Below are 57671 nucleotides of genomic sequence, written 5' to 3'. Positions count from 1 at the left end.
TGGGCCGCGACGAACTGCTCGACCAGCGCGGAGAGCCTTTCGATCAGATCGACGTGCGGCGCATCGAACTTGTGCGGCATCGGGTCGGCGGCGCAAAGTGCGCCTACGATGTGTCCGTCCGGGCAGCGAACCGGACATCCCAGGTAGGACCTGATGCGCGGCCCCTCGTGGACGAGCCGGTTTCCGGCGAAGCGGCCATCGCTCCGCGCGTCGCTCAAAACGAAAGTTGCGCCCGACGCGATAGGATAGTTGCACAAGGCAATCTCGCGCGGGGTTTCCGTCATGTCGACACCGCGCGATGCGAGAAACCATTGCCGGCTTTCGTCCATCAACGAGATAACGGCGAACGAGGAGCCGAGCGCCATAGCCGCGATGTGCACGATCTCGTCGAACGAGACGTGCCCCTCGCTGTCGAGAAGTTCGAGTTTTCTGAGCGCGGCGACACGCTCCGCGTCAGCCTGGGGCGCAGGGGGCATTCCTGGGTCGTTGTCCTTGAAAGCGCGATCCGAATTTGGGCTCGTGTTCGTTCGTTATGTCATTGAACTGATAGGCCCTTATCCGCCTGCCTTGCAGGCAATGCCTCTTCGGGCAACCCCGAAGGCGCGGACGTATCATGGTGGGGCACCCCGGGACGGCTATCGCGTTGGAAGGCGCTGCCGCGCGGAGTGTGCGCGGCTTCGCTGGAGCGAATTATGTTTCGGTAAATGGAAAGAGTTCTGGTCAGGGCGTCGCAGAAGGTTACCTTCGTGGCAAAATATCCATTCGGCGTGAACGCCGACACCATAACGGGAGAGTTCATTGGCTTTAGCTTCAAGCCCGGCGTCCGATGCGCCGAATCATCCGCTGGCGGTTCGCATGGGCGTCGTCGCCGGTGTTTCGCACAATCTGGTGATAGGTCTCATCATGGGCTCGTTCGGCCTGATGCTGGCCTCGGTCGAGGATCGGCTGGGGGTCAGCGGCGAGGCGGCGGCGGTGGGTATTCCGCTCACGCTGGTTGGGTCGTCGGTGCTCGCGCCGTTCGTCGGAGTGCTTATCGCGAAAGTCTCGCTGCGCCTGCTGCTGCTGGCTGGAGCGCTGCTCGCGGCGACGGGTTATTTCACCCTGGCCTTCACGCAGAGCTACGCGCTTTATCTCGTCGCCTACGGACTCCTGTTCGGTCCGGCGCTGAGCCTTGCCGGTTCGATCGGTCCGGCAACGCTCGTCACACGGTGGTTCAACCGCAATCGCGGCCTGGCCCTGGGCATTGTCCACCTGCCCATCGTCATCGCCATCGTTCCCTGGTCGCTCGATCGCGCGCTTACGGTCTATGCTTCGACGACGCTCTACCTCTTCATGGGCGTGCTCATCGCGGTCCTGCTGGTGCCACTCACGCTGCTGGCCGTCGATCATCCGCCAACAGCTGAAACGCTGGCGCCGGAGCCGGCGGAAAAGCGCACGGCGGACGGTTCGTTCAGCGTCGCGCAACTGCTGGCTCGTCCGCGCTTCTGGGCCATTTGCCTCGCCGCCATCGCCAGCATGACGAGTTCGGTCATGCTCGGATCGCTGCTCGTGCCCATCGGCGTTTCCTGGGGTTTTGCCCGTAGCGAGGCGGCGATCCTGCAATCGATCATGGCAGCCGTGGGCATTCTTGGCTCAATTCTGTTCGGATGGGTCGCGGACAAGCTGGGCGGCGCTCGCTCGCTGGCCTTGATTGCCTTTAACTGTGCGCTGCTCTGGACCGTGCTGCTGATGCACCCGCCTTTCGCGGCAACGGCGGTGGTCGTGGGCCTGATCGGCATGCACGGCGCGGGAGCCATCCCGACGCTCGGACGCGGGCTTTCCGACAGCTTCGGCCAGGCAAGCTATAGCCGCGGCTTCGGCCTGAGCACGATGATTGGCCTGCCGTTTATCGGCACTGCGATCATCGGCTCGGAAAGGGTCTTTTCGGTGACGGGCAGCTATGATCTGGCGATCACGAGCATCGCATGCTTTTTCGTCATCGCCATCTTCCTGGGGCTTTACGGCGCGACGGGTGCCAAGCTGCAAGGTCCGCTCGCGGCACCGGCGGAGGCGATCTAACCGCGATTGGCGGTGGCCACCGGCTGTCCGAGCACGGGATAGCCGTAGCCATCGGGAATCATGAGCCATTCTTCGCCCTCGCGCATGACCTTGTCAGGGTGAACGCGGCGCACCGGGTGGCGGGCGATATGGCCCAGCGCTTCGGCGAAAGTGCCGAACAGGGCCAGCCGCTCGAGATTGCGGCGGGTCGGGAAGATCACGCTGATCTCGCCGGCATCGGCCATTTCCAGCGCGCGTGCGGCGCTGGCCCAGAAGAGGCGTGTGTTCTCGGTGGCATCGACCGTCACGTCGACCGCGCCTGTCCCCAGGTCATGCACGAAGAAACGGGTGTCGAAGGCGCGATCCCATAGCGGGCACCAATGGGCATAGAGCGTGAGGCTGCCGGTATCGAGCCGCCAGCCGAAGTGCTCCAGCACGGGCGCGAGTTCGCGGCCCTCCAGCAGCATTCGCCGGGCCGTCATCGCTTCATCGGCACTGATCGTCTCGCGGGTGGCGATCATCAGCCCGGTCTCCTCCAGTGTCTCGCGAATGCCGGCGATCTTCGCGGCCGCGATCTCGATCGGCTCGCCGGGCATGAGCGCGGCGGCAAACTCGCGATCGGCGGGATCGACGCGGCCGCCGGGGAATACGGCGGCACCGCCGGCGAAGCGCATCTCCTTCGCACGCTGCACCATGAGCAGTTCCGGCGCCGCGCCCGACCGGGGCGAGCGGAAAATCACGACTGTCGCGGCCGGAACCACCTGGGGGCCATCGGCAGGCATCGGGGCATCTGACGGGGGATATTCGAACATCGACCGGATGTGGCTTGCCCGGCAGTGTCAGGCAAGCCGAAATGCTGCGACATGTCGGAGTGCTTTACAGGTTGGGGCGTTCGCGATCCCGTTGCGGTAATCAGAAGCGCTCAAAACCGGCAAACACGCAAACTGGCACGTAACGTGCTTATGATGCTGTACCCCCATAAGTAGTCTCGACAGAGGCGGGGCCGATCAGTCTCCCGGCCCTGCCTCCCCGAGCCCTTCCTTCGAAAATTCGGCAAATCATTGCAGGGCGGCAATTTCCGCATGCGGCCTGATAGCGCGAAGGTCAGGCAAAGCGAGCGCCCGGAAGCAATCCGGGCGCGTTGGAGGCCGACGATGAGGGGGGGCGGCTCAGCCTTGCGTGGCTAGCCCGGAGTCGACGAAAAGCTGGTGCAGTTCGCCGGCCTCGTACATCTCCATCATGATGTCGCTGCCGCCGACGAATTCGCCCTTCACATAGAGCTGCGGGATCGTCGGCCAGTCGGAAAAGGCCTTGATGCCCTGACGGACTTCCATGTCCTGCAGCACGTCGACGCTCTCGTAGGGCGCGCCGAGGTGTTCGAGGATCGCCACCGCGCGGCTGGAAAAACCGCACTGCGGGAACAGCGGCGTTCCCTTCATGAACAGGACGATGTTGTTCTTGTTTACAATCTCGCTGATGCGCGCGTTGACGTCGGACATGGGGGGCTTGACCTTTTTGCCTTTACGCAGGCTCAGTTGGGAACGGCGGTCGTCAGTTGCAAGGCATGGAGCGTGCCGCCCATGCGCCCGCCGAGCGCCTCGTAGACCATCTTGTGCTGGGCAACACGCGGTTTGCCGGCAAATGCGCCGGAAACCACATGTGCTGCATAATGGTCGCCATCGCCGGCGAGGTCCGTGATCGTCACTTGCGCATCAGGCAGTGCCGCCTGGATGAGGGTTTCGATTTCTTGTGCGGACATCGCCATGACTTCGGGCCTCTCAGACTTCGCCGAGGAAGGCGCGGCGGGCTTCGACCTGCTTGGCGTCGAGCGCGGCGCGCACTTCGGCTTCGGACGATTCCACACCGGCGGCGGTCAGGTCGCCCAGGATCTTGCGGATCACGTCCTCGTCGCCGGCTTCCTCGAAGTCGGCCTGGACGACAGACTTGGCATAGGCATCGGTTTCGGCCTGCGAAAGGTTCATGCGTTCGGCCGCCCACTCGCCGACAAGGCGATTGCGGCGGGCCTGGATGCGGAACTGGGTGTCGGCATCGCGTGCGTACTTGGCTTCTTCGGCGCGTTCGCGGTCTTCAAAACTCGTCATCGGACAACCTCGAAATAAATGCCCCTCGTCGTCGGGCCCCTGTCACTTGTAAGATGCCGATAAGGCCGGGATCGAATCCGTTCAATCCGGATTCGCCCATCGGCTGCTTTCAATCGTCGCAGCGAGTGCCCCTTCAGTCCACCGACGCGAAGGTACGGGCCAGAAACGGCAGTTCTTTCCTTGCGTGCGCTTCATGGGTGCTGATCGCGTCGCCCTGGGCCATGGTTAGACCCACTTCGTCGAGCCCTTCCAGCAGGCAATGCTTGCGGAATGCGTCGATCTCGAACGTGAAGCGGTCCTGAAACGGTGTGGTCACCGACTGCGTCTCGAGGTCGATGTCGATTGGATCCGTCTTCGCGACTTCCATCAGCCGGTCGACCGCCTCCTGCGGCAGCGCGACCGTGAGAATGCCGTTCTTGAAGGCATTGCCCGAGAATATGTCCGAAAAGCTCGGTGCGATGACGCAGGTAATGCCCATGTCGAGCAGCGCCCAGGCGGCATGTTCGCGGCTCGATCCGCAGCCGAAGTTGTCGCCCGCGATCAGGATAGGCGCGCCGGCGCATTCCGGATCGGTGAAGACGTTGCCCGGCTCTTTTCTGACCGCCTCGAAAGCGCCCTTGCCCAGACCCTCGCGGGTGATGGTCTTGAGCCAGTGCGCCGGAATGATGACATCGGTATCGACGTTCTTGCGGCCGAACGGGATCGCGCGGCCGGCCACGTGGGAGATCGGTTCCATCAATCGGTCTCGGGCGCGTCTTCGGGGTGGGGCGGCGGCGCGGCATTCGGGCGCGGCTTGCTGCGGCGCTTCACGAAGAGCAGGGCAGCGGCAACGGCTGCCGAGCCGATGGCGGCGCCGGCGGCGAATGCGGCCTTGTTGCCGAGGTTGTTTTCAGATTCGTCGACCATTTTCCTATCCTACAAGTTCGCGAACGTCCGTCAGCCTGCCGGTAACGGCGGCGGCGGCGGCCATGGCGGGGCTCATCAGGTGGGTGCGGCTGCCCGGCCCCTGCCGCCCGGTGAAGTTGCGGTTGCTGGTCGAGGCGCAACGCTCGCCCGGTGGCACCTTGTCCGGGTTCATAGCGAGACAGGCCGAACAGCCCGGCTCGCGCCATTCGAGACCGGCCTCGATGACGATCTTGTCGAGCCCCTCGGCCTCGGCCTGCGCCTTCACGAGGCCGGAGCCGGGGACGACGATCGCCCACTTGACGTTATCCGCCTTGTGCCGGCCCCTCAGAACCTCGCACGCGGCGCGAATGTCCTCGATGCGGCTGTTGGTGCAGGAGCCGATGAAGACGTTCTCCACTTCGACGTCGGTCAGCCGGGTGCCGGGTGTCAGCCCCATGTAGTCGAGGCTGACCTTGACTGCCTCGCGCTTGGAAGCGTCGGCGAAGTCCTCCGGCGCGGGCACCGCGCCTCCGATCGGCGCGGTGTCCTCAGGGCTGGTGCCCCAGGTGACGGTCGGCTGGATATCCTCGGCGCGGATGGAGATGGACTTGTCGAACTTCGCGCCCGCGTCTGTGGCCAGGCTCTTCCACCAGGCCACGGCCTTGTCCCAGTCCTCGCCCACCGGCGTATAGGGGCGTCCCTTGAGGTACTCGAAAGTCGTCTCGTCGGGCGCGACCAGGCCCGCGCGGGCGCCGCCCTCGATCGACATGTTGCATACCGTCAGCCGGCCTTCGACCGACATTTCCTCAAAGACGTTGCCGCGATACTCGATCACGTAACCGGTGCCGCCGGCCGTGCCGATCACGCCGATGATGTGCAGGATCACGTCCTTGGGCGTGACCCACGGGCCGAGTTTGCCCTCGACGCGCACTTCCATCGACTTCGACTGCTTGAGCAGCAGCGTCTGGGTCGCGAGTACGTGCTCGACCTCGCTGGTGCCGATGCCGAAGGCCAGGGCGCCCAGGCCGCCATGACAGGCAGTATGGCTGTCACCGCAGACGATCGTCGCGCCGGGCAGTGAAAAACCCTGTTCGGGGCCGATGACGTGGACGATGCCCTGCTCGACATCGACCGAGTCGATATAGCGGATGCCGAACTCGGGCGCGTTCCTGCGCAGCGCGGCGAGCTGGGTAGCGCTTTCGGAATCGGCTATCGGCAGGATGTTGCCTTCCGCATCCTTGCGCGCCGTGGTCGGCAGGTTGTGGTCGGGAACCGCGAGGGTAAGGTCGGGACGTCGCACCGGCCGTCCGGCGGCGCGAAGGCTCTCGAAGGCCTGCGGGCTGGTCACTTCGTGGACGAGGTGCCGGTCGATATAGATGAGGCAGGTGCCGTCGGCGCGGGTGTCGACGACGTGTGCATCCCAGATCTTCTGGTAAAGCGTTCGCGGTTTCGTGGTCATGGTAAGGTGCGATTAGGCACGCCCGCCCCGCAATTCAAGGGAAACGAGCGCGCCTTTTCGCGTATTCGCCAAGACGCTAGGCTCAGCCGCGGCGGCCGTCGCGATCGCGCCGCTCCATGCGAAGGGCGACATGGACCCGGTCCACCTTGCGCTGCAGGGTCCGCATTTCCCGAGGGCTCAGTCCGTTACGGGCATAGCTGGCGTAGAGACGCTGGATGTTGGCGGCCTCGCGGCGCAGGCCATGGGCCTCGCGCTGGCTGATTGCGCGGCGCGCGGCGGCGCGGTCGATGTCGCGGCGCAGGTCGTTGATGTCGCCGCGGATCGAGGCGTTGCGCACGGCGGTATGGCGCGCACTGTCATGGCGCTGGCTCTGGTACCGGTGCGTGTCGTGGGCCGAAGCCGGGGCGGCAACGGCGAGGCCGAGTGCTGCGACAAGGGTCGGGGCGATGATCTTGGTCAGGTTACGCATGGTGTTCATCCTCGGTTGGATCTGGCGGGGCGCCCGGTTTGTGAAGGGCGTTCCGTGCATTCAGGAATATGCCTTGTAAAATGAACGTCAGCGATATGGCCCGTCGCAAATCGGTGAGCGATTGTAAGAGAGTGTCGCAGGCGCGGGGCAGGGTGCTATACAGGCGTCATGCCTGCCTTTGCCGCCCTTGCCATCGTCCTTGCCACTGTCGCCGCGATGGAGTTCGTCGCCTGGGCGAGCCACAGGTACATCATGCACGGCTTCGGCTGGGCCTGGCACCGCGACCATCATGAGCCGCATCGCAAGTTGCTGGAGAGAAACGACCTCTACGCGCTTGTAGGAGCAGCCATCAGCATCGCCATGTTCGCCCTGGGATCGCCGCTTGTTATGGGCGAGGGGGCGTGGCGGCCCGGCACGTGGATCGGCCTGGGCGTGCTGATCTACGGCGTGATCTACACGCTGATCCACGACGGCCTCGTTCACCAGCGCTATTTCCGGTGGGTGCCAAGGCGCGGCTATGCCCGGCGGCTGGTGCAGGCGCACAGGCTCCACCACGCCACCATCGGCAAGGAGGGCGGCGTCAGCTTCGGGTTCGTGATTGCGCGCGACCCTGCGGCGCTGAAGCGGGAACTGCGCGAGCAGCGCAAGGCGGGGATTGCGGTGTTGCGTGAGGCCATCGAGGACTGACGGTCGACGGCGTAAGGCCCTTGGTCCTGTGCCCGCGGCCACAGTTCGTTTCGAATCTTCTGACATTTTCTGATCAGAGACAGGGGCAGTGGATTTTCTTTGAGAACAGTGTTCCCAAGGCGCTCGTTTGGTGGTATTGACGCGATACACCATGGCTCATAAGGGTGTTTGAAGCTGTTTCCGCCGTGCCCCCTGGCCAACGACAAGCAAAGTTGGGATCGAGTGCTATGAACACATCACTGCTGGAATCTGTGCTGCAGAACTATCACTGGCAGCTCTCGTTTTATGCCGGGCTCGGGATCGTGGCCGTCGCCTTTTTGGGCAAGGGGATCGCATGGCTGGTCCCGACGTTCAGGCAGGCCGGCAGGCTGAACCTCGACACCTATCGCAAGAAGATGGAAAAACCGAACTACGCGGCCAACCAGAAGTGGAACCGCAAGTGGGGACCGCTTTCCATGGTGGTGATCTTCGGCCTGATCCTGCCCTTCTGCCTCACGGCGCAGGCGCAGCCCTGGTGGAACATGCTGCTCGATGTCTTTGTCATCCTGATGTTCTACGATTTCTTCTATTATCTGACCCACCGGTTCCTGTTTCATGACAACGGCTTCCTGGGCGGTCCGCTGGTCCGGGTCCACGCCGTGCATCACCGCCAGCATAACCCCTGCCGCATGGATTCGAGCTACATCCACCCGATTGAAGTAGCGATCGGCCTCGGCCTCTACGCCGCGAGCATCCTCGTGCTCTCGTTGGTGATGGGACCGTTCCATGTCGTGACCATCGTCGTCTCCTGGGTGGCGTTCACCCAGATCAACCTGCACAACCACGACCTGTGGGAAGTCGATCGCTTCCCGTTCAAGTACCTGAACACCATGTCAGCGATGCACCACAACCACCACGCCAGGTTCACCGGCGGCAACTATGCGACGATCACGCTGCTTTACGACTGGATGTTCGGCACGCTCGACCATGGCGACGGCTGGAAGGAGCGGGCCGAGAAAGCCCGGGCAAGGGCAACCGCCCAGTAAGTTGGCAGGGAGGGGCGTCAGGCTACTCCGGCCGCGTGCAGATCCACGGTCCGACCACGACCAGCACCACCACGGGAATCATCATCCACGGCCAGCCGGCCACCAGCCAGGTAAACGGGATCGATGCGCTCATCGCCAGGATCGCCGAGACCTTGCCCCTGCGGCTGACCGCGCGGCGATCACGCCAGGCGCGCAGGTGGTGGCCGTGGGTGGGATGGTTGTGGAGCCGTTCCGCCCATGCCGGGTGGCTCTTGGAAAAGCACCAGGCCGCCAGCAGGTAGAAGACGACCGTGGGCATGATCGGCAGGAAGATGCCGACCGTGCCCAGCGCGACGAAAAAGATCCCCGCGCCGAGCCAGACATGACGCCTAATTCGCCGCATACCCGTCGCAGGGAGCGTTATGCGGCTGCATAACGCGCGGCGGTTTCGCGAATCAGCGCGATCATGTTGGGCACGCCCTGGGTGCGATTGGACGAAAGCTGGTTCCTGAGATCGAACGGTTCGAGCGCGGCCGTGATGTCGGTCTCCGCAACTTGCGCGGGGGGCCGGTCCTGCACGGCGGAGATCACCAGCGCGACAATGCCCTTGGTGATCGCCGCGTTGCTGTCCGCCAGGAAGTGCAGGCTGCCGTCGTCGCGTATCGTGGGATAGACCCAGACGCTGGCCGAGCAGCCGCGCACCTTGGTCGCATCCGTCTTGAGCGCGTCGGGCATGGAATCGAGTTCGCGGCCGAGTTCGATCAGCAGGCGATAGCGTTCGTCACCATCGAGGAACTCGTACTCTTCACGGATATCGTCGAGACTGCGCATGGACCTTGCATGTAGTCATGGCGCGCGTTCGGGCAAGTGGCTTCGACGGGAACAGGGCGCCGGCCCCGGATTTATCCCATCACCACAGGTTGGCGGAAAAGGAACGACATGGCCGAAGCACTCGAACCTGCGCTGCCTGACCGCATCATTCGCAAGGCCGAGACGGTGCTGGACCTCGCGCATTCCAGGAAGCTGATGCTGGTCACCGCCGAAAGCTGCACCGGAGGGCTGCTTGCCTCGCTGCTCACCGATGTCTCCGGGCGTGGCCATGTGTTCGAACGCGGCATCGTCGCCTATTCCGACGATGCCAAGTGCGACCTGCTCGCGATCGAGCGCGATGTGGTCGATGGCTGCGGCGCGGTAAGCCGAGAGGTGGCCGAGGCCATGGCGCGGGGGGCGCTGGCCCGTTCGCGCGGGGACATTGCTCTTGCGATTACCGGATTCGCCGGTCCGGGCACGCCGGAAGACGAGGAAGGGCTTGTGCATTTTGCCTGCGCGCGGCACGGCTTTGCTGTACTGCATCGGGAGGCGCATTTCGGCGCGATCGGCCGCGCTGGTGTGCGCCGGGCGTCGCTGGAAGCGGCGCTGGAACTGATCGAAGAGGCCCTGAACCTTTGACCGAGAACACCGCGCACCCTTTTTATGCGATGCACGAGCACGGCTTCGTGCGCGTCGCCACCTCCACCCCGCAAGTCCGCACCGCCGATGTAGCTTTCAACCGCGATGCCGTGCTGGCGGAGGCGCGGCGGGCGCATGAGTCGCATGTCGACCTGCTGGTCTATCCGGAGCTGTGCCTGTCCTCCTATGCGATCGACGACCTGCACTTGCAGGGCGCGATGATCGAGGCGGTCGAGGCGGCTGTCGGTGAGATCGTCAAGGCGAGCGCGGCCCTGATGCCGGTCCTGCTGATCGGCGCGGCGCTGCGGCACAAGGGCCGGCTCTACAACTGCGCGCTCGCCATCGCGCACGGCAGGCTGCTGGGTGTCGTGCCCAAGTCCTACCTGCCGAACTACCGCGAGTACTATGAAAAGCGCTGGTTCGCCTCGGGCAAGACGATCCGGGGGCAGTCGATCCGGGTGAATGGGCATGACGTGCCCTTCGGGACCGATCTGGTCTTCGCCTCGGAAGTGCTGCCGGGGTTCAAATTCTTCGTGGAGATCTGCGAGGACTTCTGGGCGGTCACGCCGCCAAGCTCGCTGGGCGCGCTCGCCGGGGCGACGATCCTGTGCAACCTCTCTGCCTCGAACATCGTCATCGGCAAGTCGGACGAGCGGCACATGCTCTGCCGCTCACAATCCGCGCGGGCGACGGCGGCCTACGTCTATTCGGCGGCGGGGCATGGCGAGAGCACGACGGACCTTGCCTGGGACGGGCAGGGGGTGATCTACGAACTGGGCGACCTGCTGGCCGAATCCGAACGTTTCTCGCTGCACCCGGAGCTGTGCATCGCCGACATCGACTGCGACCGCATCCTGAACGACCGCCTGCGTCTGCCAACGTTCAACGATGCGGCGGACGTGGCGGGACGGCCCGAGGAATGCTTTCGCACCATTCCTTTCCGTCATGCGCCGGCCGGTAGGGACATCGGCCTGATCCGTCCGGTCAGCCGCTTCCCCTTCGTTCCGGACCGGGCCGCGAAGCTCGACGCGGACTGCTACGAGGCGTTCAACATTCAGGTCGACGGCCTCATGCGGCGCATCGAATCGACAGGCACGAAATCGCTGGTGATCGGCGTCTCGGGCGGTCTCGATTCGACCCATGCCCTGATAGTTGCCGCGCGTGCATGCGATCGGCTGGGGCTGCCGCGCAGCTTCATTCGCGGATATACCATGCCCGGCTTCGGCACCAGCGAGGGCACGAAGGCCAATGCCTGGAAGTTGATGAAGGCGCTCGGGATCACCGCCGACGAGATCGACATCAGGCCTTCCGCGACGCGCATGCTGGAGGACATCGGCCATGCCTTCGCCGGCGGCGAGCCGGTCTACGACGTGACGTTCGAGAATGTGCAGGCGGGGCTGCGCACTGACTACCTGTTCCGCCTCGCCAGCCAGAACAACGGCTTCGTGATCGGGACCGGCGACTTGTCCGAACTGGCGCTGGGCTGGTGCACCTATGGCGTGGGCGACCAGATGAGCCACTATGCGGTCAATGCGGGTGTGCCCAAGACGCTGATCCAGTACCTCATCCGCTGGTGCGCGCGCGGCGACGAGTTCGACAAGGCGACATCGAAAGTCCTGCTTTCGATCCTCGATACCGAAATTTCGCCTGAACTGGTCCCGGTCGGCGAGGACGGCGAGATCCAGAGTACCGAGGCCAAGATCGGGCCGTATGAGCTCAACGACTTTTTCCTGCATCACGTGATGCGCTTCGGGCAGAAGCCGTCGAAGGTCGCCTTTCTCGCCTGGCACGCGTGGCGGGACGCGGCCTGCGGCACCTGGCCGGCGGGTTTTCCGGACGAGCGCAAGAACGAATACGACCTCAGCGCGATCCGCTCATGGCTTGAGAGTTTCCTGCGCCGCTTCTTCGCGTTCAGCCAGTTCAAGCGCTCGGCCATTCCCAACGGACCCAAGGTGTCCTCCGGCGGAGCCCTCAGCCCTCGCGGCGACTGGCGCGCGCCGTCCGATGCCAGCGCGGCGGTGTGGCTGGCGGAACTCGAAGCGCGGGTGCCTGGTTCACCCGATGAGGGGGAGGATTGCGCTCGGTAAAGCGCTCGCCGGCGAACGAAGGGCGACGCCTGCAACGACGGGCTTTTTGGCGCTAGCTACCCGGCTTCAAGCTCTTGAGCGCTGCGAACGGGCCCTGTTCCTCGGGAGTTCCGATCCCGGCCTCCTTGCGTGCCCTGTCCGCGCCTGGTCCCGTCAGGAACGGATCGATGGTCAGGGCAAGGCTCTGGGCTACCGCCTCGCCAAGATCGAAGTGCGCACCCGAATACTCGATTTCGTCGCAGTCGTCGGCGTCGATTTCGATCTCCTCGTCGGGCGTATGGTGCGTGCGCTCGGGCACGAAGCGGAAGAGCAGCGGTTCCTCCACGGACACGGGGATATCCTCTGCCGAGACCGCGCAGGACTGCACGAACCGTGCCTTGAGCGAACCCTGCGCCTCGACCTCGCGGTCGCCCTTGCGGTTCAGCAGCAGGTCCGCCTCCAGGCTGCCGATGCTCACCAGTCCGAAGCGTTCGGCCAGCGCGGCGCGTTCGGCTTCATCGGCCACGATGCGGACCTGCTTGCCCTCGGCCTGGCGGACGTCGAATTCCCGGGACAGCTCGCTCGTGCTCATCGTTCGATCCTGGCAGCCAGCAGTTCCTCGTTCGACAGGCCGTCGAGTCCGTCGGCAAGGCGCCGCACGCGCGCCGCGAGCAGGGGCTTGTCGGCGCCTTCGATCAGCGTGACGTTGCGTTCGAGCACAGGGATTAGCGCGGCGCAGACCTCTTCCTCGCTGCCGGCGGCCAGCGCCTCGCGCAGCGCGCCGATGCGGCCGCCCAGCACGCTCATCAGCTTGCCCATGCGCTTGCCGACGACCAGATCGCCGACGCCTGACTGGCGCAGCTGGCCGTCCATGTCGTCGACGAAAAGTTCGGTCAGGCGCGCCGCCGGTTCGATCATCGTCTTGTCGCGCTCCATGCGCAGCATGACCAGCGCCATGACGAGAGTGACCGCATCGAACCGCCCCGGAACCGTATCCGCCACGCCGCATTCGGCATACCATTGCTTCTCGCGCGCGATCTCCACGATGCGGTGCCAGAGAGGGCGCACGGCCGCGCGGTCGTCAGTGCCCGGACCGAACGTGCGGGAGCGGAAAATGCGGGAGAGAAGGGACACGTGGGAACTGGCCTTTCGTTCATCGGCAATTCAATCGCCCTGCTCCAACGCCCATTGCGCGAGGCGATGGAGGGCCTTAAGGCTCGATGCCGGTATCCCGGCCGATATATGGCTGCCATGCGTGCTGGCAATGCCCGGTATGGATGAACCGGACGATTGGAGTGTGAAAATGCGCAGTTTTGGTCCCAAGATCGCAGCGGCAGGCCTGATGATGGCTTTGGCTGCGCTGGCCGGAGGCTGCACATCGATCAAGGACCATCGCGGTTATATCGTCGACCAGACGCTGCTCGATTCGATCCAACCGGGCATCGATAACCGCCTTTCGGTGGAAAAGACCCTCGGCCGCCCGACGTTCGTCAGCCAGTTCGGCGAAAAGGACTGGTACTACGTTTCCCAGTTCGTGAGCACGCCGCCTTTCGGCCGGCCGCGCACCACTGACCAGACCGTGCTTCGTGTGACCTTCGATCCCGCCGGCAATGTCGTTGCCGTCGATCGAAAGGGGATGGAACAGGTGGCGCGCATCAGCCCCGAAGGCGACAAGACGCCGACGCTCGGCCGCGAGCGCGGGCTGCTTGAGGATCTGTTCGGGAACATCGGCGCCGTGGGCGCGGGCGGCATGGGCGGCGGCAGCGGCGCGCCGGGCGGGCCCGGACCGAACGGCAGCTGATCGGCCCGTCGCGCCGTGAATCGCACGGCGCGCGTAGGTCTTGACGACGATCATTCGAACGTTCTCGCGGCGCGTCTGCAAACGCGCCGGTCGCGGCGTTGCGGCCTTCGCGCCGGACCCATGCCCGATCGCGCCTAATAGTCCTAGGTGATCAGGCGGGCTTGTGCTATTTGAGCCGGGCTGACGTCGAATTTGCGACGGGTTTCGGCAATACTGGGTTATGCGCCGGGAATGTTCCGGCCGTCCTCCATTTGCGACGATGTCCTTTCACTTGACGATTTGACGCACGGCCGGCGGCGTAATCGTGCGCGCCGGAAACTATCGTTTCTTGAAAGGAAACAGACATGCCGATCGGCACCGTGAAATTTTTCAACACCGACAAGGGCTACGGCTTCATTTCGCCCGAAGATGGCGGCGCGGACAGCTTCGTGCACATCTCCGCCGTTCAGAACGCGGGCATGCATTCGCTCGAGAGGGACCAGCGCGTGTCCTATGACGTCGAGGTCGGCCGTAACGGCAAGGCATCGGCCGTCAATCTCCAGCCGGCCTGATCGCGGAACTTTCGCGGGAGCGGGCCATGCGGCTCGCTCCCCGTTTACTGCGGACTGGTCCTGGAGATAGCGCGTGAGTTTAAGTCGTGAAATGTGTGATGCCCGGGCGCGGGAAGCCGCCGACGCTGCGGCTCAGGCAACGCTTGCCAATGTGCGAGACCGTGAGCTGAGATCGGAAGCCGCTTGGCGCGCGATGTCGGATCGCATCCGGGATACAGAGAAGGCTCGCGAAAAAAGGGACGCGGAGCGCGCGGCCAGCCGCGCCGTCGAAACCGCCACCCACTGACGCGGGTCGCGCGGGTCCATCGGGAAACCGTCAGTCGATCATCGCGGCGACTATGCGCTGCAACGCTTGTCGGGAAAGAGTGCTTTGGGCTGCGTCCGCTGCGAATAGGGGCTGGCTTGCGCTATTGGGGCGGAATGTCCCGGGTGTGTGGCGCCTGAAAGCGCCCAAAATCTTCGTATTCATGAGTTCCTGTGTTCGCGGCGTCTGGCCGCGCTGTCTTATCGTTTGAAATTGCCGCGCCGGCGACCTGGGCCGCTCGACTGTCCGGGAGTGCGCTCGCGATAGACGATGCGACCCTTGCTCAGGTCGTAAGGCGTCATTTCGACGTGCACGCGATCACCAACGACCGCGCGAATGCGAAACTTGCGCATCTTCCCTGCCGTGTAGGCAATGATCCGGTGCTCGTTGTCCAGCAGGACCGCGAAGCGACCATCGGGGAGAATGTCCTCGATGCAGCCCTCCATCGTCAGCAGTTCTTCCTTGGCCAAAACGTCCGCTCCATGAAATGCGTTGCTTCATGTCCCCCATGCCGAAGCGATGGGCGATCGTGAGAGCCAGGAAGCGGAAAAAAGGGAGGCGGGCGAAAACCTTCAGCCCATGACATCCCGTCTTAGGCGACGCAGCGCGGCCAAGATGGGGACGCAGCGCGGCGATTACAAGCTGGCGCTGTTCCTGACCGTCGCCGGCCAGGTGGCGACGGATGTGCATGAAGGCTCTATTGCCTACCCGTTTTGCATTGCGAAGAAGCCTTGAGGGCTCGCCTCTCGGTTGTTCGCGCCGATAGGTCGAGGTTCAGTCGGAAGCGATGGCGTCGATCAACCACGCTGACCAGCCATCGAGTGCCGTCGGTTCGTAGCCGGCCTGCATCGGGCTTACCGAAATCGCCGATTTATAGACGACCGACTCATCGCTTGCCTGAACCTGCGAGGGCGTCTTGTCGTTCATTTCGACCGACAGTCCGGGCAGATGGAGCAACTCCATGCCGTGCTGCCTTGCCGTGGCCTTCATGGTCGGCGATGCGGATGCCGCCATGTCTTCGACGAAACGCATCTGGTAGGTATTGAAGGAGCCGATGCGTGCCGCCTTCCAGGTGGCTCCGTCGAGCGTGTCGGGGAAATTGACGTTGAGAGCGATGCCCCGGGGCAATATCGGTGACGTCCCCGAAAGTTTGGCCAGACGCCTGACCAGTTCCGCCGAGAGTTTGGCGACTTTGGCGGAATCAGGATTTGCCAGAGCCGAATCGTCGACGGTGCTTCCTCCAGCACTCAGCGCGATGGCGCTCAGCCCACGGACCGACGCTGCCTGCGCCGCGCTGACCGTACCCGAACTCAGGACGATGGCGCCGACGTTCTGCCCCTCGTTCGGGCCTGAAAGCACCAGGTCGGGCGCGCTGCCCCAACGCTTTGCCCCAACGACATCCACGCCGTACAGCATCGCCATGATGGGGGTGCCGTCCACGTAGTGGAAGTCTTGCCCGGGGACGTCGTTGCGGGTGATCGGGCCGGCACCCGGCGCTCCTGCCTGCGCGGCTCCATTACGGCAAGACTCGCGCAACGGGCCGAGCGGACGGCCGATCTTCAGAGCCGTGCCCATGCCGCTCTGGTTGACGCATGGTACCGACACGATGACGTCGTGACCGTCCTCCTTCAGCGCCCGATACAGCGCCAGGACGTTGTTCGACAGCCCGTCGTCGTTGGTGATGACGATGTTGCGAGCCTCTGCCGCCTGCGGCGCAATGGACAGCGCCAGCGCAATGCTCCCGACGATGAATGGACGCATCTCTTCATTCTCTCCCATCGCTGATCGGACGGAAGCCTCCGCAGAACACCCCGCTCGAGTTGCGTAGCGTTGGCAGCATGATTCGACACCCGCGGCAACCGCTAATCATCGCGGCGCCGCAATGCCCGCCGCCGCGATGCGGTCAGGCCCGTCGTGGAAATGTCGCGCAACGTTGTCATGCTTCCGCCGCCATTGCCGAGATGCTCGGCGAACTGGGGGAAGATCCTCGTGTCTTAGACCAGGCAAGGGATGTCTGCATGAGCGGTGCCGGCCAGGGCGCTCGCATCATGGTGTTGTGCGTCCCTTTGCGCAGGAATCAGTCGTGAAAGGCTTCCACGGTCTCGCGGTGGCCGCGCAGAAAGGCATCGGCGACGAGACGGAACGGGGCCATGTCGACATCGCTGCGTCCGCCGCGAATGAGGTTGGCGAAACGCGAATAGAGACCGGGGTATTCGAGGTCCTCGTTGTGCTCGGTTCCCGTGGGCGTTGTCAGCACGGATCCACCTCGCGAAAGCCTGAGCGTGCCGGCATCGGTTTCGACAACGATATCCCAGCTTTGCGGGCCGGTCTGGCGCCAGTCGAGGTCCATGTGAATCTCGGCTCCACTGGTATCGCACATGCTCAGGTCGGCCGCGATTGGCGCTGCTCGGTTTTCCGGGATGCTCAGCGTTGCCGTCCTGAGGAAAACGGGGCGTGGCAGGATGTGCGTGAGGATAGAAAGGGCGTTGATGCCCGGATCGAATACGCCGAGGCCGCCGGGCTCCCAAATCCAGGCCTGTCCGGGATGCCAGACGCGCACGTCCTCGCGCCAGACGATGGAGACTTTCTCGATCCTGCGTTCGGCCAGCCACGCGCGGGCGGGGGCGACACCGGCCGCGAAGCGCGAATGCCACGAGGCGAAAAGCGTGACGCCCGCCTTGTCCGCGCGGTCACGCAGGGCGGCGACCTCGGACAGGGTGGCGGCGGGGGGCTTTTCGAGGAAAACGTGGATACCGCGCTCCAGCGCCTGTACAGCGAGCCCGTAACGTACCTGCGGCGGCGTGCAGAGCGCGACGGCGTCTATCGCAGGGCCCTTTTTCAGCAGTTCGTCAAGGCTGGAAAGATGCGGAATACCTTCGGTGCCCGGATCGTGCGGACTCACGGTCGCCGCCAGGCTGAACGCGGGTGTGCCGGCAATCGCGGGCAAGTGCTGGTCGCGGGCGATCTTGCCCAGGCCGACGACGGCGATGCGGATCGGGTCCACGTCAGAGCACCTTCACTGTCACAGCGCGTTCCTCGGCGCGGGTCAGCGGGTTCGCGACCGGAAGCGCGAAGGGTGCCGCCGATATCTCGAACACATCGCCTTCCTGCGTCTTTACGCCATCGCTGAACGAAAGCGTGGCGGTGCCGAAGAAGTGGACGTGAACGTCGCCCGGGCGGCGGAACAGGTCATACTTGAAGTGGTGGTGCTCCAGATTGGCGATGGTGTGGGACATGTTCGCCTCGCCGGAAAGGAACGGTTTTTCCCATATCGCCTTGCCGTCGCGCAGGATGCGGCTGGTGCCCTCGATGCTTTCGGGCGGAGTGCCGATCAGCAGCTCCGGGCCAAGTGCGGCCTGACGCAGCTTGGAGTGGGCCAGCCACAGGTAGTTGTGGCGCTCGGTAACGTGATCGCTGAATTCGTTGGCGAGGGCAAAGCCGAGGCGCCAGGGCGTGCCGTCTTCGCCGACGATGTAGATGCCGGCCACTTCCGGCTCCTCGCCGCCGTCCTGAGCGAACGAAGGCATGGTGAAGGGATCCGTCGGACCGACGAGCTGCGAGCCGTCGCCCTTGTAGAACCACTCCGGCTGCTGGCCGACCTGCCCGGCTGCGGGTTTGCCCCCTTCGAGCCCTTCCAGAAACATGCGCATCGAGTCCGTCTGGTGTTCACCCGAAGCGGCGGCCTTGTGCATCTTGTCGCGGCCCTCGGCCGAGCCGAGGTGGGTGAGGCCGGTGCCCGTCATCAGCAGGTGTGCGGGATCGTCATGGTCGATGGGCGCCAGCAGCCGGCCGGCGGCGAATTCCGCTGCGATGTCGACAGGATCGCCCGTCGGGCAGGCCCTGGCGGTCGCCGCAAGGGTTTCTCCCGTGGCAATGGCCTGCAATGCGAGTTCGCGCACGGTGCGAACGTCCCTGAGAAAATGGGCGGCGCTGTCCTCGGCGAGAATGACCGAGCGCTTGCCGTCGGGCGCGCGATGCTGAAGCAGGCGAAGTGACGTCATGGTTTACTCCCAGCCGCGGCGCGCCGTTGATTCGCACGCGCCGCCGCAGTTTTCGTTTGGTCAGCCTAGATTGAGCTTGCCGTCGATCAGGCGCGGGGCGCCATCGCCATAGGCATTGTCACGCAGTTCGGGCGGCAGAACCGGCTGGGCCAGGTTCTGGTAGCTCACGGGACGCAGAAAGCGGTCGATCGCAAGGCTGCCGACCGAGGTCGTGCGCGCATCCGACGTTGCGGGGAAGGGGCCGCCGTGGACCATCGCGTGGCACACCTCGACGCCGGTTGGCCAGCCGTTGGCGAGGATGCGGCCGACCTTGCGCTCAAGCACTGGCAGAAGGCGCGAAGCCATGCCTTCGTCCGCTTCGTCCATATGCAGCGTGGCGGTCAACTGGCCTTCGAGCCCGGAAAGGACCTGGGCAAGTTCAGCTTCGTTCTTGCAGCGGACCATCATGGAGGATGCCCCGAAGACTTCGTCGCCCAGCGCCTTGTCGGACAGAAACGCTTCGGCACTGGTCTGGAACAGGTACGTGCCGCCGTGCGTACGGTCGCCCTCCTCGCCCTTGGCGATGGTTTCAACACCCGAACAGCCTGCCAGCGCTTCCACGCCTTTGGCATAGGCGTCGCGAATGCCGGTTGTAAGCATCGTTTGCGGCTTGGCTTCGCTCACAGCATCCCTGGCCGCTGCGACGAAAGCATCGAGGCCGTCACCTTCGATCGCGAGCACGAGGCCCGGGTTCGTGCAGAACTGGCCGGCGCCCATGGTGAGCGAACCGACAAACGCAGCGCCAAGCTCGCCGCCGCGCGCCTTGAGCGCTTCGGGCAGGAGCAGGACCGGGTTGATGCTCGCCATCTCGGCGTAGACCGGGATCGGCACGTCGCGCGCCTGCGCCAGCTTCGCCAGCGCAAGGCCGCCCGCGCGCGAGCCCGTGAAGCCGACTGCCATGATGCGGGGATCCTGCACCAGCGCCGCGCCGAGATCGTTCGACGGGCCTACGAGATGCCGGAAGACGCCTTCGGGCAAGCCGCAGGCAGCCACAGCCTTGCTGATGGCTTCGGCAATGAGCGATCCGGTGATCGGATGGGCAGGGTGGCCCTTGACGACGACCGGGCACCCTGCGGCCAGCGCCGAAGCCGTGTCCCCGCCGGCGGTTGAGAAGGCGAGAGGGAAGTTCGAGGCGCCGAACACGGCCACCGGGCCGACCGGAATCATGCGAAGGCGCAGATCGGGGCGCGGCGGCTGACGGTCTGGCAGGGCCGGATCGATGCGCAGTTCCTGCCACCGGCCCGTGCGCACGACATCGGCGAACATGCGAAGCTGGGTGCAGGTGCGACCACGTTCACCTTCCGCGCGGACGCGGGGCAGGCCGCTTTCGGTTACGTAGGCTTCGATCAGCGAATCGCCGATCGCCATGATCTCGTCGGCGATTCGCTCCAGGAACGAGGCACGCTGTTCGCGGTCGGTTGCACGATACGTGTCAAAGGCAGCGTCGGCCGCGGCGCAGGCTGCCGCGACATCGGCGGGGCCATGGACAGCGAGGGGGGCGCCATGGGGCGCGCCGGTTTCGGCGGCCACGGATCGGAATTCGGTCATCTTGGAATCTCCTATTTACTCCGACATATTTTGTGTACGAGAGAAACGCAATGTTTGTCGTTCCTTCGCGACGGAAGGGCTGGTAGGTTCCCGTTGGAGGTGGCGAAGCCGTGACAGAAGCTGAAATTGCCAAGGCGGCGAATGGAAAGCCGGGCAAGGAAACGCGCGGCCCGGGGCGGCGTCTGCACGGCGCTATAGCCCACAAGCTGGGAACCGACATCTTGTCCGGCAAGTATGCGCCAGGCGACATTCTCTCCGGTGAGGTTGCGTTTGCCGAGGAACTGAAGGTCTCCCGTAGCGCCTATCGCGAGGCGATCCAGGTGCTTTCCGCCAAGGGACTTGTGGCCAGCCGCCCCAAGGCCGGTACGCGGGTCCTGCCGCGCGAGCGTTGGAACCTGCTCGACCCCGATGTGCTGGGATGGGCCTTTGCCGGCGAGCCCGACGTTGAGTTCGTGCGCAACCTGTTCGAGCTTCGCGCCATCGTCGAACCGGCGGCCGCGCGTCTTGCGGCGCAGCGCCGGGACAAGACTGACCTCAAGATCATGAAAGAAGCGCTTTCCGCCATGCGTCAGCATTCGCTGACGACCGAGCAGGGCCGGGCGGCCGACCGCGATTTCCACCACGCCATTCTCCACGCGACCCGCAACGACGCACTCATGGTGCTGAGCGCCAGCATCGGGGCGGCCGTGAACTGGACGACGCAGTTCAAGCAACGCGCTCGCGCGCTTCCGCGAAACCCGCTTCCGGATCATGTGCGCGTTTACGATGCCATTGCCGCAGGGGATGCGGAAGCGGCCGCCGAAGCCATGAACGTGCTTGTCGACCTCGCGCTCGAGGATACCCGCACCGCCATGCAGAATCTGGCCGCCGAATAGGCCGAAAGCCCAGGCGGACGCGGCAAAGCAAGAGGCCCCGGCAGTCGTTGCCGGGGCCTCTTGCTTTGCCGCATCCGCGGGGAGCCTGCCGGAACACGTCGCGCCGCTATTGCGAAGCAGCTTGTGCTTGCCATATTTGTCGGACTATATATGGGCATCCCCCCGTCGATGGGGCTGTAATACTCCAGGCACGATTGGGAGCACTTTCGCGAATGAGGAATCTCTTCAGGATCATGGCGGGGGGCGCGGTCCTCGCAATGTCCGGCGCGCTTGCGGTGGCCGCGCAGGCGGCCGAAGCCACCCAGACGCCGGCCGGCATCCTCTCCGACGGCACGCCGGTCACCGCTGTCACGCTGAAGGCGGGCAACGGAGTCTCGGCGACGATCCTGTCCTTCGGCGCCACGCTCGAGAAATTCATGGCCCCTGACCGTGACGGGAAACTGGCCGACATCACGCTCGGCTACGACAATCTTTCCGGCTACGAGGCGCATCCCAACTATTGGGGCGCCACGATCGGCCGGTACGCCAATCGCATTGCTGGCGGCCGGTTCACGCTGGACGACAAGACCTACCAGCTCCCGAAAAACGACCGCGAAAACTCGCTGCACGGCGGAGGGCAGGGCTTTGATGTCCGGAACTGGAAGGTCGAATCGATCAAGTCCGGCCCGGTGGCCCAGGCGGTATTCTCGCTGGAGAGTGCGGACGGCGATGCCGGATATCCGGGAGCGGTCAACGCCAGGGTGACATATTCGCTCGACGAAAACGGTTCGCTGCGAATTGCGTTCGATGCGACCACGAGCGAGCCGACGATCATCAACATGACCAATCACGCCATCTTCAACATGGCGGGCGAGGGCGCGCCTCAGGGCGCCATGGAGAACGTGCTGACGGTCCCCGCCAGCCACTACACCCCGGTCAACGAAGCTCTGATTCCCACCGGCGAACTACGCGGTGTGGAACGGACGGCCTTCGATTTCCGCAAGGGTAAATCGCTGAACCAGGGCTTGCGCGACGGCACCGACCAGCAGATCGTCTATGGCCGCGGCATCGACCACAACTTCGCGCTCGACAAGGGCGTGACCAAGGAGCCCGAACTCGCCGCGCGTCTTGAAGATCCTGCCTCGGGCCGCGTGCTCGAAGTGCTGACGACCGAGCCCGGCCTTCAGGTTTACTCCGGCAATTTCCTCGACGGAACTTTCGTCGGCAAGCATGGCCATCTTTATCGCATGGGCGACGGCATCGCGCTTGAGCCGCAGAAGTTTCCCGACTCCCCCAATCAAAGCAGTTTCGTCTCCGCGCGCGTCGATCCTGGCAAACCCTACCGGCATGTCATGATCTACCGCGTATCCGTGGACCGTTGACCGAAATCAGGATGACCATGACAAATTCCGCAAACCCCAAGCTTCGTTCGCGCGCCTGGTTCGATAATCCCGACAACATCGACATGACTTCGCTCTATCTGGAGCGGTATCTCAATTTCGGCCTCAGCCTTGAGGAACTGCGTTCGGGCAGGCCGATCATCGGCATCGCCCAGACCGGCAGTGACCTGTCGCCCTGCAACCGCCATCATCTGGTGCTGGCGGAGCGCATTCGCGAGGGTATCCGTGAAGCCGGCGGCATTGCCCTCGAGTTTCCGGTCCACCCGATCCAGGAAACCGGCAAGCGCCCCACCGCCGGGCTCGACCGCAACCTGGCCTATCTCGGCCTCGTAGAGGCGCTCTACGGCTATCCGATCGACGGCGTGGTGCTGACCACCGGCTGCGACAAGACCACCCCGGCGCTGCTGATGGCTGCGGCCACTGTCAACATTCCGGCAATCGCCCTGTCGGTCGGCCCGATGCTCAACGGCTGGCACAAGGGCGAGCGGACGGGTTCGGGCACGATCGTCTGGAAGGGGCGCGAACTGCTTGCCGCCGGCGAACTCGACGAGGAGGGCTTCATCAAGCTCGTCGCCTCTTCGGCGCCGTCGACGGGTTACTGCAACACCATGGGCACGGCCACGACGATGAACTCGCTGGCCGAGGCGCTGGGCATGATGCTGCCCGGCTCGGCGGCCATCCCCGCTCCCTATCGCGACCGGCAGGAATGCGCCTACCGCACCGGCAAGCGCATCGTCGAAATGGTACACGAGGACCTCAAGCCCTCGAACATCCTGACGAAGGAGGCCTTCAGGAACGCCATCGTCGTCAATTCCGCCATCGGCGGATCGACCAACGCCCCCATCCATCTTGCCGCGATTGCCCGTCACGTTGGCGTCGACCTGCCGCTCAAGGACTGGGAGACTTACGGCCACAAGGTGCCGCTGCTGGTCAATCTCCAGCCTGCCGGCGAGTATCTCGGCGAGGATTACTACCGCGCGGGCGGCGTGCCCGCGGTGGTCGCGCAACTGATCGGACAGGGACTGATCGAGGAAGGCGCGATGACGGTCAATGGCAAGACCATCGGCGAGAACTGCCGCGATGCCCCGATCGAAGACGAGCGCGTCATCAGGACCTTCGATCGGGTGATCCTCAAGGAGGCCGGCTTCCTGGTGCTGACCGGCAACCTGTTCGACGCCGCGATCATGAAGACCAGCGTGATCGGCGAGGATTTTCGCAGCCGCTATCTGTCCAACCCCGAGGATCCCGAAGCCTTCGAAGGCCCGGCCATCGTGTTCGACGGACCGGAGGACTACCATCGCAGGATCGACGATCCCTCTCTTGCCATCACGCCGGAGACGCTGATGTTCATGCGCGGTGCCGGCCCCATCGGCTATCCCGGCGCGGCCGAGGTGGTGAACATGCGCCCGCCGGCTTATCTCATCACCGAAGGTGTCACCGCGTTGCCCTGCATTGGCGATGGCCGCCAGTCGGGCACGTCGGGCAGCCCCTCGATCCTCAACGCCAGCCCCGAAGCGGCGGCGATGGGCGGTCTGGCGCTTCTCGAAACCGGCGACCGCGTGCGGATCGATCTGCGCAAGGGAACAGTCAATGTGCTGATCTCAGACGAGGAACTGGCGGCCCGCCACGCCGCACTGGAAGCGAAGGGCGGTTATCCCTATCCGGCGTCGCAGACGCCGTGGCAGGAACTGCAGCGCAAGGTTGTCGGGCAACTGAACACGGGCGCCATTCTGGAGGGTTCCGAAAAGTACCAGCGCATCGCCCAGACCATGGGCCTGCCGCGCGACAATCACTAGGCGGGAATTCCGTATGTCAGCCGCCACAGCTTGGCGGCTGACGACTGCACGGGGATGAAGAGGGCGCCGTGCGCCGTCATCGCCAGGCTTGTAAGGCGCGCGCTCCGTCTTCGCGCACCGGATTGCCGTATCCGTCAGCGCCGCAGTTAGCGGAACAGACAGAAAGCGGGGGCAATGAGCGTCCTTGGGAGAGGCTTTTCGCCGGATAAGGTGTGGAGGGTATGGGACGGAGAATGGTGCGCTTACAGGACTCGACTAGTAATCCCAAGGCACTGAAAGATATAGATTATAAAGGTACCAAAAGGATCGAAGCCCCCTCCGGGGCCCCAAAATTTCTCAGAGCAGTATATTATGGTGAAGGGAATTTAATGCGGCGGACTTTCTGATTTTAATTCAGTTCGTTATTAGCCGCTGTGCTCTAGCGAGGCCCCACCTAATTCCCGGGTATCTCTGGCTGCAATTGGATTGCCATGGATCGGGATGGCTGTGATTCGCGTGCGGCAAAGCGCCGTTCGGAAGATAACCGAGGTCCATCCGGAATAAATCGACAAATCTCGCCGGCTTTCCTGCCGTTCAGGGCTCAAGCCGGGGCCCTCAAGACCTGCCCTGCATTCATCGATCAACGGGTAGGCCTGAACGACAGGGGCTGGGACTTAGCCGCCGTTCGCAGGCCCAGTGGCGAACGTCAGCATTCGGCAAGAAAAGACATCACGGGGTCAGCTAAAGACAGGCAATCGGCGTTTTTCCCGAGAACCACGAGGCCTACTTTTCCAAGATCGCCTACGCAGTCGCACGACTTCCAATCCTGCTCAGACCGGAGATTGGTTCGATCTCAGGCGTTGGGTTCGGCCGCCGTTTGATGGAGTTCTCGCGTGAGGGCTTCACCGAGTCCGAAGCGAGGAGCCTGAAGAGCCAGCAAGGCCATGGTTCGTTCTACCGTCCTGGGATCGAAGCTGGCGAAGCCGAGCGGCACGGGGATTCCCGAGGGTGCTCCGACGGGTGCATGGACCACGGCGGCGACGAATCCGCCGGGGACGAGCAGCATCTCGAATCCGCTCGGGAAAACTGGGCTTTGGGTTTCCCTCCAGCTTGTGAACGCATGTTTGATCCATGGTTCCGGCTTTCCGGCAATCAGAGCCGTTGCCTCCACCTGACGAAAATCGCCGGCGCGCGATACGAGGTCGCGCAGTTGATCGACGGCTTCGGCCATGATCGACGTGCCGCCCCACATGGGAGCCTGGGGGACCACCCAGAACAGTGCGGGCGAGGGATGCTGCGTGCGGCGCAGGCCATTGTTCGCAATCTCGACCAGGCGACGCGCATTGTCGGGCGTGAACAGGCTGCCGACGATCGGTGTCGTCTGCCGATCCGCGCGCACGTCACCGCGACTGGTAAAGGCATGGCGATAATAGCGCCGAATGCTCAGGCCATCGCGCCGCGTCCATTCGTGAAGATATTCGGGCGCGAGTTCGGTCAAGAGCCGGTAGGCGTCGACATCGTCTTCGCGACGCGAGCGCCCCAGCCTTTCGATGACCTGAAGAACGGAACGGCCAACGGCCTCCCGATCGGCCAGCTCGTGATCCGAACGCCAATCAGACAGGTCGATTTCGGCGTGCATCGGCTTCATACCGGAAGAAACGAGCTTGACGCGCACCACGTTTGTGAAGCGCTCCTCGGCACTGACCGCATCGATCGAATAGAGCGATCGTCGGGCTGCCGCGACCGCGTCCATCCGGGGCGCCAGTTCGCGAAAGTGTCGGCGGAACTGTGTGGGCACCTTCTCGGTCGCGGAACTGACCTGAGCCGGATCGGTAAGGGGGAGCTCTGGAAGATTCAATTCGAACACGCTTGGCGGCCTAGTGTCGGCCGGGGCAAGCGAGATGAGGTCGAGGCCAATGCGCGCAGTCTTACGTTCGACCTCGAAAATGAGCGGATCATCGCTCCCAGGCTGGAAAAGACCAAGGCCATTTGCGGTGAGCGTCAGCCGTCCATCGGTCCGGTCGACGTAATCCGCTTCTTCGACCTCGGCGACGACATAGGCCATCTCACGGCGGCTGTAGCCGAAGAATGATTGCACGGCCTCTTCCGTGCAACTGCCCAACGCCTTCACGAACCGTAGCAGGAACTCCGCCGTCACGGAGATCTTGCCGACCTCCGCGACCTTGTGCTCGACGACGAACCGTCGGCAGGGAAGCGACAGGTCCAGAATTCCCAGGACGAGGGGGCCATCCTCGTCATCGTCGACAAGCGTCTCGCGCTGCGGACTCATGCTGAGCTTGCTGCGTGGCGCCTTGCTCACTTCGCGATCTCCATTTCTGCCGCGCCTGCCGACGCCGCAGCGCCATTCTCAGAGACTTTCAGCAATTCATGGGCGTCCACGATCAGGCCGTCCCCTGCTTCCACACATTCGGCAAAGGCACGGGTAATTCGCTCCATGGGAGTACCGGAAGCCCAGCGACTGCGGCTGCCCACGATCACGAGGCGGTCCATCGCTCGGCTCATGGCGACATTTATGCGGTTCGGTTTGGCGAGGAAGCCTGGGCGGATCATCGCGGTCCCGTTCTCTCGGGTGCCTGTCCAGTTGTTTCGCACGAGCGAGACGATGACGATCGGATTTTCCTTCCCTTGATAGCTGTCGATGGTGTCGACCTTGAGCGCTTCGCGGATGGCCTGGTGAACGTGCGAGAGTGCCAGCTTCTTCCGGACGAGGTCTCTTTGGGCGGAATAGGCGCAAATAACGCCGATCGCGTGCGTATGCGCCGTCTGCCGCCCCAGCCACGACAGGAATTCCTCGCTCTCCCCCCATTGTTTGAGTGTCGCCACGATCGCGTCGGCCTCGGCGGCGTTGCTGAGGCTCTTTCGATGGTTGGGGTCGCCCTGCTTTGCGCGTTCGCCCAGCGGCGCCGTGTCGATCCACGTGACCGCGGCGGCGAGACGGGGCGGCAGCGCGCCCGGGTCGATCACGGGTTCCGTTCGGCCGTGCTCCAGCCTGCCGCCATAGAAGGATTTGGAAACGATCTCGCCGATCGGTGGCAGCATGCGATACTGCCGGCGCAGCGTGTGGCCTGCAGCCTGGCCATAAGCGGTTTCGAAAATGCGTTCGAAATCGCTACGCGCCACTTCTGCCTCGCTGATCCGCAATCGTTTAGCGACATCCTCGACCACCGATTCCGGATGCTGGGGCTGAAGTTGCTCGTGGTCTCCGACCAGAACGATCCAGCTTCCTGCCTGGATCGGTACCGCAAGTTCGCTGGCTGTGCAGCGCGCAGCCTCGTCGACGATGACGAGGTCGAAGGGGGTGGAGGTCAAGCCAAGCGAAGATCGACCGAGCCCGACACATGTGCCAGCGACGATTTGACGGGTTCCAGCGAGGAACGTCTCGAAACTGCGGTGCTCGGTTGACACGCTGCCTATGAAGTCGCGAGCGATCGCCGCGACAGATTGATAGCGGGCGATCCTGTCAGGACTGGGCCGATCGCCTTGGGGAAGCCGCTTGACGCAGGCGTTCACCACTTCCGCGATGATCTTGTCAGCCGGTGCGTCCAGGGCGAGCACGGTGTCGACGTTCAGAGGAAGAAGTTGTTGCCGGACGGTTTCGCGAAGCGCAGCCACCCGCGCGGTGTTCTCGGCGTCGCCATCGAGTTCGGCAATGCGCGATGCCACCGGCCGGATCGCGTGTTCGATCTGGGCGAGGTCGCCGGCAAGCTCCTCATCGATGCCGAGGGCGCTGGCGGCCACAGCGAGCCGTTCGCGCAGTTCAGCGCGAAAGCGATCCTTCTGCAGTTTTTCGACCCGCTCGACGTGGAACGGCAGCAGCGGGTCGGATACCACGCCTTCATTGCCCACGCGCAGGATGCTGGGCGCATCTCCCGCCTTTGCGAACAGCTTCAACACTGCTTCAGCGGCATTGTTCACGGCTTCGTGGGCCTGACTGGCAAGGAGGACGTTGCGTGCCAGTCCATTTGTGAGCGCGGCATGGACGAGCGCGGCGATGAAGACGGTTTTGCCCGTACCGGGCGGCCCCTGATTCAAGGCGAGCGGCCGAGTGGCGAGCACCGCTGACAGTGCTTCGGCTTGCTGGTCGTTAAGCCCGTATTGCTCCTTCAGGCGCTCAGGAGAAATGCGCTCCGAAAGCATGCGGGGGCTCGCCGCCGTCCGGGGATCGAGAACCTGAATCAGGTCGCGCGTGCGCGACGTCCGGCCAACGATCCGCTTCACGGCCGCTTGGCGGCGATCGAGGCTCTTTTGCTCCATCCAGCTGCGGAATCTGAGTTCCTCACCTTGCTCTACCAGCGGTGCCGATCCCCGCTGGTAGGGGCGGTAGCTCTCGATGAAGATGAAGTCCGGTTTGGATCTCTGGAGATCCAGATGCCCGACCGGTCGCCAGTTTCCGTGCCGATCCTCCCGTTCCACCGAGACCCGGTCATTCCGGTTGAAGTCGAAGGAGCCGCTCAGCAGGTCGAAGTGGGCTTTGTGCCTGCTGGCGGAACGGTCGTAACCGCTGTCCTCAGACACCTGACCGTAGGTGACCAGCTCCCCTTCGGCTTCGATCAAGGCTTGCCAGAGACGGCCAACGTCAACGTTGCCCGTCGGAGCGGGGGCGGCCGCTATGGCCTCGACCAGGTCGTCTTCCGGCGGTTCGCCATGCGTCTCTTCGGCGTCGAGCGCTCCAAGCTCCTCGGCATCCGTTTCGGATGACGAAGAATCCTGAGGGGCGAGTGCCTCGGCAACGTCCTCGCGCTCAAGCAGCGGGAGAATTTCGCGCAATTCGGTCACTGCGGCTGCCTCTACGGCAATGCGCATGGCTGTCGTGCCGAACTCAAAGCGCGTGAGGAAGCGGATGCGGCCTTGATCAAGAGTTCGGCGGACCAGAGAAATCGGAGTGCCGCTTGGATCGAGTTTGATCTCGATCTCCTCGCAGGCGCCGCGCATGACCAGTCCGCGTCCGCGCGGCGACCTGCGCAGGTAGAGCAGACCTTCATCCGGTAGCAGAGGGCCTTCCGCGACATGGGGGGTGCGCAGCACGACGCGCTCCATCGCCTCTTCTTGTCCGGTAGCAGCCTGCAGGGCGTCGATGACGGGCAGCAGGGTCGCATTGGGCGGCTCGGCTGTCCGGATTGCGGAGATCGCGCTACGCACGCGGTCGATTGCCGCAGAGCTTTCGCCCGCGAGCAGCTCTTCCGCGATGGCAGTGATCGCGTAACAGTCCCGCTCATAACGCCCCCCTGCCTCAGGCGCGTATCGGCGATTTCCGATCTCGCCATCGGCGGCAACGGAAAAGTCTACAAGATCGACGAGGATTGGCTGGTCGGGGACCGCCGGATCAACCAGGATGTTGGACGGTTTCAGGTCGCCATGCGCGATCCGCTGTTCGTGCAGCTTTTCGACGCGGTCCGCCAGGGCTCCAACGACCGCAAGCCGTGCCGCCTCATCGAGTGGAGATCCTTGTGCGAGGACGGTATCGAGGTCGGGAAGGTCGATCCACTCCTGAACCACCGCGATCGCGTCGCCCAGCCAGATCGCCTCGAGGATCCTGGGGCAGCCCTCAGGCTCCAGAACCGCCACTTCGCTCGTTCTGTCGAGAAAATCGAGGATGCGAGGACCTTCGCGCTGCTGATCCCCCCAAGCCGCACGTTTCCAGACCTTGACCATGACGGGGCAATCGCTGCCGGAGGAACGCCACCGCATCCCTGTGTCATCGTCGCGAAGCATTTTCCCCTCGTCCGGCGGATAGGAGGCATAAAGCTGATATTGGCTCTTTATCGTTCCTTTGTGCCGCTCGAGCCCCTCGAGCACTTCCGCGGGTGTCGGACGAACCGCGATCGCCGCATTGAAGGCTGCAAGTGCAGCGCCGGCGTCCGCATATCTGTGCGCGGGGTCCCAGGCGAGGGACCTGGCGAACCATTCGTAAAGCTCGGGAAAGTCGTGCTGAGTATCGATGCGCGGGTCCCACTCGGGGCAGCCGTTCGGGGAGCCCGGTCCGGTCCCCAGCAGGATGCGATGCACGGCCGCCGCGGCGAGGAAGACATCGCGGCGCTTGGGGCTACCAACGTCGCCGAACTCGTCTTCCGGCAGCCGTCCGGTGGAAAGAAACTGGAAGCGGGCGTCGCCGAGCGATCGGATGTCGGGGTAACTTGCCGCCATCAGGTGGGATAGTTTTACCGTCGAGGGCCGTTGCAGCCAGATGCTGTGCTGACCGAGATCGAGATGGGAAGCCTCGGCGAGATGAAGCGAGTTGACCGCCGTCAGCAGCTGCCTCGCCAGTTCCATCCGGTCCGAACGGCCAAGGTCGCTGAGTTCCGTCCCGGCGAAGTCCAGGAGGCGGTGCAATCGGCGACGCCGATCATAGACCTCCCAATATTGGACGCTGTAGTCGGGATCGCGCGTGCGCCCGTCGACGATCACATTTTCGCAGTCGTCCGAGCGATCGAGCAGATAGGCGACCACCTCTTGTTCGCGTCCTGCAATCTCGCCGCGCCCCGCCTCTGTCTGGAACCGGGTTTCCGCTTTCGTGAAATCCCACAGGCGCAGGACACCGAGTGTAGGGGACTGCCGCTCGTCGCTTGCCTCGAACTCGGCGTAAATGCCGTTCGGATGCTCGAACACGGGCTGAGGAGAGCTGGCGTAGAATCCTCCATACATCCGCCGTCCGGGCGTGAAGACGCCTTTCGAGACATTGAAGAATTTCGAGAGCTGGTCCTTCCACCGCGGATCCGTGAGGGCGACGTCGGGCGGCGCGGCTCCGAAGGTGGCGATGCGTTTGGGTACGCTTTTCAGAGCTGCGATAAACGGCGCGACCGGCATGACGCCCTTCTTTTCGCTCTCCGCGATCCCGCTAAGGTCGCTCGTCTTGGTCAGGACAACGAGGCCCTGAACCTTTGGCACCTTATACGGCTTGCCACGTATATGTTTCTTCAGATGGGCCTCGAGTTGAACGTATATCTCCCGGGCATTCTGTGCGATTTTCTTGACAGGCGACGGCCCATTATCGTGGCCGTTATTGTACCAGCGGCCGTCACGGCTTTCGATGGGCCCCTTCCAGTCCTTCACGTCGACGACGAGGATACGGTCTTCCGCGACGATTATGATGTCGATCTCGCGGCTGGTGGCCGTGGCGGTGGCGAGATCGAGATTGGTGTAGGCGAACCAATGGTCCGGCAGACCGGCAAGGAGGGAAACGCCGGTGATTTCGCGGGCGTGAATCCCCGTCCCGCAATTAAGGATTTTCAAGGTGATCCTGCCCCATTCGCTCGTGCCCGAGCAGCAGATTTGACAAAAAGGCCGGGCAGGCACAACCACAGACTTGCGGCACGCACTTTTTCAAAGATCTCCGCAGCCGCGCGATCACCTTCTATCGTGATTTGCCGTCCTTGTTTGCTTATAGTGCGGGCATGAAGTTTCTGCACTCGGCCGACTGGCAGCTCGGCAAACCTTACGGACGATTTGAGCCCGATGTTCGATCTGCGCTGAGCGAGGCGCGCTTCGACGCGATCGATGCGCTTGGCAAGGCGGGCCTGGAGCACGGCGTCGGCCATGTCGTCGTTGCCGGCGACATCTTCGACACGGAAGGCCCTCCGGATCGGACTATCGTCCAGGCGGTCTCTCGCATGCTCCGCTATCCGCTAAAGTGGTGGCTGCTGCCCGGCAACCACGACTTCGCGCGTAATGGGGGGCTATGGGATCGCGTGCGGCAGCGGGCTGGGAAGGGGATCGTCATCCTCTCCGAGGCGGCCCCGCACGAAATCGAGACAGGTGTATGGCTGTTGCCGGCGCCGCTCGTCCACCGCCACAACCTTGAAGATCCGACCGAACAGTTCGACAGCATGGAGACACCCGGCGCCACGCTGCGTATTGGATTGGCACATGGCTCGATCCGTGACTTCGGAAGCCAGGGTGAGACGAAGAACCAGATCGCCCCCGACCGGGCGCGCCGGTCCAATCTCGATTATCTGGCCCTTGGCGACTGGCACGGCGTTCTCAAGGTGGATGGGCGCACCTGGTACGCCGGCACTCCCGAGACAGACCGTTTTCAGCGAGACGAGCCCGGCAGCGCCCTGCTTGTCGATCTGGAAGCAGGGCGGGAACCGACGGTTACCCCCTTGCGCACAGGACGATTCCAGTGGGTTTTGCGCGACTGGCTGGTCAACGATCGCGCGGTGTTCGATGCCGAGTGTGCTCGCCTGTTGGCCAGTATCGACCCATCGGCAACGCTGGTGCAACTGACCCTCGCCGGCATCACCGGTCTGAGTGATCGCGTGTCCATGCTGAGGCATCTCGAGGACGATCTTGCGCATCGTTTGCGTTATCTCGACGTTCGATCGGACGACCTTGTCGGCCGGCCTGGGGATGAGGATCTCGCGGCGCTGGCCGTGGAGGGGGTGCTTGGTGCGGCGGCCGCGAAACTCAATGCGCGGATCGATGGCGCGGGGCCGGATGCGGCTATCGCGAAGCGAGCCCTCGAACGCCTCTTCGTGGAATATAGCCGGGAGGATCGGGCATGAGCCTCCGTCTCCGCCGGATCGCGCTCGATGGCTTCAGGAAATTCCGCACACCGGTTGTACTCGAAGGGCTGACCGACGGCCTCAACATCATCATCGAGGACAATGAGACCGGCAAATCGACGCTTCTTGAAGCGCTGCGCGCCGCCTTCTTCGTCCGGCACAACACGAAGAACCAGCTCGCCCAGTCCTATGCGCCGCATGGCGAGGCCATCGGACCCAGGGTCGAAGTGGCGTTCGAGGCGGGCGGTGCCTCCTGGTCCGTTTCGAAGCGGTTTCTGCGAAGCGCCGGGGTCGAGCTAACCGGTCCGCAGGGCCGTGCCCAGGGAGAGGAGGCCGAGGCGCGCCTCAACACGCTGCTCGGAGCGGTGAAGGACAGCAGCCGGGGCGGTGATATCGGCAGCTATGGAGCCCTGGGCCTCTTGTGGGTTGCGCAAACCGAGGCGCTGGCCGTTTCCGCGCCAGGCCAGATTGTCCGGGATAGCGTGACGGCGACGCTCGAGGCCGAAGTGGGCTCGATCATGGGCGGTCCGGCGTACAAGAAAGTGCGCGCCAGGGTTGAAGATCAATATGGTGCCTATTGGACACCCACCGGGCAGAAGAAGGGGCGCCAGACGGAAGCCCGGGATCGGCTCGATGCGGCGGAGGCAGCGTCTCGGGAGGCGTCCCAGCGGCTGGCAACCCTTGAGAAGACTTTCACCGAACTGGAGGCTGCCCGCACGAAGCTGAAGGTCATTGATCGCGAAATCGCCGATGAGACCGATCGCGAGGCCCGGCAGGCGCTGGTGTCCTCGCTCGAGATCGCGCGTGCAGCGGTTCAGATGCTCGCTACACGCCGCGCCGAGCATGAGGCTGCCAGTGGCAAGGTCCATGCTCTGGAGGAGTTGCAGCGAAGACATGTCGCCGCGACGGATGCGACCCTGACAGCTCAGCAGGCAGTTGATGAGGCGAGAGATCGCCGCAGAGACGTAGGGGAACGGCTGGCCGCGGCACGTCTGCGGCTGGCTGACGCGCGCTCGGCGCTCGAAGGCGCCCGTGACGGCCGGCGGGACGCCAGGGCGGGCCTGGGGGCTGGTGAAAAGCTGATTGATAAGCATCGCAGGGCCGCGGCGAATGCGGAGGCGCGCAAGCGTCACGGCGAGCTGCTTGATCTGGAGCGCCTGTATCGCGAAGCCAGGGTAGTTTCCGAGACGGCGATTCCGGCAAAGACGGTCGCGGCGCTCGAGGCATTCGAACGCGTGGTCGCTGAAGCGGGTGCCGTAGTGGCGGCGGGTGCGACACGTATCGCTTTCTCAGGCCCGACGGAGGCGATCCTGATAGATGGCGCGCCGATTACCGAAGGAGAGCGCACGCTGACGCGGGCGACAAAGTTCCGATTTGGTGATGCGGAATTGACGGTAACACCGCCGGGCACGGCTCAGAGCGCAGACGAGACCTTGGCCGCAGCGAAGCGCAGGCTCGCTGCCGCCTTGGAAGAACTCGACATCGAGGATGTGGCTGCCGCTCGCGTTCGCAACGATGCCGCGCGCGACGCGGCCGCTGAGGTTCGGACCCTGGATGCACGCATAACGGCCGTCACCCCCGCCGATCCGGTCATCGAACTCGCGGCGGGTCCTGAGGCGCTCAAGCTCTATGTCTCGTCGCTCGGCAATGGCGGGGACGATCCGGAAGGTGAACTGCCGGATATGTGGGCGCTGACAAGTGCCCTCGAAAGTGCCGAGGACGCCCTGGCGAAGGCTGAAGGCATTCATGAAAGTGCCCTCGATGGTCTTCGGCGGATCGAGGAAGAGGACGCACCGCTAGCCACGCAGGAGGCGGGAGCGAACAGCGATCTGGTGAATGGTCGGAGCCAGATCGAGGCGATCGAAGCGCGCCCCGAATATGCGACGCTTGAAACCGATCTGCGACCGGCCCGGGAGCGCGCAGCAGAATGTGCCGTGAAACTGGACGAAGCCGAGCGCAACGCGACCGCGCATGACCCGGCAGCCATAGCCAGGAAGATCGATGTCATCGACGCCCGAAACCGGACGGCCGGGGAAACGCGCAACAAGCTGCTGACGGATATCGCCAGGCACGAAAACACGATCGAGATAGAGGGCGGGGCGGGGCTTGCCGACCGAGCGGCCGCGGCATGCGAGGAGGTCGAGGCCGCACGCGCCACTCTTGAACGCGTGACGATGGACGCGGATACCTTGAAGCTTCTGCGTGAGACGCTTGACGAGGCTCATAATGAGACATCGGCCCGCTTTGTCGGGCCGGTCGCGAAACGGGCGAAGCGTCATATCGAACGGCTATTGCCCGGTTGCGAGCTCGCATTTTCCGAGGACCTCGCCCTTGTCAGCGTCACACGGGGCGGCATCGCCGAGAGTTGCGAGAGCCTCTCGCGCGGGACGCAGGAGCAGCTGGCCGTGCTTACGCGCATTGCGTTCGCTGACATGCTGCTGGAGCAGGGGCGTCCGGTCTCGCTCGTCCTGGACGACCCACTGGTCTATTCCGATGATGGCCGCCTGGATGCGATGGTCGAGATCCTCAGCGACGCGGCAACACGGATGCAGGTCATCCTTCTTACCTGCCGGGATCGTGCCTTCCGCCATGTCCCCGGCAACCGGGTGACGTTGGGGTAGGCCATCGGATCGCGGGACGCGACGCGCAATTCTGGATTAACCGCCGAGGATAACAGGCCGGGCGATCTTTGGCCGCCTTTGCCCCGCGGCGCGCGCCAGATTCGCGCCCGGGGCAATGACGCGAAGCGTCGCAGCGCCGCGGTGAAAGGCTCTGAACGTTTCGGCCACGGCGGGATCGATGAATGTGGTAGTGAGCTGGTTGTCCGATGGCTTTGTCAAAGTCCCGGGCGGAATGTCCTGATGCCATCCGCGGGCAGCCCGGAAGGTGATGACGAGTGCGCCAAACGACGGATGGGCATGATCCACGTGCGAGGTGTCAAATGACATCGGCGCATTCGTTAGCTCGCACGGGACGAAGCCCTCGGCATCGGCGTGGGTGTCGAAGAACCGGCGTTTCGCGGCCTTCAATTCCTGATCGACAGCTGCCCTGCAGGCGTCGGCAAATTCCTGGGACTGAGGCTTGGGTACGCCGCGGATGGCCCAGGGAAAGCTAAAGTCGGTTGTCGTGCCGTCGATCCGGTGAACCCAGAAGCCTCGGGTCGGCCCGCCGGATCCATAATTGGTCCGAACCTCGAGGAAATCGACGCCGACGCCGATCTTGGAATCCTCATCGTCATGTGCGGCATCATAGCGCTCGAGGAGCGCGAGAAGATCTTCATGATCCTGCCCGCTGTCGATCGGGACATGGTCTTCATACCGATCGCGGATTTCCCGGAAGTGTGCGGTCGCTCCCTTCTGCGAGGACCAATTGCGGCCGTTGGAGAGTGAAACTCCTTTCGCCATCGCCTTCAGCCCTTCACCTTCATCTGCGGCCGTGCGGCCTCCGCGGCCTGGCTCTCCGCCTTCAAATCCTTGATCAGGTCCTCGACGAAAGCGATGTCCGCTAGAAAATCTGAAGGTGCTGGCACGGCCACGGTATCGGAAGCCGGATTGTCATGGCTGTGCGTATTGGCCTTAGTCATTCCTTCGTGAAAGCGAATGGCCAGAGGGTGCGACAGATGAACCATCCGCAGCTTTTGCGTCTGGACGACGTCCACACCGCGTTGAACGATCTCGCAGAAGATGATTTCCTCGACGATCCGTTCATAGGTGTCGCGCAGCCTCCCATAGAGGTTCTTGACCGACATCTCATAGGCGGCAGGACTGGACTGATGCAGCTTGGGAAGCGGCGCAAAGGCGTCCTTGATCCTTCCGATGCGCTTGTTCACCTTGGCGCCTTTCCAGCTGACGCCGCCCGCGTCGATCTGGCCGGCAACCTTCTTGTCGCTGAAGAGCGCGACGGTGACCGGATCGATGCCCACCCCGTCGGCTTCGCGGCATAGCTCGTTGAAGAAGATGATATCGTGGGTGAACACGATGACCTGGCGGTGCTTGCTCTCTTCGGCGAGGCGCTGGGCTACAAGCAGGCAGCGTTCGCGATCGAGCGAAGACACAGGGTCGTCAACAACGATGGCGGCCGAGCCTTCGGTCAGCGCGACCTCGGTCAGGAACCCGGCCAATGCCAGCGCCCGCTGCTCGCCCTCGCTCAGGATTTCCGACGTTACTTTCGTCAGCTTGGTTTGCGGATCGACGTCGAAGGCAGCCTTGGTCTGACCGCTCTTGCGGGTCAGGCCGATCTTCAGATGGCTGATTTCGAAGTTCTCGCGCTCTGCGGCGAAGCGGTCGACCACCGCTGTCGTGAGATGGGCGTCGACGAGTTCGTTCGCGCGCTTGGTGGTGCCGGTTGTCTGCACCTCCGTTAGTGCGGCCGCGTAGGCGGCATCCAATATGAGGAGGGATCGCCGCGTGAGCAGCTTTGTGCGATGCGTCGACAGGATCTTGAGATCCTCCAGCTCGGCCTTTTCCTGCACGAGCTTGGTACGTTCATCGCTGTCCGCGGCTTTCGTCAGGGTATCCCTCTCGGTGGTGAGGTTTTCCGTCAGCGCGGTAAGGGCCAGGACGGGCGAGGCAAACGCCGGCGGTTGCGCAACCTCCTCGCCGGCCAGCCTGGCGACCGCGGCAGAGCGCCGAGCGGTGAGGGCCGCAGCGAACGCAAGCAGGTCGTCGGCGAGAGAGGCGTTACGCTGCCGTACCTGCTCGATCCGGTCGGCAAGGTCGGCGGTCTGGAAGAGCTTGAACTCCGGCAGGCCGGTCTGTGCTTCGGCCACCGCTTTCTCGGCGGCAGTCGCTGCAGTGCCGAGCGCATCGTCCATATAGTCCTGGAAGCGTGCCATGCGATCCGCGGCGGCGGATCCCAGCGGCTGCTGGCACAGCACACAGGATGCTGCTGCGTCATCGAGCGCGATCACGGGAAACTCCGATCCCTTATATGCCTCGGTTACGGAGAAATCTCGGGCAGCCTTCCACATTACTCGCCATGTAGCGCTTCCGACACCTGGCAAAGGATCGTCCGTAAAAAGGGTCGCGGCGGATAGGTTCGCTGCTTCTCGGGCGGACAGCGCCGTGGACTTCAACGCTGACATTGTCTGCAGCTTGTCGTTATCGAGGCTCGATAAAGCCGTTTCCACCTCCTTCGTGAGGGCCGACGACCAGGCTGCAAGCGCGGAGATATCCGCAACCGCTGCGGCTCCGGCTGCCAGAACTCGGCTCACCTCGGCCAGGCGGGCATCATCCTCGGCGGAAAAGTCGGCCCCTGCCTCGATCGCCTCGACCGTCGTGGCCTTCGTGATGGCGCGTGCGAACTTCTGGGCGGCAGTTTCGCGAACGGGATTGAAGACGAGGTTGGTGAGAGCGACCTTGTCGCCCACCACCTTGGCCCGTTCGGCTTCCAGCCTCTCCTTCAAGGTGAGCGCGACACCGTTGAGCCGGTGGGGAAGCGCCAGGCCGAAGGGGAGGAAGCGGATCTGGTTGCCGCCATCGACATAGAGCTGCGCAGATGCGCTATCGAAGACCGATATATGCATCAACGCTGGATCCGCGGTCATGCCAGGCGTCCAGGTGACGGTCGTCTCCACGCCGTTTACATCGACGACGATGTCGGCGGATTGGGGACCCGATCCACCCCCATAGACGTCGGCCAGGACCCGCAATTTCGCGGCATTTTCGATCCGGGTCCGGCACGCCGTACGCAATATCCGCACGAACCCGCTTTTGCCGCTTCCATTCCGGCCGTAGATGACGGTCAGGTTGTTCGGGCAGAAGCTCAAGCCTGCCTTGGGGATCAGGCGATTGATGTTCTCGACGTTGGCAATCCCCTTGATCACGACGGAATGTTTCGCGCCGCCGCCAAAGTGCGCCTTCTCGAACGGCACGGGCGTCATGGGCGCTATGTCGCCGGGCAGGCCGGCAGCCGCCTTCACCATGATCAGAAGGTCTGTGAGGTCCTGCTCGACGAGTTCGTCTGCAAGGGCGAGGCGCCGCAGACAGTCCTGCCGCCATGGCGACAGCTTCGCCGACCACGCAAGAATGTCATCAATAGGCTCGGTCATCACGCCCCCTGGCAAGGCCGTTATACGGCGTCGTGATGAGTGCCGTGGTGCCCCGATCTGGATAGTTGTTCTTCTGTCAGGAACTGGCCTGCAGCGAAACTGGACCTACCATTATTGCGGCGACGCGTCATCCTTGCTTTGGCGGATGGAGACGAAATCGTCCCGGCCGCAACACGGGATATTCGGGTCTCTGACACCAGCCCTTGAGGGGACACGCCATGCGCCAGGACTGGCGATCAGCTCTTGGAAAGTGGCTTGCCTCGCAGGACGTCGTTCAGCCACTTGGTCGCCCCGGGCACGAGGCGCCAGACCGGAAATGCAACAGCGGCGTAGGTCTGCGCCTCGGCTTCGGACCGGTACGTCACCGTCTCGGGCTTGAGCGGGAACGGTGCGCGCCGGGCAAGCAGGAAGGCCGGAACGTGCGGGTTGGTTTCCAACGCGGCCGCCAGAGCGGTGTCGGCCGCTGCGTCCTTTCGGCGGAAAGCGTCGAGCGCCAGGCTGTAGCGGGTTTCGGTACGGATTTCGTCGCGATAGCGGCGCAGCAGCCGTGTCAGTTCGTTCCACGCTCCTGTCAGCGGAAGCCAGGTATAGGCCAGGAAACGCACGCCCTGATTGTCGTTGGGGTTGATCCTGAGCAGGTGCCGAACATTTTCGACCGCCTGAGCACGATCACCGCCGATGTCGCGGTCCCAAAGTTCGACGGCAAGGGAATGGACGGCGCGCATATAAGGCCGCGTGCCCATCGTGAGCCAGAAACTGGTTTGTCGATAGGCCTTCAGCTGCGCCGCGAGCGATCGCTTACCCTGGGCGACGGCTTCGCGCAGCAGCGCGATCCGCACCGAGGGCGTTTCCGTCAGGTGCGCAAGGACCACCCAAGCGTCGAGCGCTGCCGGGTTCAGCGACAGCGCCTCGTGTGCGCTCGCGCTCGCCAATGCCGTGTCGTCCTCTTCAATTGCGTCCCAGGCCGCATCGACCAGTTTTTCGGCTTGTTCCATCAAGGCATCGCGCATCGAGGCAGTTTGCCGCAAAGCGATCAGCAAAACCAGTGTCGCTGATCGGTCGTACGCCATCGGCGATGAGGCCGGACAGTATGTCGGCACGATTGAAATTTGACGGCGGCGGTTGCCATTTGCCGGAGTCCACGGCAATAAGGTCATGGCTGATCCGGCCATGCCGTCCACATTGGCGTAGCCCACGGGCAGGAGACGACCAACGCGTTTGAAGACCTTTTCCAGGTGCGCGCGGGCCTAGTGGACACGTCTCGATATGCACCGCTGGAATCGGTTCAATGCGTATAAATTTCAACAATGGCAGTCGGCCGCTCAGTGCCGCGAAATTGCTTGCACGCCGTACAGGCCATGTGCGCTTGTCGGCGGCGCAAGAGGCCATAGCTAAGGCCGCAGGCTATCGGGATTGGCACGAGCTTCACAGATCCAGCGGTGGACCATCGAGCCACGATCCTGTCACGCCTGATCGCGCCAAAGCGCTCGTGCTGTCGGTGGTCGACGCTCTCGATGTCTCGCTGGGTGAGGCACAATATGCCCTGTCCAGGGCGAGGCTGTTCACTTTTACCCTGGAAGAGAACCTCCAACTCCGCGCCTCGCTGTGGCGTGAGCGTCTGTTCGGGCCTGCGGCGAGAGGCAAGGTCGGTACGCTTGTCATGGTTCAGGCGCTGCGCGGCAAGGAAGTCGGCTACCTTAAACCGGGCAGGGAGGGCTACGACCAACTGCTTTACGATTCAGGTTTCGGTTCTTGCGCCTCGTCGGAGGTGATCTATCCGCGCGGTGCGACCGAAGATTTCGCGCCCAGTGTCCTTTGGCTCCCCTATGGCTATTGGAAGCGTGCCAAGGGAGAGATGGTCGCTTTTTCCCGCGATTACCGGCCACTCTGGCATATTGGCGCCGGCAAAGTCGTTCCAGCAGATCCGTGGGAATGGATCGGCGGTATCCGCGAAGAGTTTTTCTTCCGGGAGATCGCCGGCACCGGCACTTGGTCTTACGGCCGTGCGCGGGAACTGGCCCTCGCATTCCTTGCGGAAAACCGCATTTTCGAGACGCCGCGTCTGCTGGACGCCATGCCCTTCCTTTTCGAACCTGGGGAAGTGACTGTGAAAGGCGCTGTCGAGCGTCTTAAGGCCAGTGCGACACAGCTCGTGGCCTGAATCATTCGGGCGGCGGTTGTCGCTGTCTGAGCGGCACCGCCTCGATGCTCGGCAGCCGACATGCTCCTCGCCTCAGATTGCGCGCTACGCTGGCGGAGGCGAGCAAACTGACTCTTTCGGCACGGTTGCCTGACCCCGCGCGGCGCGAAATGCGGGCAGTACCATAGGCCGGAATGGGACTTTCCTGCCATTCCCCGGCGACCGGTGGAACGACAGGTCTTGGGTCGGTTGCGGGCTGCAGGTTTTTGACGGTCGATAAACGTCTCACCGACGGCTTGCGACCGAATGTCCTTCACTACGGCAATCAGTCTGATCCCCCGAAAACCGAGATCAACCTCGCGGTTGGGCTGGCCGCTCATGGTGCTCTGCGATCCCCATCGCACTGACCAGCGCAGCTATGACGCCAAAGATGGCGCCCAGGGCGAGACCCAGCCGCGGCGCGGCCGCGGCGCTGGCGCCGGTCAGCAACAGTCCGATCGCAAGAGCGCCAGTGGTTTGCCCAATTAGGCGCGCAGTGCCCTGCATTCCTCCCGCCGCTGCACTCCGGTCAGGCGGAGCGCTCAGGAACATCGTGCGATTGTTGGGGACTTGAAACAGGCCAAACCCCAGCCCGCTCAGCGCGGCGCCGATAGCGAGCGGAATGATACTTTGTCCGACCGGCCATAGCGCCGAGAATAGCAGCCCCAGCCCGAGCAGCGAACCGCCGGCAATGCACAGCCTTGCCGAACCAAGCTGCTCCGCAAGGCAGTTGGCAACCGAACTGGTCGTGGCTACGGTCAATGGCCAGCAAATCATGACGATACTCGCACCGAACGGGCCATAGCCGAGCGCCAGCTGCAGATAGAGCGGAAATGCGAGCATGCCCGCCGATTGCGCGATGAAACAGCAGACCGACGCCATCACAGAGACCCGAAACGCGCGCTGGCCCAGTAGGTCAATCGGCCAGATCGGCGCTTCCCGCGCACGCTCGCGCCGGATCAACAACACAGCAAGACCAACTGCCAGGCTGGCGGCCAACGCCGCCCATCCGCTTTGCGCTATCCCCGCTGCTGCGAGAAACAGCCCTGCGATCGAGGCATGCAATGTGATCCCGGCATGGTCTATCCGGCTTCGGCTCGATGCAACCTCGGGGAGCGCGACAGACGTGGTCAACGCGACGACGATCAACGGCAGCTTGGTGAAGAATAACCAGGGCCAAGGTGCGATCGACAGGATCAGGGCCCCAACGATCGGCCCCGCGGCCGAACACATGGCGACGTTCAGCGCGTTCCAGCCGATGGCTCGCCCGATCTGTTCGTTGCCAAGTGCGACGCGCAACAGCGCTATCCCCAGAGCCATGATTGCCGCTCCGCCCAGCCCTTGCAGCATTCGTGCGGCCACCAGAACGCCAAGCGTAGGTGCGAAGCCGCACAGGATCGAAGCCGCGCTGAACAGGTTAACACCGGCCAAGAACATCCTTTTGTACCCGAATTTCTCCGCGACATGGGCACTCGGCAGCAATCCTATGACGAGCGCAGTCTGATAGGCGCTGACAGTCAGGATTGCCTGTGCGGGCGTAACGCGCAGCGATGCGGCCATCACCGGCAGTGCGACATTGACCAGCCCCGCGTCGAGTACGACCAGCGCCATCGCCGCCATTACCGCCGCGATACTCGCGCACTGCCGAGTCTGTATGTTCATGACTGCGGCGCGACCCAGGCGCCATCACACTCGACAAAGCGGGTGATCTTACGCTCGATCTGATCTTCATGTCGCAGATCGCGTTCGGTGAAGCGGAAAACCAGAGCATCCTCTGTCAGGCAACGCGTATCGTGGATATCGCCCGGTAGGTAGGCGCGTGCCTCGCCCGGCCGCAGGATGGCGGTATCGCGCCGCACCAGCCGGTCACCACCCGCATTGGGCACCCGAACATAGCTGCCAATCTCCAGCGCGCCAGATTGCACGGCATAGACCACCCACGCCCTGCCATGATCGTGCGGCGGCCGATACAGACCCATGTGCTCGGCGTGCGCCAGCAGCATGAAACTGTCTGGTTCGCGATGCAGTTCACGGGTGGCCGGGCGCTCGGCGAGCAGGCTGGCGAGCCATTCCGCGGTCGGTTCCGTGGCCGTGAGCGCATCGAGATGCGCGCGGCATTTCGCCACCAATTCGCTGGTGATCGGTCCCCAATCGCCACGCACTGCCGCGACGAACATGTCCAGCGCCGTTCCCATCATGTTGCAAAATCCTCGTCTCGTGATGACGCGGATTTCTACTGCCCTTGGCAGATAGGGCGAAAGACGCACCGATTGCACATTATCATTGCGCTTGACGCTCTATATAGATGACAGACGCGCTGGAGAACACGGCATGGCAACCCTCGATCTGAATCTGCTCCACACACTCGACGTTCTGCTGACCGAAGGCAGTGTCGTGCGCGCCGGCAAACGGCTGCAGCTAAGCCCTTCCGCGATGAGCCGGGCACTGGCACGACTTCGTGCGGTTACCGGCGATCAGCTACTGGTTCGCGCCGGCCGCGGCCTTGTGCCGACATCGCGCGCAATCGAAATGCGGGAGAAGGTGCATGATCTGGTCGAGGAAGCGCATGTACTCCTGCGTCCCGCCGACCGGCTCGAGCTTGCGACGCTCCAGCGAACATTCGTCCTGCGAACCAGCGACGGCATCGCCGAGACGTTTGGGCCGATGCTTATAGCGCGAGTCCAGCAGGAAGCTCCGAGGGTCCAGCTTCGCTTTGTACGCAAACTCGATAAGGACAGCGAAGGCCTTCGCGACGGTTCACTGGATCTCGAGACCGGTGTGATCGGAGGGACCACCGGTCCGGAGGTACGGGCGCAGGCTTTGTTCGTCGATCGCTACATTGGTGCGGTGCGCGGCGACGACCCGCTGGCGCGCGGCGAAGTCGGGCCTGCAGACTATGCCGCCTGGAACCACGTGGTCGCTTGGCGACCCGGACTCAATCTGCTTGGGATCAACGAATTGATGGAAGCGCTTGGGCTGACCCGCCACGTGATGACCACAGTGGACGGCTTTTCTGCCGCGCTGGCTCTGGCGCGCGGATCGGATCTGATCGCAACGGTGCCCGAGTTGCACACCTCTGCCCTACGCGAAGGCATGTTCACCTTTCCGATCCCGCTACCCGTACCCGAGTTCACCATCTCGCTACTCTGGCACCCGCGGCTGGACGGCGATCCGGCGCACCGCTGGCTACGCAAATGTGTGATCGAGGCTTGCGGGAATAGATCAAAGCGTGTTGGAATTCCGGTCACAGGCAATTGACCGTTTTGGTTCGCTAGGATGATTGACCGCTTTCGGCAAGACCGGACGGTGACCGGTGCAGAGGGCACGACCGGCTTTGGTCGGCTGCTGCCATTCCCCCGAGCAAGCGAAACCGCCAACAATCCGGTCGTTCACAGGCTCGTGAGGCGCCGTCAAAAGCTGCCGGTTGTTCACTATCGAATTTGCACCGTTATCGCCGGCATCGGTTTGTAGTTGGGCAATCGGCTTGTTGCTTCCGGAGCCGATCTCAAAAGCTGTAGCGCAGCTCGGCATTTCCGCCGGGTGCCAGCGTCTGCGTCCAAGTGATCACACCGTCCACGGCAGCAAGTACGTCGCCTTTTGCTTCGATTTTCTGGCCCGCGCTGCCAATGGGCACCTCGACCTGAACGGGGAATCGATTGGCGTTAGTCACGCTGAGGAGTGCCTGCCGCGGGCCGGTCGTCTTTTGGGTGACGCTCACCTGAGTGCTGGTGCCCGCCGCAATCCGGAAGGTTTCACCTTCTGCGCGGTCCTGAAGTGAGCCCCGGCCGAGAAGTTGCCGTCCGCCGTCACGTCGCGCTGCGTAGAGCGCGGTACTGCCGGCCGGGAGCGGTAGTCCCAGGCCATCCTCGCTCTTGTTGTGCAGCACGAGGACAACCGCAGTGGGGGCGGCATCAAGCTGTTGTCCTGCATATACCGCACGACGGTAGCGACGCTCGAATGGCACGTCGGCACGTGCGAGCAGCGCCACTTGCTTCTGCCCTAGTGCGCTGACGGTGACGGCCTCGGGCACCCGGTAAAGTTTCAGGTCGCCCAGATCCTCGGGCGGTGCCGGAACCATCGGCATGGGGGGAGCAGCCGAGACGATGTTCATTGGAGGCGGCGGCGGCATGAAGCCCCGCGATGCGGTCACCACTATTTCGGGCCGCACCCTGGTGGGCAGATCGGACGTGGTCGTGCCGAGTGGATAGCAGACAAGGCGCAGCGCCGAGGCAGCCGCTTGCACCGCGGGGCCGATCACGCGGTTGAGCCTCCCGGCGACAGCATTGACCTCCGCATTCGCGAACGATTGGGTATTACCGTTTGCCAGCGTCAACCAAGCGAAAAGGTCGAGCGTGCGACCGTCCCGCGCCTGCGTGGCCACGTAGCTTGCACGCCAGTCGAAGTCCGAGGCGAGATAGCTAAGCCGTACCGTCACCGTCCGCGCGCTCGGGCTGTCGGTAATCACGCTCAGCACCGGCTTACTCGAGAGGCCGGGCGGAACGCCGCCGAACTGGAGCATCTCAGGAAGGCCCGAACAGCGTAGCGCCTCCACTCCCGTCGCCGTGCGCAGAACGACCCCGGGCTGCGGCCCCGCAACGATCGTAGCCTCCTCGCTGACCTTGCGCCCTGTCGCGCGGTCGGTGCGGGTTACCGTCACCTGCCTACCCAGCGTGCCGTCGATGAGCGAAGCGGGCGACAGCAGGCGGGCATCGCGGTTCTTCTCGATCGTACCTCCCGGCAACCCTTCGATCACGGCGCTTACCGGGATAATGCCTTCGGCCACGCCTTCGAAGTGCAACTCGACGCGGCCGCGCCGCAAGCGAACCTTGCGCGTCTCCGTCACCATCGCGAAGCCGCCAAGATGGCGCAGGTTGATCGCGCCGCGGCCGTTGGGCGCGCGATAGACGGTCAGGGAAACCCGGTCGGGGCCCTTGGAAACAACCGGCCGTTGTTCGGCCGCTGCAAGGGGAGCGGAAATCAGCAGCGACAGCATGGCCGCCAGAGACCGCCAGCGCGCCATTAGTAGCGGGTGTCGAATGTCGCAGTGATCACCGCTTCCCCGTTTGCCGGCACCGGCACCTGCCAGACTGCCGAGCCAGCATCGCGCCGTTCGCTCGCGCGGCTTTCCTCAACCACCCGGGTGTCGGCCCAGGCCAGCCCGCTCTGGACCAGCTCGACCGTCGCCGCCCGTGACCGCGCATTGGTGAGACGGTAACGCATCTGGGTACGCCAGCGGCTGTCACCCAAGCGCGTTCGGGAGACAGCTGTGGGCTGAACTTTGACGTCGAAGGCATCGCCGGTGGGCAGTGCGATGGAGGAGCCCTGCGGCGTATGCTCGATCCGGTTCTCACCCGTGAACTGGGGTTGGCCGCGCGCGTCGCGGATGTAGACACGCACGATTCCGGCCGGCAGCGCGTCGCCCAGGCCGCCCGCACCCGAATTGGCAAAACGCAGCACGCTCTGCGCGCTGCGTGCTTCGTTCGCGGTGCCGCGCCACGCATTCTCGAAGCGATAGCCTGAGCTTGCCGTGACCCCCTTCGCATCGAGAAAGCTCACCTGCTTCGTCTGCTTGTCGGCGATCGTTGTCCGCTGGGCGAGCGGATAAAGATAGAAGTCGCCCAGTTGTTCCCGATCGGAGCCCTCCGTCCCCGGCTGTATACGCGTGATGCGGCGTGGCTGGGGCATGTACTGATTGCCGTCGCCGGTGCTGCCGACGTCGCCGGCCACCAGAAGAGTCCGGGCGTTAGCAAAAGTGGTGCCGCTGGTGTTGCGCAACGTCACCCATCCCTGCACGTCGATCTTCCCGCTCTTGTCATCGAACAGCGCTACGTAGTCGGCGCTCCAACCCAGCCCGCTGCTGAGATAGGACAGCGTCGCCGGCCGCGGACCCGACCGGGCGCTCGCGAGCGTGACCGAAAGCGTGGGCCGAGCGCGCAGCGATTCCGGCACCCGGTCGAACACAGCCCGAACCGGCAGACCGTCGTCACGCAGAACCTCGACATGACCATCAATTTCCAGAACGACCCCGCCATTCACCGCCAGCACGCGCGCCCGCTCGCGGGTTTCCGCGCCGGTGGCGGGATTGGTACGCACGAGCATGATGGTTTCGCCCACGGCCTTTTCCATCAGGCTCGAGGGCGAGAGCAGATCATAATCGAAGTTCTGTTCCACGACTGAGGCGTCGGGCACGGTAAGCGAGACGGTTTCAGGCTGGATCTGCGCGCTGACGTCCGGGAAGCTCTGGCGGACACGTCCTTCCGCAAGATTCAGCGACCTGACATCCTGCACCAGCGCCACGTCGTTGTTATAGATGGTAACCGAGACATCCCCCTGCGCACTTGCGCCGGGCAGAACATCTTGCGCCAACAGAGGGGCTGGCGTGGCCAGCGCTATGAAACCCACCAAAAGCGTCCGCATAGACTTCCCCCTGATCTAATGCGCTTTTCATGAAGGTTGTCGTCCGAAGGCGCAAGTGGAGGGAGAGCGGCACGTGCCTCAAATCGTTGATGATTGTTCATGCCTGCTGCCGCCGACAGAGCGGCCGTTCGATCGCTCAGACGTTTTCCTTAAAAACGGCCGTTGGTTCATCAAGGGGCGAGTTTGGGCGAGGGACCCAGTTTGGGGACGTTGCTGCCGTCCGCCGCGACCACTGGGAGCGTCTGGTTACGCCGAAACCGGGCATTCGCGCAGCCTCGTAAGGCCTCTCTCCTATGTTCAAGCCGTTGGGCTGACCGCAACGGCTCCTTTTTTGTATAAGTAGATCGACAAGGCGGGCGTTCGGAGGCCAGCGTTCGCGTAAATTTCGCCCTTTATGACGCCTGTGCTCGCGCAATTTAAAGCGCGCCAAATTCCTTAGTGTAGAGCATCTTTGTGCTCGCGAAGTCCGTTATGAAAGACCGCGACGTCTTACTGCCGCGATTACCTTCCGATTTATGGAGCGCCTGGTCGCCAACTGCCGCTCAGACAGATTGCGCTTCCGCAATGTGCTCTGCTGGAACTGGTATTCCCAATCGGTGATCACTTGGCGTTCGTGGAAGAACGCGGTTGCATCCGGACCAATCGCCCTGTCCAGGTCGGCTCGAACCCGCTTTAGCGATTGAAAAATCAAATCGGAGCGGAAACCGAGGAACCGCTTCACGCAGACGTTGCCGACGTCCACCGATTTCCCGGTCGTAGCATTGGAGATGGAGCACAACTCGATGATCGGGAAATGGCCACACAGACAGGTCTCGGGCTCGTCGGCTTCGGAAATCTCGACGAGGCGCCACTCCTTTTTAGCCACTTCCCAATCGGTGGCCCGGCTCAGCGCTAAAATCGCGGCCTTGAGCTGCTGAAAGTTGTATCCGTCGCTCATTCCATCGTCCTTTAGCTCTCAGGCGGTGACAGTCCGAGTCCTTCGTAGATGGCCCTCAGCTTCGCCCAAGCCGCATCAAGCATGGGCTTCGCAGCGTCTCGGCTGTAGCTGTAGTCATCGTTGGTCGCGTTGGTTCGAACAACGAGACACCACTCTCCCTTCGGGATGACGTGGGAGCTGTTCCTTCGACATTTGCGCTGGCGCTGCGCCTGCTCGATCCTCACGTCGATCAGAATGTCCCTAACTTTAGCCATCGTTCTTCCCTTTTAGCAGGATGCGGAAAAATCCCCCTTCAGGCAGGTTGATGGCAGGATTTCACTGACAGTTGTGCTCCCGCCGGCATGGAATGCTGGCCTTGGAAGGGCTTTGAGCCACGCCGGAGGCTTCCTTGGGAGGATTCCAGGCACGGCTATGCTGTCGCGAGCAGCTTGGGTAGTCTGACCAGATTGTAGGCTGCGGCGGTCAGCATGAAGGTCCAACCGACGCGGTCTTGCCCTCGATGACGGGTCTTGCGCAGGTTGCCGCTGGTCTTGGCCCACCCAAAAACCTCCTCGATCCTCTTCCGGATTCGCAGAGAAACAGCGTAACCGGGATGCCGGGTGGTGCGTCCATCGATGGCGGAGCGCCGATTGGTGTTGTTCTGGGCCACGTGCGGGGTGACGTCCATCTCGCGCAGTGCGGCAACGAAGCCGGCCGTATCGTAATTCTTGTCCGCCGCCAGCGTGATGCGATGGCGCCCCCTCATCCGAGCGAGCATGGTCAGCGCTGCCTCCCGTTCGGCCGTGCCCGTGGCATGGGTGAGCGTTGCATCGACGACGAGCCCATGGCGGTTCTCCATGAGGACATGGCCCATATGGCAGAGTTTCGCTGCCTGGCCGTGTGCCTTCTTGAACAGTCGGGCATCGGGATCCGTGCGCGAGGCGTGGGTGGCATTGGTCCGCTTCTCGCCGCGGAAATCGCGCCCGGCATTGCGCCCCTTGGCCTTGGCCTGCCCACTTCGCCCGGTGTCCGAACCGTTGTCGCCGTCGTCACCCTCGGGCGCGCCGTTCTCCTTGGGCTTGAAACTCTTCATGCTGGCCCAGGCTTCGATCAAAGTGCCATCCACTGAGAAATGATCGTCCGACAGCAGCGCCTGCACGCGAGACTGCGCCACGACCGCGGACAGGAACTTGGCGGCGATGTCACCGGCCAGCAGTCTCTCGCGGTTCTTGGTGAAGACCGTCACATCCCAGATCGGCGCATCCATCGCCAGGCCGACGAACCAGCGGAAGAGCAGGTTGTAGTCCATCTGCTCCATCAGCTGGCGTTCCGAACGGATCGTATAGAAGGCCTGCAGAAGCAAGGCGCGCAGGAGTTTCTCGGGCGGGATCGACGGCCGGCCAATGCGCGAATACATCCCGTCGAAATCCGCAGACAGCACCTCAAGCGCTTCATCGACAATCGCACGGATTGCCCGAAGCGGATGGTCTGCCGGAACCCGCGCCTCGCAGCTCACGTAGGAAAACAGCCCCTCGCTCCGGTGGTCTCCGCCGCGCATCCCGTACCCTCCAACATCGTCGAAGGGGTCTTGAATCACTTCGGAAGGCTCAAGTGAAGCGCCTTTTTCCGCATCCTGTTAGGGCGTCGCGCACATTGTCTCCCAGCATATCGAGCGCAGCCAATGCGTCCTCATTGTCGCCGGCGTCGGGTGCCTTCCGGCTCCCAGACTTGATCCCGAGATGATCGTTGATCGCCTTGTTCAGCAGCGATGTAACGGCGGCCCGGTTGTCACGCCCCGCGACGGTCTTATCTCGCTGGCCGACCTCGCGACCGGCGGGCGAGAGCTTCAGGTCCTTGAGAATGCGGGCGACGACGGAGCCTGTGCGTTCGGAGAGCCGCTTGCGTGCACCAACCCGCCGCGCCTGCGGCTGTATCGGAAGGTCGCCGGAGCTGCTGACCTGGGAGAGCTCCGCCTGCTTTCGGCGCAGCGTCTCCCGGAGCTTGTCCTTCGCGATGACGTCGCGCAGGCGGAGGCCTGCGCCGATCTCATGGTCCAGCATTTCTTCGAGGACGCGATCGTCTTCGGGGTCAAGGAACGACCGATTGATGAATGAGCCGACGATCTCGTTATCGACCAGCATCCCGATATCAAAGCGACGGGGCTCTCCTGAGCCGTCACCATCGCCATTCTCGTCAACGGCCTCCAGCCACTTCTTGACCATCGCCTGGTCGTCGAAGTCGAGCTCCCGAAAATCGTCCCAATGAGCGTCGGTGTTCAAGCCCACATGTGAGACCACGAAGGCGTGGTTGTCCGGGTGGTCCGGCTTCGCCTCGTGGACGACGCGCATCACCCGCCCGACGAATTGGATGTAAGGCGACAAGCTCGCGAACGGCCGGAAGATGGCCGCGACGCTCAGAGGCGGATGATCGAAGCCCTCGCCGAGCATCTGCACCTGCACGATGCAATCGAGCTTGCCGCTGCGCAGATCGGCAAGGACGGCGTCCTGCTTGTCGCGATCCATCTCACCATAGATTTCGGCCGCCTTTAGGCCCCGCTCATCGTACAGCCCTCGCACTTGGCGGGCATGGTCGACGGAACAGGCAACGGCGATTATCTGGTGATGGAAACCGCTGCGCTCTCGCAGCTCCTGGAGGTATTTGATGCTGGCGTCGACGATGTGACGATTGCACTCGGGCGCCAACGCGACACCCCGCCGGAACCAGGCATGTTCCCGTAAGGCCAACACCTCTTCCAGTGTGTGCCGCTTCGTGTCGTCACGGTAGGTGAAAGACAGCTCTGACGGCGCGACGTTCCGAGAGTGGATCTGCTTGATGTACCCCTTCACCATCGCCCGGGTGAACGGGTAGCGATAGATCACCTTGCCGACTGGCCGCGTTCCGTCACCCCGGAACGGCGTCGCCGTCAGGCTGACGACCTTTGCGTTCGGAAAGCGATCGAAGACCTTCGCCCAGCTCGGCGCAACGTTGTGGTGGCCCTCGTCGATCATAATCATGTCGAAATAGTTTGGCGGAAATTGCGGGAGCCAACGATCGGCCGAGCTGGCCAACTGGTGAATGTTGGTCACGACGAACTGGCTTGCGTTGCAGTCGTGGAGATTGGCATCGACCCCATCCAAAACAGCGCGAAATGGCCCCGCGGAAAAATCGTGGAGCGCCCCTGTCCGCCGCCAGAAATTCTTCGGGTTGCTGATGTCGAGCGATTCCGCGACACCCGACCGGATCGTCAGGTTCGGTGTGATGACGAGCGCGCGCCCCTTGGCGACGCCGAAGGGCAACGTCGCAATTACGCCAGTCTTTCCGCATCCGACGGGTATCTGCAGGATCACCGGCTCGTTCGAGGCTTCGAAGTGGGTCCGCACTGCCCGGTGGGCGCCCTGTTGCGGCTCGCGTATCTTAGGGTTCGCCTCAATATCTGCGGTCAGGGTCTGAAACATATGGTCCGGATCGGCTGCAGCCTGTTCGGCGCGCCGGTACTCAAGGCGGAAGGGCTCAAGGTCAGGCCGGCGATAGAAGCGATAGCCGCTCCCTGGACGGCGCACAGGCTTGAGCTTGCCCGAGGCATCCCACCGTCGAAGCGTATCCTTCGAGACGCCAACATACTCGGCGGCCTCGGCAAGCGTCAGGAAATCAGGGGCATCGTTCTGTGACATACGGCAACATTATGCAACCTTATGCAAATGGTCAATCCTCCGCGTGATAATGTTAGCGCCGTGAGGTCCAGATGCCATTGACGACCCGCCCTGAGGCTCTTACGTCTCATACAAGATTTTATATATAAGAGATGGCCCCTCCCTGGCGTTTTGAGGTCTGCAAGGAACACTCTTCATCATGCAGGTTCAGGTTCGAAAGCTCGAAGGTAGTTGGGATCTCGGTTACGCGCTCCACAAGCATACGCTGTCGAGCGTCTACTTGGGCGACGACGAATACGGCCACCCTCGATTTGACACGACGCGCTCAGCGCCCGGCGAGGCGCTATACCAGCTTAAATATCGAGCCGATTGGAATCAGGTGCAGGCGCTCGCAGCGCAAGTGCAGCAATCGTTGCTTCCTTTGTTAGGCGAAATCGGCCTGATTATCCCAATGCCGGCCTCCACGGTTCGCGCACGCCAGCCGGTCAATGAGATCGCCAACGAACTCGGTAAACTGACGAAAACGCCGGTGTTCGACGACATCATCGTCAAGGCGCCCGCGCCCGAAGGCAGCCCGCAGCTCAAGAATCTCCACGGGCGCGAGGCGAAGGACGCCGCGTTGGAGGGACGGTTCAGCATCAACCCGTCTATCACCAACGAAGGGTGTTGGAACGCGCTTGTCCTTGACGACCTCTTCGACACGGGCGCCACGATGGACGCCGTCTGCAAGACGCTGCGCACGTACAAGAAAATCAACAACATCTACGCCGCTTCGATCACATGGAAGTAATGCCATGACCACTGTCTTCATCGCCGGATCAATCTCAATAAGCCGCCTGCATGAGAAGGTGGCGGATAGAATCAACAAGATCGTATCTTCAGACTTCAACGTCGTGGTCGGAGATGCCGATGGCGCCGACACCTCAATTCAAGAATGCCTCCAGCGATACCAAGCCGGAAAGGTGACTGTGTATTGCACCGGCGATACGCCCCGGAACAATGTCGCAGAATGGCCGGTCCACAGGGTCGTCTCGAAGGCGAAGGCTGGCACGCGGGCCTATTTTACCGCCAAAGACCTGGAGATGGCGCGTAACAGCGACTATGGCCTTATGGTCTGGGATTGCAAAAGCACAGGCACGCTAAGCAATGTCATCGAGCTTCTTCGAGAAAAGAAGAAGTCCGTGGTCTTCGTGAACAAGAACAAGGATTTTGTAACCGTATCGGACAATGGGGGCTTGGAGCGTCTTCTCGACTTTATGTCGGATCATGCTCGCGCAAAGGCGGAAGAGAAGATCGGCCTTACTGCGAAGATCGCCAGTGTCGCCCACGAGCAATTCTCGCTGGACATGGGTGCGAATAGCGAATTCTCAGCAGAGCCGGTGAGGGACGCAGAGAGTACCGGCTCGGTCGAAGCGAGTTCTGCGATAAGCGAGAGTGCAAAGCTACGCTCGGAGCTAATGTCGGCGCTCAAGGATCATATTTCTCGCGCACATCTGAGCCAGACTCAGGCCGCTAAAGTCTTTGGCGTGACCCAACCTCGGATTTCCGATCTCACCCGCGGCAAAGTCGATCTGTTCGGACTCGACGCGTTGGTTAACATGGCTGCAGCCGCTGGCTTGCGCGTAGAGATGCAGGTCCGTGGGACCGACATCGCCGCGGGTTAACCGCTGGCGGTTCACCACCCGTGCGATCGTGGAGATACGGCAGCGGCATGTACCCCCACAGGATTTGGCTGGCGTCCCAGCTGGAGACCGAGATTGGCCGGCATCACAGCGCCTCGTCAGAGCTGACCGCTCAGTTCGGTGAAGAGGTAGTCGCAATCGCCCGTACTTCGGCGAGCAAGAGAGGGGAAAGCCCCAGTGTTTCCAAAGGTCGCGTACGCAGCCATTGAAGCGCGCTGGCGTTGTCTAGGTCCTTACGCGCCGACATTTCGTTCAGCTTCATGGCGGTGACGCGCGACAAGCCCAGCGAGATAAAGCTGATCATCGTTTTGTCGGATGCGCCGATCTCTAGGTAAAGGGGCAAAGAGGGAATGCTCGAGACCATGTCCACCAACCCCGCGCTGTCGAGGGCGTAGACAAGAAGGGCGCTATAGCAACCAAACAGCCGAACGGCTTGGAAACGGATGTCGCCCTCGATCAAATCCAGGGTGTTTCTGATCGTCGTTCGAACAGGCTTCGACGTATTTCGCGAAATTTGCTCGTCGATGATCTGAGGAAGCGGCAGACCGAGCATCCAGCGTCGCGCGATCAGAGCGTGAAACCGATGCAGATTCTTAGAGGTATCGATGCCGAGAATGATCTCGTGGCAAAGCTCCAGGACATCCGCGTAGGACTGGAAAGCTTCACTCTCGCGGGGGTGCAGGGGGATGAGGGTCCGAGCGACGTCGGGGCCTTGAGCCACTTTCGCGCTTATCCGGTCGTAGAGCCGCTGTTGTTTGTGTGCGGATATGTTTGGAGTCCGGCGGATGACCGTTGCTGGGAGGGTGAGTTTTTCACTGGCGGCGGCGAGCGCGGCCTCTAGCAGGCCCGACTGAGCATCGCCTGCAGCGATGCCTGCTCGTTCAAATGTCTGGCTGAGGTCTCCGCCTTTGAAATCGGTATAAAGGCGGACGAAGGTGGTCTCGAGATCGGTTTCATCGCTGCGGCCAGAGCTCGGCGTGCCGGCGATGACGGTCATGAGCTGATCGTGATGGTCGTTCAGGCTGGTTTCGATCGCCGGAGTGATGATCGAGTCTTTTGGCCCTTCGAGCGGCTTCTTCTTCCATTTGTCGTAGTCGATGAGGAAGATGTTGCCTTGAAATTCTCGTTTCAGTCTGCCGGCGCGACCGGCGAGGTTCCAGAAGTCGGTCGACTCCAGGGCCTTGGTCCGACCTTTCTCCGGAGCAAACATGAAGATGTTTTTCGCAGGCAGATTGACGCCCTGCAGCAGCGTGCTTGTGCATACGAGGAAGTCGACCTCACCGGACGATACTGCCGCTTCAATTGCGCGTCGAAGCTGGGTGGGAATGTTGGAATAGTGAAACGCGACGCCGTACTTGACGCACTCAACCAACGCGTAGTTGGCGTGGACCGCTTCCTTAGCCAGGTCCGACAGAGCCAGGCGCGCGACGGTCGGCTCGCGATCAGACATCAGCTCGGCCAGTTGGAGCGCAACGCTCTCGGCCTCCGCCGCGCCGTTTGCATAGATGATGTTCGAATGTCCGCGCCCGAGTTCCGCCGGGATATGGACGAGTTTCTCTATTCGGCTCGCGACCGTTCGATCCAGCCGCAGCGTCGCGACTGACCGTAGCGCCTTTGATCCGTCCCCGGCGGTCTTGATCGAAAGTTTGCCCTTGGTCGCTGACTCGATGGTGGTGACCAAGAAGTTCTGGGCAACGGTCGGCTCTACAGACGAGAACTCGATCATGTCGTCCAAACCGAACAGGCGGCCGAAGATATCCAGATTCCGGATTGCCGGACTGGCGAAGAGGATCTGGGATGTCGGATTGCGGACGAGCAGATCGTCGACGACCCATTGAAGCAGAACACCCCGCGATCCGTCCGCGATCGAATGCGCTTCATCGACGATGATGACGCTGGCGCTGAAGTCGGGATGGGCACCGAGAGCGAGTTGCACCCTCTCTTGCGTCATCACATAGATGGCGCGCTCGGCAAGCGTGGTGTCCGCGTCGACCGGCACCGTGACAATGTCGGGAACATCGCGTGTCGTTCCCTCGAACTGAACCTTCAGATCCTCCGCCACCTGGGCGATCAAGGCACGGGTCGGGACGATGTAGACAACCGATTTTGCCCGGTCGTTGTCGAAGAGTGCCGATAGATACCCCTGCAATACAAAGGATTTCCCCGCCGATGTGGGCGCGGCCAGCGCGATTCGGCGGCTCTGCATAAGGCTAAGCCACAGCTTCTGCTGGAAGTCTGTCAGAAGCACCGTGTGCCCGTTTATCGTCACCTCATGCGTATCGGCCGACGCGATTTCTTCAGCGACAAGCGCGAAGGGAAGGCTGGGCTGTGCGGACTCAACGTCTGCTCGCGTGCCGATGGATGGGAAGTTGCCCAGACGCATGAGCACGACGCGCAGGGCCTGATCCAAGGGCACCTGTTCGGTGCCAAACAGATCGTATGCACAAGTCGCCACCCTGAAGGCGGCGCGTCGATGATCTGCTGTCTCCGAGCAAGCCAGGATGGCCGCTGAACGCATCAACCGCGTGGCATCTGTAATGTCCGCGGGGCCGTCATCGACGCCGCCGATCTCTTTAGTGAGCCATGCGAGCTCAATGCGGTGCGCCGCGTCGTGGAATCCGGGATTCCCCCAAACTTTGTCAGCCAGTTCCTGCATCATGGCAGCCAGCCAATCCGAGCCTGGAAGAGATCGCGAAATTCCTGCACGGCTGGGAGCGGGAAGAAGAAAAGTTCCACATCCTGAGAATCCAGCCCAGCTGCCTTGAGCGCAGCGGCGACCTTGGGAGCGACTGCTTCAAGATGCTCCTTTGCCAGAGTTCTGAAGGCTTCCTCGGCGCCTTGGTCGCCAGCGGCGCTGGCCGTCTGGAAGCCATCAAAATCGAAGCCGATCAGGCAGGTGATGACGTCTTTGCGCTCGTTATATTCTTCCTCATGCGGATCCAGATATCGCAGAAGGGCTTCCTTGCCGTCGGCGTCCAACCCTGTGAAATCGATATTTCGCTGAACAAGCTGCAGTTCGTGACCTAGCTCGTCCGGCTTCAAGGATTTTGCGATCGATTTCGCGGCGGCCGTGATGGCTGCGCCGACGTCGCCATACATTTTCGACTCTCCCCAGTAGAGAAAGAGCCGCGCGGTCTCAGGGCAGTAGCGCACATGGACCCCGTCCGCGCCGTGAACGGGCATCTGCGGATTCGTTTTCAAGGTCATCTTCGCAATGACCTGGGGCGCGCCTAGAATCCATTCTGTCAGCAGGTACAGCAGTAGCTCGCCGGCCTCGCCATTCCGGTTTGTCGCCTTGTGCGCCTTTATGAAAAGTTTGGCGGCTGCGTCATTGAGCTGAGTGGTTTTGACCAGGAAGTCGTCGAACGGCAGGGTGGACTGCAGCGCTCTCACCGCATCGATTTCCTTTCGCGTCAGCGCGAAAGGCGTCAAGTGAAGCCATGCCAGCTCCACCAGTTCGTGAACCGTGGTTTTGCCCTGTCGGAATGCCGGGAAATGCAGTCGAAGGTTGACGCCTGAGCACTCGCACAGCACTTCGTGCTGTAGCTCCCGTATCCTCGGTCCTAATTTTGAATAGTCCCGGCAAAGAGCCGAAAGAACCGCATCCAGGTCTAGGCCGTCTGCTTGTTCTGCGTTCTGCTGGTTCAACTTACCCCCTCGGTCGCACTTGCCCCACCAACGAGCCTAACGCTAGGAGATGCTAATGTATGTAGCAATGTGCCCTAGTACCGCGCCACAGAGATTATGACGGTTTGGCTTATCGCAGGACGGGCAGCGCTTCGGGGGCGACCAGGAGCTGAATGCTTCGGGCGGCGCCCGGCTCAC

50 protein-coding genes (1 of these 50 running past the window's edge) are annotated in these 57671 nt (G+C 63.0%); 17 read left to right on the top strand and 33 right to left on the bottom strand.

Annotated elements, in window-relative coordinates; genetic code table 11:
• On the bottom strand, positions 1-476 hold the 5' portion of the coding sequence (locus IEX32_RS13880) for a putative bifunctional diguanylate cyclase/phosphodiesterase (protein ID WP_188772145.1). It extends 1345 nt beyond the left edge of the window; 476 of the gene's 1821 nt are visible here — the first part of the coding sequence; it begins with the start codon at positions 474-476; its stop codon lies beyond the left edge, outside the window.
• A 322-nt stretch (positions 477-798) separates the two neighbouring features.
• On the opposite strand from IEX32_RS13880, the gene IEX32_RS13875 reads away from it, so the two are divergent.
• Positions 799-2058 (top strand): MFS transporter, encoded by a 1260-nt coding sequence (locus tag IEX32_RS13875; RefSeq protein ID WP_188772144.1) that lies wholly within the window; start codon positions 799-801, stop codon positions 2056-2058.
• Here the strand turns inward: IEX32_RS13875 and IEX32_RS13870 are convergent.
• From IEX32_RS13870 to IEX32_RS13835, 8 genes are all read right to left on the bottom strand, one after another.
• Positions 2055-2849 (bottom strand): NUDIX hydrolase, encoded by a 795-nt coding sequence (locus tag IEX32_RS13870; protein ID WP_188772143.1) that lies wholly within the window; start codon positions 2847-2849, stop codon positions 2055-2057. The genes IEX32_RS13875 and IEX32_RS13870 overlap by 4 nt on opposite strands.
• A gap of 357 nt (positions 2850-3206) precedes the next feature.
• Positions 3207-3536: a Grx4 family monothiol glutaredoxin gene (gene grxD, locus IEX32_RS13865; protein WP_188772142.1), complete on the bottom strand. Its 330-nt coding sequence runs from the start codon at positions 3534-3536 to the stop codon at positions 3207-3209.
• A 32-nt stretch (positions 3537-3568) separates the two neighbouring features.
• Positions 3569-3802 carry a BolA family protein gene (locus tag IEX32_RS13860; RefSeq protein ID WP_188772141.1) on the bottom strand — a complete coding sequence of 78 codons (234 nt, stop codon included), beginning with the start codon at positions 3800-3802 and terminating at the stop codon, positions 3569-3571.
• 13 nt (positions 3803-3815) lie between these two features.
• Positions 3816-4139, bottom strand: a complete 324-nt coding sequence (locus tag IEX32_RS13855) for a DUF1476 domain-containing protein (RefSeq protein WP_188772140.1) — start codon at positions 4137-4139, stop codon at positions 3816-3818.
• A 133-nt stretch (positions 4140-4272) separates the two neighbouring features.
• Entirely contained in the window at positions 4273-4875 is a 603-nt protein-coding gene (leuD, locus tag IEX32_RS13850) for a 3-isopropylmalate dehydratase small subunit (protein WP_188772139.1), read from the bottom strand.
• Complete coding sequence (locus IEX32_RS13845; protein WP_188772138.1) at positions 4875-5045, bottom strand: hypothetical protein; 171 nt, start codon at positions 5043-5045, stop codon at positions 4875-4877. The genes leuD and IEX32_RS13845 overlap by 1 nt, the downstream gene beginning before the upstream one ends.
• 4 nt (positions 5046-5049) lie before the next feature.
• Positions 5050-6483 (bottom strand): 3-isopropylmalate dehydratase large subunit, encoded by a 1434-nt coding sequence (gene leuC / locus IEX32_RS13840; RefSeq protein ID WP_188772137.1) that lies wholly within the window; start codon positions 6481-6483, stop codon positions 5050-5052.
• Between the two features lie 82 nt (positions 6484-6565).
• Positions 6566-6952: a hypothetical protein gene (locus IEX32_RS13835; protein ID WP_188772136.1), complete on the bottom strand. Its 387-nt coding sequence runs from the start codon at positions 6950-6952 to the stop codon at positions 6566-6568.
• Between the two features lie 168 nt (positions 6953-7120).
• Between IEX32_RS13835 and IEX32_RS13830 the strand changes: the two genes are divergently transcribed.
• Positions 7121-7639, top strand: a complete 519-nt coding sequence (locus IEX32_RS13830) for a sterol desaturase family protein (RefSeq protein WP_188772135.1) — start codon at positions 7121-7123, stop codon at positions 7637-7639.
• 227 nt (positions 7640-7866) lie between these two features.
• Positions 7867-8664: a sterol desaturase family protein gene (locus tag IEX32_RS13825; protein ID WP_188772134.1), complete on the top strand. Its 798-nt coding sequence runs from the start codon at positions 7867-7869 to the stop codon at positions 8662-8664.
• Positions 8665-8686: 22 nt separating this feature from the next.
• Here the strand turns inward: IEX32_RS13825 and IEX32_RS13820 are convergent, their stop codons facing one another.
• Together IEX32_RS13820 and IEX32_RS13815 are read right to left on the bottom strand one after the other, a co-directional pair.
• The gene (locus IEX32_RS13820; protein ID WP_188772133.1) at positions 8687-9046 is read right to left on the bottom strand and encodes a YbaN family protein; all 360 of its coding nucleotides are present in this window, start codon (positions 9044-9046) and stop codon (positions 8687-8689) included.
• Positions 9047-9063: 17 nt separating this feature from the next.
• The gene (locus IEX32_RS13815) at positions 9064-9474 is read right to left on the bottom strand and encodes a SufE family protein (protein WP_188772132.1); all 411 of its coding nucleotides are present in this window, start codon (positions 9472-9474) and stop codon (positions 9064-9066) included.
• A 108-nt stretch (positions 9475-9582) separates the two neighbouring features.
• Between IEX32_RS13815 and IEX32_RS13810 the strand changes: the two genes are divergently transcribed.
• Together IEX32_RS13810 and IEX32_RS13805 are read left to right on the top strand one after the other, a co-directional pair.
• Positions 9583-10092: a CinA family protein gene (locus tag IEX32_RS13810; RefSeq protein ID WP_188772131.1), complete on the top strand. Its 510-nt coding sequence runs from the start codon at positions 9583-9585 to the stop codon at positions 10090-10092.
• Between the two features lie 29 nt (positions 10093-10121).
• Positions 10122-12179, top strand: coding sequence for an NAD(+) synthase (locus tag IEX32_RS13805; RefSeq protein ID WP_188772155.1), 2058 nt, complete (start codon positions 10122-10124; stop codon positions 12177-12179).
• A gap of 52 nt (positions 12180-12231) precedes the next feature.
• Here the strand turns inward: IEX32_RS13805 and IEX32_RS13800 are convergent, their stop codons facing one another.
• Positions 12232-12750, bottom strand: a complete 519-nt coding sequence (locus IEX32_RS13800) for a YceD family protein (protein ID WP_188772130.1) — start codon at positions 12748-12750, stop codon at positions 12232-12234.
• Positions 12747-13292, bottom strand: coding sequence for a ubiquinol-cytochrome C chaperone family protein (locus tag IEX32_RS13795; RefSeq protein ID WP_188772129.1), 546 nt, complete (start codon positions 13290-13292; stop codon positions 12747-12749). The genes IEX32_RS13800 and IEX32_RS13795 overlap by 4 nt, the downstream gene beginning before the upstream one ends.
• A 169-nt stretch (positions 13293-13461) precedes the next feature.
• Here IEX32_RS13795 and IEX32_RS13790 point away from each other — a divergent pair, with 169 nt between their 5' ends.
• Together IEX32_RS13790 and IEX32_RS13785 are read left to right on the top strand one after the other, a co-directional pair.
• Positions 13462-13959 carry an outer membrane protein assembly factor BamE gene (locus tag IEX32_RS13790; RefSeq protein WP_188772128.1) on the top strand — a complete coding sequence of 166 codons (498 nt, stop codon included), beginning with the start codon at positions 13462-13464 and terminating at the stop codon, positions 13957-13959.
• 344 nt (positions 13960-14303) lie between these two features.
• Positions 14304-14510 (top strand): cold-shock protein, encoded by a 207-nt coding sequence (locus IEX32_RS13785; RefSeq protein WP_188772127.1) that lies wholly within the window; start codon positions 14304-14306, stop codon positions 14508-14510.
• 504 nt (positions 14511-15014) lie between these two features.
• Here IEX32_RS13785 and infA read toward each other — a convergent pair.
• Entirely contained in the window at positions 15015-15284 is a 270-nt protein-coding gene (gene infA / locus IEX32_RS13780; RefSeq protein ID WP_188772126.1) for a translation initiation factor IF-1, read from the bottom strand.
• A 22-nt stretch (positions 15285-15306) separates the two neighbouring features.
• Here infA and IEX32_RS13775 point away from each other — a divergent pair, with 22 nt between their 5' ends.
• Positions 15307-15549, top strand: coding sequence for a hypothetical protein (locus IEX32_RS13775; protein WP_188772125.1), 243 nt, complete (start codon positions 15307-15309; stop codon positions 15547-15549).
• A 39-nt stretch (positions 15550-15588) separates the two neighbouring features.
• On the opposite strand, the gene IEX32_RS13770 is transcribed toward IEX32_RS13775, so the two are convergent.
• The 4 genes from IEX32_RS13770 to IEX32_RS13755 form a co-directional block, all read right to left on the bottom strand.
• Positions 15589-16575, bottom strand: a complete 987-nt coding sequence (locus IEX32_RS13770; RefSeq protein ID WP_188772124.1) for a 5'/3'-nucleotidase SurE — start codon at positions 16573-16575, stop codon at positions 15589-15591.
• A gap of 316 nt (positions 16576-16891) precedes the next feature.
• Entirely contained in the window at positions 16892-17818 is a 927-nt protein-coding gene (locus tag IEX32_RS13765; RefSeq protein ID WP_188772123.1) for a Gfo/Idh/MocA family protein, read from the bottom strand.
• A gap of 1 nt (position 17819) precedes the next feature.
• Entirely contained in the window at positions 17820-18815 is a 996-nt protein-coding gene (gene araD1, locus IEX32_RS13760) for an AraD1 family protein (protein ID WP_188772122.1), read from the bottom strand.
• Positions 18816-18875: 60 nt separating this feature from the next.
• Positions 18876-20402 carry an aldehyde dehydrogenase (NADP(+)) gene (locus tag IEX32_RS13755; protein ID WP_188772121.1) on the bottom strand — a complete coding sequence of 509 codons (1527 nt, stop codon included), beginning with the start codon at positions 20400-20402 and terminating at the stop codon, positions 18876-18878.
• A 110-nt stretch (positions 20403-20512) separates the two neighbouring features.
• Between IEX32_RS13755 and IEX32_RS13750 the strand changes: the two genes are divergently transcribed.
• The 3 genes from IEX32_RS13750 (at position 20513) to IEX32_RS13740 (ending at position 24452) form a co-directional block, all read left to right on the top strand.
• Positions 20513-21277, top strand: a complete 765-nt coding sequence (locus tag IEX32_RS13750; RefSeq protein ID WP_188772120.1) for a FadR/GntR family transcriptional regulator — start codon at positions 20513-20515, stop codon at positions 21275-21277.
• A gap of 212 nt (positions 21278-21489) precedes the next feature.
• Positions 21490-22638: an aldose epimerase family protein gene (locus tag IEX32_RS13745; protein WP_188772119.1), complete on the top strand. Its 1149-nt coding sequence runs from the start codon at positions 21490-21492 to the stop codon at positions 22636-22638.
• Positions 22639-22655: 17 nt separating this feature from the next.
• Positions 22656-24452 (top strand): IlvD/Edd family dehydratase, encoded by a 1797-nt coding sequence (locus IEX32_RS13740; RefSeq protein WP_188772118.1) that lies wholly within the window; start codon positions 22656-22658, stop codon positions 24450-24452.
• Between the two features lie 832 nt (positions 24453-25284).
• Here IEX32_RS13740 and IEX32_RS13735 read toward each other — a convergent pair.
• Positions 25285-26751 (bottom strand): hypothetical protein, encoded by a 1467-nt coding sequence (locus IEX32_RS13735; protein ID WP_188772117.1) that lies wholly within the window; start codon positions 26749-26751, stop codon positions 25285-25287.
• The gene (locus tag IEX32_RS13730) at positions 26748-31682 is read right to left on the bottom strand and encodes an AAA domain-containing protein (protein WP_188772116.1); all 4935 of its coding nucleotides are present in this window, start codon (positions 31680-31682) and stop codon (positions 26748-26750) included. The genes IEX32_RS13735 and IEX32_RS13730 overlap by 4 nt, the downstream gene beginning before the upstream one ends.
• A 161-nt stretch (positions 31683-31843) precedes the next feature.
• Between IEX32_RS13730 and IEX32_RS13725 the strand changes: the two genes are divergently transcribed.
• Complete coding sequence (locus IEX32_RS13725) at positions 31844-32953, top strand: metallophosphoesterase family protein (protein ID WP_188772115.1); 1110 nt, start codon at positions 31844-31846, stop codon at positions 32951-32953.
• Entirely contained in the window at positions 32950-35574 is a 2625-nt protein-coding gene (locus IEX32_RS13720) for an AAA family ATPase (protein ID WP_188772114.1), read from the top strand. Before IEX32_RS13725 ends, IEX32_RS13720 begins: the two co-directional genes overlap by 4 nt.
• 36 nt (positions 35575-35610) lie before the next feature.
• Here the strand turns inward: IEX32_RS13720 and IEX32_RS13715 are convergent, their stop codons facing one another.
• The 3 genes from IEX32_RS13715 to IEX32_RS13705 all read right to left on the bottom strand — a co-directional run bounded on the left by IEX32_RS13715 (position 35611) and on the right by IEX32_RS13705 (position 40198).
• A complete protein-coding gene (locus IEX32_RS13715) occupies positions 35611-36357 on the bottom strand; it encodes a DCL family protein (protein WP_188772113.1) in 747 nt (248 codons plus the stop codon).
• Between the two features lie 5 nt (positions 36358-36362).
• Entirely contained in the window at positions 36363-39002 is a 2640-nt protein-coding gene (locus tag IEX32_RS13710; RefSeq protein ID WP_188772112.1) for an AAA family ATPase, read from the bottom strand.
• 236 nt (positions 39003-39238) lie between these two features.
• Positions 39239-40198 (bottom strand): hypothetical protein, encoded by a 960-nt coding sequence (locus IEX32_RS13705; protein WP_188772111.1) that lies wholly within the window; start codon positions 40196-40198, stop codon positions 39239-39241.
• A gap of 92 nt (positions 40199-40290) precedes the next feature.
• Between IEX32_RS13705 and IEX32_RS13700 the strand changes: the two genes are divergently transcribed.
• Positions 40291-41163 (top strand): hypothetical protein, encoded by an 873-nt coding sequence (locus IEX32_RS13700; RefSeq protein WP_188772110.1) that lies wholly within the window; start codon positions 40291-40293, stop codon positions 41161-41163.
• A 330-nt stretch (positions 41164-41493) separates the two neighbouring features.
• On the opposite strand, the gene IEX32_RS13695 is transcribed toward IEX32_RS13700, so the two are convergent.
• Complete coding sequence (locus IEX32_RS13695; RefSeq protein WP_229736369.1) at positions 41494-42801, bottom strand: MFS transporter; 1308 nt, start codon at positions 42799-42801, stop codon at positions 41494-41496.
• A 38-nt stretch (positions 42802-42839) separates the two neighbouring features.
• The gene (locus IEX32_RS13690) at positions 42840-43379 is read right to left on the bottom strand and encodes a cupin domain-containing protein (RefSeq protein ID WP_188772108.1); all 540 of its coding nucleotides are present in this window, start codon (positions 43377-43379) and stop codon (positions 42840-42842) included.
• Positions 43380-43512: 133 nt separating this feature from the next.
• Between IEX32_RS13690 and IEX32_RS13685 the strand changes: the two genes are divergently transcribed.
• Positions 43513-44439, top strand: coding sequence for a LysR family transcriptional regulator (locus tag IEX32_RS13685; RefSeq protein ID WP_188772107.1), 927 nt, complete (start codon positions 43513-43515; stop codon positions 44437-44439).
• A 247-nt stretch (positions 44440-44686) separates the two neighbouring features.
• Here the strand turns inward: IEX32_RS13685 and IEX32_RS13680 are convergent, their stop codons facing one another.
• The 6 genes from IEX32_RS13680 to IEX32_RS13655 form a co-directional block, all read right to left on the bottom strand.
• Positions 44687-46201, bottom strand: a complete 1515-nt coding sequence (locus IEX32_RS13680; protein ID WP_188772106.1) for a DUF4139 domain-containing protein — start codon at positions 46199-46201, stop codon at positions 44687-44689.
• On the bottom strand, positions 46201-47598 hold the full coding sequence (locus tag IEX32_RS13675; RefSeq protein WP_188772105.1) for a DUF4139 domain-containing protein: 1398 nt from the start codon (positions 47596-47598) through the stop codon (positions 46201-46203). Before IEX32_RS13675 ends, IEX32_RS13680 begins: the two co-directional genes overlap by 1 nt.
• A 469-nt stretch (positions 47599-48067) precedes the next feature.
• Positions 48068-48535: a hypothetical protein gene (locus tag IEX32_RS13670; RefSeq protein ID WP_188772104.1), complete on the bottom strand. Its 468-nt coding sequence runs from the start codon at positions 48533-48535 to the stop codon at positions 48068-48070.
• 11 nt (positions 48536-48546) lie between these two features.
• Positions 48547-48789 (bottom strand): hypothetical protein, encoded by a 243-nt coding sequence (locus IEX32_RS13665; RefSeq protein ID WP_188772103.1) that lies wholly within the window; start codon positions 48787-48789, stop codon positions 48547-48549.
• A 155-nt stretch (positions 48790-48944) separates the two neighbouring features.
• Positions 48945-50072 carry an IS5 family transposase gene (locus IEX32_RS13660; RefSeq protein WP_188772102.1) on the bottom strand — a complete coding sequence of 376 codons (1128 nt, stop codon included), beginning with the start codon at positions 50070-50072 and terminating at the stop codon, positions 48945-48947.
• Between the two features lie 49 nt (positions 50073-50121).
• Entirely contained in the window at positions 50122-52185 is a 2064-nt protein-coding gene (locus tag IEX32_RS13655; protein ID WP_188772101.1) for a DEAD/DEAH box helicase, read from the bottom strand.
• Between the two features lie 178 nt (positions 52186-52363).
• Between IEX32_RS13655 and IEX32_RS13650 the strand changes: the two genes are divergently transcribed.
• Positions 52364-52954: a ComF family protein gene (locus tag IEX32_RS13650; protein WP_188772100.1), complete on the top strand. Its 591-nt coding sequence runs from the start codon at positions 52364-52366 to the stop codon at positions 52952-52954.
• Positions 52955-52958: 4 nt separating this feature from the next.
• Positions 52959-53828: a helix-turn-helix domain-containing protein gene (locus tag IEX32_RS13645; protein ID WP_188772099.1), complete on the top strand. Its 870-nt coding sequence runs from the start codon at positions 52959-52961 to the stop codon at positions 53826-53828.
• Between the two features lie 130 nt (positions 53829-53958).
• On the opposite strand, the gene IEX32_RS13640 is transcribed toward IEX32_RS13645, so the two are convergent.
• Entirely contained in the window at positions 53959-56505 is a 2547-nt protein-coding gene (locus tag IEX32_RS13640; protein ID WP_188772098.1) for a DEAD/DEAH box helicase, read from the bottom strand.
• Positions 56502-57494 carry a HamA C-terminal domain-containing protein gene (locus IEX32_RS13635; protein ID WP_188772097.1) on the bottom strand — a complete coding sequence of 331 codons (993 nt, stop codon included), beginning with the start codon at positions 57492-57494 and terminating at the stop codon, positions 56502-56504. The genes IEX32_RS13640 and IEX32_RS13635 overlap by 4 nt, the downstream gene beginning before the upstream one ends.
• Between the last annotated feature and the right edge of the window lie 177 nt (positions 57495-57671).

Origin of the sequence: Novosphingobium endophyticum (genome assembly GCF_014640675.1) — a bacterium.
Lineage (GTDB): Bacteria > Pseudomonadota > Alphaproteobacteria > Sphingomonadales > Sphingomonadaceae > Novosphingobium > Novosphingobium endophyticum.
The sequence above is the reverse complement of the archived record's forward strand: the minus strand, read 5'-3'. Positions and strand labels throughout refer to the sequence as shown.

Bases quoted from the DNA above. Each gene is read 5' to 3' on its own strand.
- IEX32_RS13645 (WP_188772099.1), top strand. From the start codon at position 52,959: ATGACCACTGTCTTCATCGCCGGATCAATCTCAATAAGCCGCCTGCAT.
- IEX32_RS13700 (WP_188772110.1), top strand. From the start codon at position 40,291: ATGCGTATAAATTTCAACAATGGCAGTCGGCCGCTCAGTGCCGCGAAA.
- IEX32_RS13675 (WP_188772105.1), bottom strand. From the start codon at position 47,598: ATGCGGACGCTTTTGGTGGGTTTCATAGCGCTGGCCACGCCAGCCCCT.
- IEX32_RS13870 (WP_188772143.1), bottom strand. From the start codon at position 2,849: ATGTTCGAATATCCCCCGTCAGATGCCCCGATGCCTGCCGATGGCCCC.
- IEX32_RS13825 (WP_188772134.1), top strand. From the start codon at position 7,867: ATGAACACATCACTGCTGGAATCTGTGCTGCAGAACTATCACTGGCAG.
- leuC (WP_188772137.1), bottom strand. From the start codon at position 6,483: ATGACCACGAAACCGCGAACGCTTTACCAGAAGATCTGGGATGCACAC.
- IEX32_RS13720 (WP_188772114.1), top strand. From the start codon at position 32,950: ATGAGCCTCCGTCTCCGCCGGATCGCGCTCGATGGCTTCAGGAAATTC.
- IEX32_RS13695 (WP_229736369.1), bottom strand. From the start codon at position 42,801: ATGGCGGCGATGGCGCTGGTCGTACTCGACGCGGGGCTGGTCAATGTC.
- IEX32_RS13740 (WP_188772118.1), top strand. From the start codon at position 22,656: ATGACAAATTCCGCAAACCCCAAGCTTCGTTCGCGCGCCTGGTTCGAT.
- IEX32_RS13710 (WP_188772112.1), bottom strand. From the start codon at position 39,002: ATGACCGAGCCTATTGATGACATTCTTGCGTGGTCGGCGAAGCTGTCG.
- IEX32_RS13655 (WP_188772101.1), bottom strand. From the start codon at position 52,185: ATGTCACAGAACGATGCCCCTGATTTCCTGACGCTTGCCGAGGCCGCC.
- araD1 (WP_188772122.1), bottom strand. From the start codon at position 18,815: ATGACGTCACTTCGCCTGCTTCAGCATCGCGCGCCCGACGGCAAGCGC.
- IEX32_RS13830 (WP_188772135.1), top strand. From the start codon at position 7,121: ATGCCTGCCTTTGCCGCCCTTGCCATCGTCCTTGCCACTGTCGCCGCG.
- IEX32_RS13810 (WP_188772131.1), top strand. From the start codon at position 9,583: ATGGCCGAAGCACTCGAACCTGCGCTGCCTGACCGCATCATTCGCAAG.
- IEX32_RS13650 (WP_188772100.1), top strand. From the start codon at position 52,364: ATGCAGGTTCAGGTTCGAAAGCTCGAAGGTAGTTGGGATCTCGGTTAC.
- IEX32_RS13805 (WP_188772155.1), top strand. From the start codon at position 10,122: ATGCACGAGCACGGCTTCGTGCGCGTCGCCACCTCCACCCCGCAAGTC.
- IEX32_RS13835 (WP_188772136.1), bottom strand. From the start codon at position 6,952: ATGCGTAACCTGACCAAGATCATCGCCCCGACCCTTGTCGCAGCACTC.
- IEX32_RS13690 (WP_188772108.1), bottom strand. From the start codon at position 43,379: ATGATGGGAACGGCGCTGGACATGTTCGTCGCGGCAGTGCGTGGCGAT.
- IEX32_RS13815 (WP_188772132.1), bottom strand. From the start codon at position 9,474: ATGCGCAGTCTCGACGATATCCGTGAAGAGTACGAGTTCCTCGATGGT.
- IEX32_RS13800 (WP_188772130.1), bottom strand. From the start codon at position 12,750: ATGAGCACGAGCGAGCTGTCCCGGGAATTCGACGTCCGCCAGGCCGAG.
- IEX32_RS13820 (WP_188772133.1), bottom strand. From the start codon at position 9,046: ATGCGGCGAATTAGGCGTCATGTCTGGCTCGGCGCGGGGATCTTTTTC.
- IEX32_RS13845 (WP_188772138.1), bottom strand. From the start codon at position 5,045: ATGGTCGACGAATCTGAAAACAACCTCGGCAACAAGGCCGCATTCGCC.
- IEX32_RS13715 (WP_188772113.1), bottom strand. From the start codon at position 36,357: ATGGCGAAAGGAGTTTCACTCTCCAACGGCCGCAATTGGTCCTCGCAG.
- IEX32_RS13685 (WP_188772107.1), top strand. From the start codon at position 43,513: ATGGCAACCCTCGATCTGAATCTGCTCCACACACTCGACGTTCTGCTG.
- IEX32_RS13680 (WP_188772106.1), bottom strand. From the start codon at position 46,201: ATGGCGCGCTGGCGGTCTCTGGCGGCCATGCTGTCGCTGCTGATTTCC.
- IEX32_RS13790 (WP_188772128.1), top strand. From the start codon at position 13,462: ATGCGCAGTTTTGGTCCCAAGATCGCAGCGGCAGGCCTGATGATGGCT.
- IEX32_RS13640 (WP_188772098.1), bottom strand. From the start codon at position 56,505: ATGATGCAGGAACTGGCTGACAAAGTTTGGGGGAATCCCGGATTCCAC.
- leuD (WP_188772139.1), bottom strand. From the start codon at position 4,875: ATGGAACCGATCTCCCACGTGGCCGGCCGCGCGATCCCGTTCGGCCGC.
- IEX32_RS13660 (WP_188772102.1), bottom strand. From the start codon at position 50,072: ATGCGCGGCGGAGACCACCGGAGCGAGGGGCTGTTTTCCTACGTGAGC.
- IEX32_RS13755 (WP_188772121.1), bottom strand. From the start codon at position 20,402: ATGACCGAATTCCGATCCGTGGCCGCCGAAACCGGCGCGCCCCATGGC.
- IEX32_RS13745 (WP_188772119.1), top strand. From the start codon at position 21,490: ATGAGGAATCTCTTCAGGATCATGGCGGGGGGCGCGGTCCTCGCAATG.
- IEX32_RS13725 (WP_188772115.1), top strand. From the start codon at position 31,844: ATGAAGTTTCTGCACTCGGCCGACTGGCAGCTCGGCAAACCTTACGGA.
- IEX32_RS13665 (WP_188772103.1), bottom strand. From the start codon at position 48,789: ATGGCTAAAGTTAGGGACATTCTGATCGACGTGAGGATCGAGCAGGCG.
- IEX32_RS13670 (WP_188772104.1), bottom strand. From the start codon at position 48,535: ATGAGCGACGGATACAACTTTCAGCAGCTCAAGGCCGCGATTTTAGCG.
- IEX32_RS13855 (WP_188772140.1), bottom strand. From the start codon at position 4,139: ATGACGAGTTTTGAAGACCGCGAACGCGCCGAAGAAGCCAAGTACGCA.
- IEX32_RS13770 (WP_188772124.1), bottom strand. From the start codon at position 16,575: ATGCGTCCATTCATCGTCGGGAGCATTGCGCTGGCGCTGTCCATTGCG.
- IEX32_RS13860 (WP_188772141.1), bottom strand. From the start codon at position 3,802: ATGGCGATGTCCGCACAAGAAATCGAAACCCTCATCCAGGCGGCACTG.
- grxD (WP_188772142.1), bottom strand. From the start codon at position 3,536: ATGTCCGACGTCAACGCGCGCATCAGCGAGATTGTAAACAAGAACAAC.
- IEX32_RS13785 (WP_188772127.1), top strand. From the start codon at position 14,304: ATGCCGATCGGCACCGTGAAATTTTTCAACACCGACAAGGGCTACGGC.